Source organism: Roseateles paludis, assembly GCF_039872745.1.
GTDB classification, from domain to species: Bacteria; Pseudomonadota; Gammaproteobacteria; order Burkholderiales; family Burkholderiaceae_C; genus Pelomonas; species Pelomonas paludis.
The window spans coordinates 407,379-464,175 of sequence record NZ_JBDPZD010000002.1 but is presented as its reverse complement, the minus strand read 5'-3'; the positions used below and the strand labels follow the sequence as shown (position 1 = coordinate 464,175).

Here is a 56,797-nt window from a genome sequence, read left to right as displayed (position 1 = left end):
GATCTACACCGATGTGGACGGCGTCTACACCACCGACCCGCGCGTGGTGCCCGAGGCGCGGCGCTTGTCCACCATCACCTTTGAGGAGATGCTGGAGATGGCCTCGCTGGGCTCCAAGGTGCTGCAGATCCGCAGTGTGGAGTTCGCGGGCAAGTACCGCGTGCCGCTGCGCGTGCTCTCCAGCTTCACGCCCTGGGACATCGACATCAACGAAGAGGCCAAGTCCGGCACGCTGATCACTTTTGAAGAGGACACAAACATGGAACAAGCCGTCGTTTCGGGCATCGCCTTCAACCGTGACGAGGCCAAGGTGACGCTGCTGGGCGTGCCCGACAAGCCCGGTATCGCTTACCAGATCCTCGGTGCCGTGGCCGACGCCAACATCGAAGTGGACGTCATCATCCAAAACGTCAGCCACGACGGGAAGACCGACTTCAGCTTCACCGTCCACCGCAACGACTACAGCCGCGCGCTCGACCTGCTGCAGAACAAGGTCGGCCCCGACACCGGCGCCGCGCAGGTGCTGGGCGACGCCAAGATCTGCAAGGTGTCCATCGTCGGCATCGGCATGCGCTCGCACGTGGGCGTGGCCAGCAAGATGTTCCGCGCGCTGAGCGAAGAGGGCATCAACATCCAAATGATCTCGACCAGCGAGATCAAGACCTCGGTCGTGCTCGACGAGAAGTACATGGAGCTGGCTGTGCGCGCCCTGCACAAGGCCTTCGACCTGGACGCGCCGGCCGCTGCCTGATTCTCGGGACGAGGGCGCGCGTCGTATAGAATGCGCGCTTCTTTGGAGCTGTGACCGAGAGGCCGAAGGTGCTCCCCTGCTAAGGGAGTATGCGGGCAAAACCTGCATCGAGGGTTCGAATCCCTCCGGCTCCGCCAAGACTAGAAACGCGACCCCTCGGGGTCGCGTTTTTCGTTGGAGGTCGGGATTTCCGGCCGAAGCGCGCGAGACGCGCTTCAGCCCTCACACGGCGTCGCGAGCGGTGCTCGCTCGGTCCGTGTTCGGCCCTCCGGTTCCGCCAAGACTAGAAACGCGACCCCTCGGAGCCGCCAAGCCAGGAAACTCCCGGATGGTTTCGTGGCCGCAACGCGCAGAATGCTCTGGTCTTGCGGTGGGATCGGGGCGCCAAGGTGGGTGTGGGCCGCAAGTTCTGGAATCTCACTGGAGCTGTGGGTGCTGACCAGGAAGCAGGTGCAGTGGTTCGTGGCTGTCGTCGCTGGATTGACGGCGGTGGCCTTGCCGATTGCGGCTTCGCTCTATCTGGCCCATCGCCAGGCGGAGCAGAGTGTGAGTGCGCGCACCATGAGCTTTGCGCGCGACGTGATTGCGCGGTCCGAGGCGACGGCGGACCAGATCGCCACAGGTATCAAGGCGCTGCTTGCCATCCCGGCCCAGGACCCCTGCTCGACCGAGCGTGTGACCATGATGCGGCGCATCGATCTCGGATCCAGCTATATCCAGGCCATCGGCCACATTGAGGGCAATGTGCTGGTGTGCTCCTCGCTTGCGTCAGGCAACGAGCCGCTGGACTTGGGGCCGGTGGACCTCGTGCAGCCCAACGGCAGCAAGCTGCGGCGCAGTGTCGAACTGCCCTTCGCGGGTGGCATGAAGTTCCTGGTGGTTGAGTGGCGTGGCTATGCGGCCATCGTTCACAAGGACTTGCCGATCGACATCACCAGCGACGTGAAGGATCTGGCGCTCGCCAGTGTTCCGCTTGGCGACTTGCAGCCGCTGACCTCGCGGGGGCGGATTGACGACACGTGGTTGGCGGCGGTGCGTGTGGGCGAGGCGCGAACCTTTGTTGACGGTGGCCATGTGGTGGCGGTGGTGCGATCCAAGCGCTACCAATTCGGGGCGATTGCGGCGTTGCCGGTGGCCGACTTGGAGGAGCGCACGCGTGCGGTCGCCCAGGTGCTGGTGCCGCTGGGCGTGGTGGCTGGCCTCGTGCTGGCCTGGGCGCTGATGGCCCTGACGCGCGCCCAATTGGCGATGCCGGCGGTCATCCGGTCGGCGCTGAAGCGGCGCGAATTCTTCATGGTCTACCAGCCGATCGTTGACCTGCAGACCGGGCGCTGGGTGGGCGCTGAGTCCTTGATCCGCTGGCAGCGCCCGGGCGGGCAATTGATCCGGCCCGACGTCTTCATTCCGGTGGCTGAGGAGACGGGGCTGATCAAGCGCATCACCGCGCGCGTGATCGAGCTGGTTGGGGCTGACGCGGGCAACTTCTTTGAGCGCTGGCCCGACTTTCACTTGAGCCTCAACCTCTCGGTGGCCGACCTGCATGATGGCGCCACCGCTGCGCGCCTGCACGAGCTGGCGGCCGCCACCGGCGCGCGGCGCGGGCAGCTGCTGGTTGAAGCCACCGAGCGCGGGCTGGCAGACCCGAAGCGGGCTGGGCGGACCATCCGGCAGCTCCATGAGCTGGGATTGCTGGTGGCCATTGATGACTTTGGCACCGGCTACTCCAGCCTGTCCTACCTGGAGCAGCTGGACCTGGACTACCTCAAGATCGACCGAGCCTTTGTCTGCACCATCGGCACCGGCGCAGACACGCGCCAGGTCGTGCCCCACATCATCGAGATGGCCAAGTCCTTGAAGCTGCAGATGATTGCTGAAGGCGTGGAGACCGAAGCGCAGGCCCAGTACCTGCGAGAGCAGGGCGTGCAGTTTGCGCAGGGCTGGCTCTATGCCAAGCCCATGCCCTGGGCCGACCTGGTGGCGGGGCTTGAGGCTCAGGGCAGCTAGCTCAGGCCTCAGCGAAGAACTTGCTCGGTGGCATGCCCACCGTCCGCGTCACCCAGGCCGAGAAGGCGCTGGCGCTGTTGTAGCCCAGCTCGCTGGCGATGTGGCTCATGGGACGGCGGCGGGCGGCCAGGGTGAGGGCGTGGGCCAGCAGCATCTGGGAGCGCCACTGGGCGAAGCTGGTGCCCAGCTCCTCGCGGAACAGGCGCGAGAGCGTGCGGGGGCTGGCGCCCACCTCGGCGGCCCAGGCCTCGAAGCTGTCTTGCCGGCTGGGCGATTCGAGCATGGCCTCGCAGAGCTTGCGCAGGCGGGCGTCGCGGGGCAGGGCGATGCCGAGGCTCAAGGGGCGGGCGCGCTGCAGCTCGCGCACGATGAGGCGGCTGATGTCGAGCTGGCGGGCGGCCTCCTCGGGCTCAGGGTCTGGGGCCGGGTCGGGCAGGGCGCTCAGCTCCAGGATCAGCGCGCGCAGCAGGCCCGAGACCTCCAGCACCCGGTCACGCTGCCAGGCCTCGCCGTCGAGCTGGCCGTGGTGCAGGTAGAGCGTGCGCAGGTGGGCTTTCTCGATGGTGGTGACCGCGTGGGTCACGTTGGGCGGGATCCAGACGGCCCGTGAGGGCGGCACGATGAAGGTGTGGTGCTCGGTGTTGACGCGCACGGCACCGCTGACGGACAGCACCAGTTGGCCCCAGTCGTGGTGGTGGGGGTAGATGTCCTCGTGGTGGTCCAGCACGCGCGCCTTGCCGCGCAGCGGGCGCTCGGGCGTGGGCTGGAACTGGGCGGGGTTGGCCGGCGGGTGGCTGGTTCTCGGACCGATGCGGCGGGGTGTGGAGGCCATGACCGAAATTCACAAGCAGTTGTCGAATCATCGTAACTTGGCCGAGCCTGCCTTGCCTACATTGGTGACATGAACACGACCACCACGCGCGCCTTGCCGCGCAGCGGGCGCTCGGGCGTGGGCTGGAACTGGGCGGGGTTGGCCGGCGGGTGGCTGGTTCTCGGACCGATGCGGCGGGGTGTGGAGGCCATGACCGAAATTCACACGCAGTTGTCGAATCATCGTAACTTGGCCGAGCCTGCCTTGCCTACATTGGTGACATGAACACGACCACCCTCCCGCACCCGCTGGCCGACGATGACGGCGGCAGCCAGCGCCGGCGCGACCTGGCCACCATCAGCCTGATCGGGCTGGCGCATGGCACCTCGCACTTCTTCCACATGATGTTGCCGCCGCTGTTCCCGGCCTTCATCCACGACTTCGGGCTCAGCTACTCGGAGCTGGGCTTGCTGGTCAGCACCTTCTTCATCGTTTCGGGCGCCGGCCAGGCGTTGGCCGGCTTTGTGGTGGACCGGCTCGGGGCGCGGCCCGTGCTGTTCGCCGCCATGCTGTGCTTTGCGCTGGCCTCGGTGGCAGCGGGGCTGGCGCAGGGCTTTGCGGGCCTCTGGCTGGCAGCGCTGCTGGCCGGGGTGGGCAATGCGCCCTTTCACCCGGCGGACTTCACCATCCTGAACAAGCGGGTCTCGGCCGCACGGCTGGGGCATGCGTTCTCGGTGCACGGCATCAGCGGCAATATCGGCTGGGCGGTGGCGCCGGTGCTGTCCATCGGCCTCATGAATGCCGCGGGCAACTGGCGTGCAGCTTATGCGGGCACGGCGGTGGTGGCGCTGGTGGTGCTGGGCGTGCTGTGGCTGGGCCGGTCGGCGATTGACGACCGCCTGGGCAGTTGGGGCCATGCCAAGGCAGCGCCGGGCGCCAAGGAGGAGCACCCGCTCGCCTTCCTCAAGCTGCCCTCGGTGTGGCTGTGCTTCTCGTTCTTCTTCTGGACCACGATGGCGCTCACCGCCATCCAGAGCTTTGCGGCGCCGGCGCTGAACCAGCTCTACGGCCTGCCGCTGGCCCAGGGCGCCTATGTGGTGACCGGCTACATGCTGGCCGGCGCGGCGGGCATGCTGGTGGGCGGCTTTGTGGTGGGGCGCGGCTTCCCGCTGGAGCGCATCATTGCGGCGGCCATGGCCTTTGCGGCGGTGATGCTGGCCCTGGTGGCCACGGGCTGGCTCAGCGGCGTGACGGCGGCTTTGCTGGCCTCGGTGGCGGGCTTTGGCACGGGGCTGGCCGGCCCCTCGCGCGACATGCTGATCAAGCGCGCGGCGCCGCCCGGCGCCACGGGCCGGGTCTATGGCACCGTGTACTCGGGCCTCGACATCGGCTTTGCCATCGGCGCCCCCATCTTTGGCTGGGTGCTGGACCACGGCATGGCCGGTGGCGTGTTCGCAGGCTCGGCGCTGGCGCTGTGCGCGGGCATCAGCTCGGCCGCCTTGGTGGGGCTGGGCGTGGCGCGGCGCAAGGCAGCCTGACAATTCCGCGCTTTGCCGGACACCTGCTCAATGCTCCAACTCGAACTGCGTGGCGACTACATCGAACTCGACAAACTGCTCAAGGCCTTGGGGCTGGTAAGCAGTGGTGGCGAGGCGCGCATGCGCATCAGCGAGGGCGAGGTGCAGGTGGATGGGCAGTTGGAGCTGCGCAAGACCGCCAAGATCCGCGCCGGCCAGCAGGTGGCCTTTGCGGGGCAGCAGGTTCAGGTGCTGGGCAGTAGCGCCAGCAGTTGATCCAGCCCGCCTTCGTTGATGGCCACCATGGCCTGCTCACGCACCTTGGGCTTGGCGTGGTAGGCCACCGAGAGGCCAGCCTCGCCCATCATCGGCAAGTCGTTGCTGCCATCGCCCACGGCCATGGCTTGGCTGGGTGAGCAGCCGATGGCCGCACAGCACTCCAGCAGCATGCGGCGCTTCTCTGCACCGTCGCAGATGTCGCCCCAGGCCTGCATGACGACGCGGCCGGTCAGCGCGCCGTCCACGATCTCCAGCTCGTTGCTGCGCACGTAGTCCATGCCCAATTCGCGGGCTACGAAAGCCGTGAAGAAGGTGAAACCGCCCGACACGAGCACCAGCTTGAGCCCGGCGGCCTTGAGCCCCGCACACAACACGCGCGCACCGGGGTTGAACTTGAGGCGCTCCGCCAGCACCCGGTCCAGCACGCTGGCCGGCGTGCCCACCAGCAGCGCCAGGCGGCGCCGCAGGCTCTCCTTGAAGTCGGTGATCTCGCCGCGCATGGCGGCCTCGGTGATGGCGGCCACCTCGGCCCCCTTGCCGGCCATGGCGGCGATCTCGTCGATGCACTCGATGCTGATCAGCGTCGAGTCCATGTCGAAGGCGGCAAGCTTGAAGTGGGCGAGGGGCGGCAGTTGCAGGCCGGGGCGCAGGACGATGGCGGTCATGGTCAGTGGGGCTTGGGTTGGCCGAGCAGGCGCAGCACCTCGCGCACGGCTTGGGCGCGGTCCTGCGGGTTGCTCAGGGCTTTTTCGATGCGGAGCTTCTCGTTGCCGACGAGCTTGATGTTGCGGTTCTTCTGCACCAGGTCGATCACGCGCATCGGGTCGATGGGCGGGTTGGCGCGGAAGTTGACATTGATGATGGCCGGGCTGGCGTCGATCTTGATGACGCCATAGGGCTTGGCCAGCACGCGCAGGCGGTGCAGGTCGAAGAGGGTCTGCCCCTGGCTCGGCAGCTTGCCGAAGCGGTCGGTGATCTCTTCGAGCATGGTGTCGATCTGCTCGGCCTTGTCGGCGCTGGCCAGGCGCTTGTAGAGCGAGAGCCGGGTGTGCACGTCGCCGCAGTAGGCGTCGGGCAGCAGGGCGGGGGCGTGGAGGTTGACCTCGGTGGTGCCGCCGAACACGCCGGTGGGCGAGAGCAGGTCGGGCTCGCGGCCGGACTTGAGCGCCCGCACCGCCTCGGCCAGCATCTCGTTGTAGAGCTGGAAGCCGATCTCCATCATGTTGCCGCTCTGGTTCTCGCCCAGCACCTCGCCGGCGCCGCGGATCTCCAGGTCGTGCATGGCCAGGTAGAAGCCCGAGCCCAGCTCCTCCATGGCCTGGATGGCGTCGAGCCGCTGGGCGGCCTGCTTGGTCAGGCCTTGCAGGTCGGGCACCATCAGGTAGGCATAGGCCTGGTGGTGGCTGCGGCCCACGCGGCCACGCAGCTGGTGCAGCTGCGCGAGGCCGAACTTGTCGGCCCGGCTGATGACGATGGTGTTGGCCGAGGGCACGTCGATGCCGGTCTCGATGATGGTCGAGCACAGCAGCACGTTGTGCTTGCCGGCCACGAACTCGCGCATCACGCGCTCCAGCTCGCGCTCGGGCATCTGACCATGGGCGACGACGATGCGCGCCTCGGGGATCAGCTCTTCCAGCTTCTGGCGCCGGTTCTCGATGGTCTCGACCTCGTTGTGCAGGAAGTAGACCTGGCCGCCGCGCTTGAGTTCACGCAGCACGGCCTCGCGGATGGTGCCGCTGCTCTCGGCGCGCACAAAGGTCTTGATGGCCAGGCGCCGCTGTGGCGCGGTGGCGATGACACTGAGGTCGCGCAAGCCCTCGAGCGCCATGCCCAGGGTGCGCGGGATGGGCGTGGCGGTGAGCGTGAGCACATCGACCTCGGCGCGCAGGGCTTTCATGGCCTCCTTGTGGCGCACGCCGAAGCGGTGCTCCTCGTCGATCACGAGCAGCCCAAGGCGTGCGAACTTGACGTCGGGCGAGAGCAGCTTGTGCGTGCCGACGACGATGTCAATGTGCCCGGCCTCCAGGCCTTCGAGCGCGGCCTTGATCTCCTTGGCCGAGCGGAAGCGGCTCATCTCGGCCACCTTGACGGGCCAGGCCGAGAAGCGGTCGGCGATGTTTTGGTAGTGCTGCTCGGCCAGCAGCGTGGTGGGCGCCAGGATGGCCACCTGCTTGCCGCCCATCACGGCGAGAAAAGCCGCGCGCAGCGCCACCTCGGTCTTGCCAAAGCCCACGTCGCCGCAGACCAGGCGGTCCATGGGTTTGGGGCTGATCATGTCCTGGATGACGGCGTGAATGGCCGCGCGCTGGTCGGGCGTTTCCTCGAAGCCAAAGCTGGCCGCGAAGGCCTCGTAGTCGTGCGCCGAGTAGCGGAAGGCGTGGCCCTCACGCGCGGCCCTGCGGGCGTAGAGGTTGAGCAGCTCGGCCGCTGCATCGCGCACCTGTTCGGCGGCCTTGCGCTTGGCCTTTTCCCATTGGCCGGAGCCGAGGCGGTGCAGCGGAGCTTCTTCAGCCGAGACGCCGGTGTAGCGGCCAATCAGATGCAACTGCGAGACGGGGACGTAGAGCGTGGCCTTGTCGGCGTACTCCAGGTGCAGGAACTCGCTGGGCCCATCGCCCAAGTCGATGTTCATCAGCCCCTGGTAGCGGCCGATGCCGTGGTTGATGTGCACGACCGGGTCGCCGACTTTCAGCTCGGACAGGTCCTTGATCAGCGCATCGACGCTGCTGACCTGCTCCTGCTTGCGGCGGCGCCGCGTGGCCGGCGCGGTGGCGTAGAGCTCGGTTTCGGTGACGAGCTGCAAATGCTGATCGCCATCGACCCAATGGAAGCCCTCGGCCAGCGGCGCCGCGGTGATGGCGAACTTCTCGTCGCCCGCAAGAAAGTCCTCAATGCCCGCACACGAGGGCGGGTCGATCTTGCTGTCGCGCAACTGCTCCAGCAGGCTCTCGCGGCGGCCTTCGCTTTCGGCCAGCAGCAGCACGCGGTGCGGGGTGGACTGCAGGTGCTGTTGCAGGCGGGCCAGCGGCTCCTGCGCGCCGCGCTCGACGCTGATGTCGGGCAGCGGGCGGGCGTAGTCGGTGGGCTCCTTGCCGCGCACTGAGAGCACGGCGTGCGGGTGCGTCAGGCCGAAGAACTCCTCGGCGCCCAGGAAGATGTCGGCCGGCGGCAAGATGGGCCGCTCGGGGTCGTGCTGCAGCAGGCGGTGGCGGTCGCGCGTGTCGGACCAGAAGCGCTGAATCGCTTCATCGACCTCGCCGTGCAGCGCTACCGCCGCACCAGCGCCGAGGTAGTCGAAGACGGTGGCCGTCTGCTCGAAGAACAGCGGCAGGTAGTACTCGATGCCGCCGCCGGCAAAGCCCTCGCCCATGTCCTTGTAGAGCCGCGCCTTGGTGGGGTCGCCGTCCATCTTCTCGCGCCAGCGCTCGCGGAAGAGCTTGCGCGCCGGCTCGCTCATCGGGAACTCGCGCCCCGGCAGCAGGCGCACTTCGGGCACTGGGTAGAGGCTGCGCTGGCTGTCGGGGTCGAAGGTGCGGATGGAGTCGATCTCGTCGCCGAACAGGTCCACCCGGTAGGGCTGGGGCGAGCCCATGGGGAAGAGGTCGATCAGGCTGCCGCGCACCGCGTACTCGCCCGGCTGCACGACCTGCGAGACATTGGAGTACCCGGCGAGCACCAGCTGCGCGCGGAACGAGGCCTCGTCGAGCCGCTGTTTCTGCTTGAAATGGAAGGTGGTGGCCGCCAGGAAGCTCGGCGGCGCCAGCCGCACCAGGGCCGTGGTGGCGGGCAGCAGCACCACATCGACGCTGTGCTCGCGCTGCGATTGCAGCAGCGCCCAAAGGGTGGCCAGCCGCTCCGAGATCAGGTCCTGGTGGGGGCTGAAGCTGTCATAGGGCAGGGTCTCCCAGTCGGGGAACACGGCCACGCGCAAGCCTGGCGCAAAGACCTTGAGCTCAGCCTCCAGCCGCTGCGTGTCCGCCGGGTCCGCCGTGACGATGGCCGTGAGCCGGCCAGCCTGCTGCGTGGCGAAGTGGGCCAGCAACAAGGCATCGGCCGAGCCGACGGGGCGTGGGACGGTGTACTTCTTGCCCGGAGCGAGGGCGGGGAGCTTGGGAGACAGCATCGAGCGCACAAATGAAAACAGCCCCGAAGGCGGGGCTGTCGTGATTGTAGGAAGCCGGTCTGGGGTGATTACCAGCCGATCTCCTTCAGCAGGATCAGGGTCAGATCCTTGGGCGCGGTCACGCTCTGGGTCAGATCGCCGTTGATGGCCGGTTCCATCAGCAGATTGGGCGAGGCAACGGTCGAGAAGTGCGAAACCGACGAGCCCGGCTCAAACGGGTTGGGTGCATACATCAGCATGCGTCGGAACGCATCCATGCCCGCCACGTTGGTGCCAAACAGCCCGATGGTGGCCAGCACCCCCGAGCTCGTGCGCGAGCGCGTGGCCGTGGCAGCCAGCAACGCCAGCCCGTCTGCCTGCGTGATGCGAACCGCCGGGATGGTGATGGTGGGGTCAGAGCCACCTAGCCCAGGAGGAGGGCCGCCAGCCACGTTGTCAGACACCAGCACGCCAATTGCACCGGCGTTTTGTGCGTTCTTCACCTTGATCGTGAAGGCGCAAGTGCCACGGATCACCAGCGCCACATTGTTCTTGGCCGCCAGCGCTTGGGTCGGCGTGAACGTGCTGCAAGCGTCAGACAAGCCCGAGCCCGCCGTGATGGGCATGACTTTGCCCGCGACTGGGGTCATCAGCGAAGCGCCAAATGAGGCTTCTCCCACGGCGTGCAAGCCGGCCGTCGCCCCTGCGGTGCTTCCACCGACGAAGACGCCCGGATTGCCGACACGAAGCACGCCCGGGGCTGCAGCGTTCACCAGGGGGCCGCTCCAGACGAGCTTGTCCACGCTGATGGCAGAGGCGGCACGCTCGGCATCCGTCATGTCCTTCCAGACCTTGCCGGTGTTCCCATCCATCAGGAAGTGATCCCAGACCGACGGAACCCCCACGAACTGAGCCCCAGTGCTGCCATTGGTGAATGTTTGGAAACCAAGGCCGTGGCCCATCTCGTGCAGCAAAACCTCAACAAAGTCGACATTGGCCCCGTGGGCGCCATCGACGCCCAGGTAGAACGTGGTGCCTGTCAAGCAACCAGCTTGGCCGAGATTGGCGTTGAAGCGGGCGTTAATCTGCGGCGACCCTGCATCGAGATCGACACCCGCGATCTTGTTTGCCAGCGCATAGGGGTACCAGGTTCCGGCTTTGGGGCTGGACGGAAAATCCGAGAACACCTCCGTCGCGCCAGCGCTACCCAGCACTGCGCTGCTGGCGTTGCAGCTCAGTGCAACGAACTGGGCGTTGATGACGATGGGGGTGGCAGACGTGAGCGTCGCCCCCCACAGATTGGCGGCGTAAGCGAAGGCGAAAAGCCGCTGCGCTCCTAGCGTCGTGCCGGGATTGCCGCCGACTGGAACGGCTGGCGTCGGGTCGTTGAAGCCAACGCCTGGGCCGTTCAAGTTGTTGATGATGATCGTGACGGCCGCTTGGCTGCCCTGGCTGAAAAATGCGCTGGCTGCCAGAAGCAGGGCGCTGACCACACGAAGCGGCCGAATCAGGTCACTGCGAGTCATGGGCGTGCTCCTTGTCGTGGGGCGCCACCGAGCGGGTAGCCTTCATCGGCGCCAGGGTCTTGGCGATCGCAGATTGCTCGCCCTGAACGCAGTTGAAATCAATGCCTCCATCGGCAGTCTTTGTGGCGACGGAGTAGGCGTGGTGCTCGGTGCCGAGCATCACGCGCTTGGCGCCATTGGGCAGGACGTCCACGCGAGTGGACGAAGTCGTCACAGCCGCGGCGGCCTTTCGTGTGGACGTGCTGCTGCTGGCTGCGAGGACCTTGCTGGCAGCGTCCAGCGCAGCGATTTCGGCGGCGTTCGGGGCGCGAAGCATGCCGGTCTCAGCGTCGCGCACCACGCGCAAGGCAGCTTCTTCTGCGAAGGCTGGCTGAGACAACACAGCGCCAGCCAGCACAAGCGGCGCTAGCAGCGGCAGGGCAAGACGGGGAGGGCACTTGGTCATAAGCGCCTGGATCTCTGATTTCATTTCGAATCCTTTGATGGGTGGACCAAAACGGATGCGTCGAGCACTTGGGGCGCGGGCTCAGGCTTGCCTGCCGGAGCGGCGTCGTGCGGCCGCGGCGCCAAGCAGCGCAACGCCACTCAGAGCCAGGCTCATGGGCTCAGGCACGGTGCCGCGGCTGCTGACAGTCACCGTGTCGATCCCGGCGTAGTCGGCGATCGCAGCGTCGCCGGCGTATTCAAAGGCAATGCGGCCGGTCAATGCCGAAGGCAAGTTCACCAGGAACTCTTCCCAACCCTTTTGCGACGCGGTGAGCGTGCCAAGCAGCTGAAAGGCGCTGGTGTCGAGTCCGGCGCCGTCGCCGAAGTACACATTGAAGGTGTCAACAAAGCCATCCGCAGCCTCGCCCCGCGCGAAAAAGCTCAGGCTGGCGCTGCTTCCCAACGAGATCACCGGGCTGATCAGCCAGTTGGACAAAGTCCCCGAGCCGTCCTTCGCACTAAGGAAATTGACGCCCGCATAAGAGTTGGTGGGACCTGCATGCGCCTGGAATATGTCCGGAGTCCCCTGGAACCAGGATTCGCCAGCAGGGGAACTCAGATTGGTCAGCGTCCAGCCTGAACTTGCCAAGTCTTCGAAGCCCTCGGAATACAAGACGCCGCCTTGCGCGGAAGCTGCCAGTGCAATCGCGGCCAAGCCGGTACACAGGCGTCGTTTGATGGACATGAGATCACCTCAGTGGTTGTTGGAGAAGCGCTCGCCAGCCAGTCGAGATCGGTCGATCGCTGCAATCCGGGCACGGGGGTTACCCGTGCGCAGAAGATCTAGCCTATGCGTAATGCGTCACGAAAGGTTAGATCTAACGAAGGCACATCCCCCTCGACCAAGGGGGGTGCTAGCCCCCTAGGGCAGACCAAGAAGAAACCCTTAGCCCACCGCCCGGGCCTGGGCAGTGGCCGTCAGGCATGCCTGGGGAATCGGGGGGACTTCAGTAGCGCGTTTTCTCAACGTACATATCCGCATCCGCCCGCTTGAGCAGGGTGTCGCAGTCCTGCCCGTCCTCGGGGAAGAGGGCGAGGCCCACGGCGCCGCCGGCGTTGTCGGGGGCGCCTTCGATGTTGGCCAGCGCTTGCAGTGGCTGCTCGAGCAGGCGGCGCAGTTGGTCGCGCAGGCTTTCGGCTTCGCGGCGGCTGTCCACGCTGTCGATCAGCACGACGAACTCGTCGCCCGCATAACGCGCCACCAGGTCCTGCTGGCGCACGGTGGCGTGCAGGCGGGTCGCAAACTCTTGCAGCACGCGGTCACCCACGTCGTGGCCGAGGCGGTCGTTGATGGACTTGAACTCGTTCAGGTCGATGAAGAGCAGGGCAAATGGCCGGGCGTCCTGCCGCCGGCGCTGGTGGCTGACACGCTCCTCGATGCGGCGCAGCAGCGCGTCGCGGTTGGCCAGGCCCGTCAGGGTGTCGGTGAGCAGGCGCGTCTGCATGGTGGCAAAGCTGCGCGCCAGTTCGCCCAGCTCGTCGCGGCGCTCCACGGCCAGTGGGGTGCTCATGTCGCCATCGCCAATGCGCCGCGCGGCCTCGGCAAACTTGAGCAACTGATGCCGCACGGTGCTCAGCACCGAGAGCCCGATGACGGTGGTGCCGGCCGCAAAGAGCAGCGCGACGGCGAGGGTGATGAAGAAGTTCCGGGTGATGGAGTGCAGGAAGTCGTCACGCGGGACGGCGACCATCACGATCCAGTCCAGGCCGGCGTCGTCGCTGATGCGGGCAAAGCCCATTTCCACGGCGTCGCCGTTTTCGTCGGTCAGGGTGGCGGTGCGGGGGCCGTCGGCGCCGCCCTGGGCCAGCAGCGCCTGGGTGCGCGCGTAGGTGGCGCGGACCAAGGCGTCGGCGCTTTCGGCGGCGTTCAGCCGGGTGGGGCGGCCCTCAGCGCCAGGCTTGAGGTTGGGCCCGCGCGAGACACCGATCAGGTCGCCATTGGGCTCGACCACCATGGCCAGGCCGCGCTGGCTGATGGACAGCTTTTGCAGGAACTGGTTGATCTGCAGCAGGGAGAGGTCGGTGGCGACCACGCCCTCGAACTGGCCTTCGGTGCCGAGCACGCGCTTGGCGCGGGTGCAGACCAGCTCTTCGGTCTTGAAGTCGATGTAGACGGCCGTCCAGGCATTGGCCTGCGACTGCCCGGCCTTGAACCAGAGCCGCTCGCGTGGGTCGTAGATGCGGCTCTCGGTCGTGGGCGCAGCCAGGGCGCCGTTGATGCCCTCGAAGCGCCGGATCGCGCGCGCACCTTCGCCCTTGAGGCGCAGCCGCAGCTCGGCCTCGGACGCCGAATACCGCCACAGCCCGAAGAAGCGCCCGTGCCGGTCGCCGAAGTAGGCGTAGTTGTTGGGGTCGCGGTGTACCGAGGTGGCCAGCCAGAAGCGCGTGCGCAGCTGCGGCAGGTCGGCCTCGATGTCGGGCGGGGCGGTCATGCCCGTGGGGAAGGCGGCTTCCAGCACCGCCTCGGACCCCGACACGTGCTTGGCAATGGCTTGCTCGATGCGCAGCACCGTGTCGGTCAGCAACTTGGCTGAAAGCGTGTTCACGGCCTCGCGGCCCGAGGCGTAGGACAGAGCACCGATCACGGCAGCCAAACCCAGGACCAGGCCCAGATAGGGAATGGTCAGCAGGGCGCGGAGGGTCATGCCGTGGCGGGTGAACATGGGAGGGTGTCCGGGGGGCAGTGAATCTGAAATTGTCCTATGCAGTAAACAATGGGCGGCCGGGCGATCGAATTCGAGGTGTTCGGCAGCCCTGTGTCTTGGCAATCACTGATGGAGATGGCGCGATGCGCAAACGGATGTTCCTGGCTGTCCTGGTGGTGCTTGCGGGCGTGCAGGCTCCGGGCTGGGCCGCACCGCAGAGTGAAGCCTTCAACCGCTGGCTGGAGCGCCAGTGGCAGCAGACCCTGCAGCGCCAGCCCGTGCTGGCCACGTCGATCGGTGACCCGCGCTACAACGCGCTGCTGCCCAACACGGCGTCGGAGGCCTGGCGGGCCGAGCAGCGCCAGCTGCTGCGCACATCCTTGAGCGAGCTGCGCGGCTTCAAGCCCGAGCAGTTGGAGCCCAGCGAGCAGGTGTCCTGGCGGATGCTGCAGCGCGAGCTGGTGTCCGACATCCGCGGCGAGCGCTTTCCTGACTGGCAGATGCCGCTGAACCAGTTCGGCGGCATGCCGTCTTTTCTCGCGCAGATGGGCAGTGGCGGCTCCATCCAGCCCTTCCGCAGCACGCGGGACTACGAGGACTGGCTGGCCCGCCTGCGCGCCATCCCGCCGCTGTTTGATGGCATGGTGCAGGACCTGCGCCTGGGGCTGAAGCGTGGCGTCAGCCAGCCGGCCTTCATCATGCAAAAGGTGCAGGCTCAGTTGGCCGAGTTGGCCGTGGAGGACCCCGAGAAGAGCCTCTTCTGGGGGCCGCTGCGGCAGTTCCCCGATGGCATCTCGGCCGCTGACCGCGAGCGGCTCACCGCCGCCTACCGTGAGGTGCTGCGCAACGAGGTGCTGCCCGCCTACCGCCGCCTGCACGACGCCGTGCGCGACGAGGCCGTGCCCCGGGCGCGGCGCAGCACCGGCTGGTCCACCCTGCCTGATGGCAAGGCCTGGTACGCCTACATGGTCCAGCAGATGACGACAACGGCGCTTGGCCCCGAGGTCATCCACCAGACCGGGCTGCGCGAGGTGGCGCGCATCCGTGCCGAGATGGAGCAGGTGCGCCGGCAGGTGGGTTTTGTGGGTGACCTCAAGGCCTTCTTCGCCCACCTGCAGGACGACCCTCGCTACTACGCCACCGAGCCCGAAGCGCTGATCGAGGGCTACCGGGCGCTGCAGCGGCGCATCAACACCCTGACGCCCAAGCTCTTCGACATCGCCCCCAAGTCCGACTACGAGGTCAAGCCGGTGGAAGCCTTCCGCGCCGAGAGCGCAGCGGGTGCGTCCTACCAGGCCGGCGCAGCTGATGGCTCACGGCCTGGCATCTTCTATATCAACACCTTCAACCTGCGGGCGCAGCCGCTCTTCGGCATGGAGACGCTGTCGCTGCACGAGGCCTCGCCCGGGCATCACTTCCAGATCGCCATCGCGCAGGAGGACACCGCATTGCCGGCCTTCCGCCGCTTTGGTGGTGGCTACGTCGCCTACTCAGAGGGCTGGGCGCTCTATGCCGAGAGCCTCGGCAAGGAGCTGGGCCTCTTCACCGACCCCTACCAGTGGTACGGCCGCCTGTCGGACGAGATGCTGCGCGCCATGCGCCTGGTGGTGGACACCGGCCTGCACGCCAAGGGTTGGAGCCGCGAGCGCGCTATTCGCTACATGCGCGACAACTCCTCCCTGGCCGAGAGCGATGTGGTGGCCGAGGTCGAGCGCTACCTGGTGATGCCGGGCCAGGCCCTGGGCTACAAGGTGGGCGAGCTGGAGATCCGCCGCCTGCGCCGCGAGGCCGAAGCGGCCTTGGGCGAGCGCTTCGACATCAAGGCCTTCCACCGCGTGGTGCTGCGCGCCGGCCAGGTGCCGCTGGACGTGCTGGGCGTGCTGGTGCGGGAGTGGGTGCGAAGCAGGCGTTAGGAGCTGACGGCTCTACTCCGTCGTCGCCGCGCGCAGCGAGGCCACCACCGGCCGCTGCAACACCCCGCGCAGCAGCCACCAGCCCGCCAGCAGGGTGAGCGCCGCGCCAGCCCCGGCCGTGAGGCCAAAGGGCAGGGGCGAGGGCTGCCAGGCAAAGTCGAACACGCGCCGCGCCAGCAGCGCCCCGATCACGGTGGCCGAGCCGCCGGCCAGCACGCCCGCCAGCAGGCCCACGCCCAGCAGCTCGGCGCGCTGCACCTGGCGCAGCAAGCGGGCCTGGGCGCCCAGCGCGCGCATCAACGCAAACTCGCGCGCCCGGGCTTCACGGGTGGACGCCAGCGCCGCCAGCAGCACGATCAAGCCCGTGGCCAGCGTGAACAGAAAGAGCGCTTGCACGGCCTGGATCACCTGGTTGATCACGCCCTGCACCTGATCGAGCTGGGCCGTCACGTCGATGGCGGTGATGTTCGGGAACTCGCGCGCCAGGCGGCGGTCCAGCTCGCGCGTGGCGGCCGCATCGCCGGGCACGCGGTAGGCGGCGATGTGGGTGGACGGGATGTTGGCCAGTTCGGCATTCGGAAAGAGCACGAAGAAGTTCACCCGCATCGAACTCCACTCCACCTTGCGCAGGCTGCTGACGCGCGCCTCCAGCGCCTGGCCGGCCACATCGAAGCGCAGGCTGTCGCCCAGCTTGAGCCCGAGGGTCTTGGCCAGGCCCGCTTCCACGCTCAGGCCGCCGGCTTCGTCGTCCACCCACTGGCCGCCCGTCACCTGGTTGTGGCTTGGCAATTGGGCGCTGTGGCTGAGGTTGAACTCGCGCTCGGCCAGGCGGCGGGCTTGCGGGTCGGTGTAGGCGTCGAGCTTGATGGGCTCGCCATTGATGGCCGAGAGCCGGCCCCGGAACATCGGGTACCAGTCAAAGTCCTTCACGCCCGCTTGGCTCAGCGCGCCGCGGAAGGCCGCTGCCTGGTCGGGCTGGATGTTGATCACGAAGCGATTGGGCGCCTGAGCCGGTGTGGCCGAGCGCCAGGCGTCGATCAGGTCCGTGCGCAGCAGCACCAGCAAGGCCAGCGCCAGCAGGCCGAGTGACAGCGACGTCACCTCCACCACCGCCAGCCCCGGCCGCGCACTGACCTGCCGGGTGGCCAGCAGCAGCCAGCGCGGCCAGGCGGCAGCCGAGCCGCCGCGTGGCAGGCTGCGGCGCAGCAGGGCCACGCACAGCCGCGCCAGCAACGCAAAGCAACCTGCCGCGATGCCGAAGCCCGCCAGCGTGATGCCGCCCAGCATCCAGTCATCGGCAATCAAGGCCAGCACGCCGGCCAGGCCCGCCACACCCAGGCCGCCCACGATCAAGCCGCTGGCGCGTGGCGCGCCAAAGTCGCGCCGGATCACGCGGATCGCGGGCACCGCCGCCAGCTGCAACACCGGCGGCAGGCCAAAGCCCACCAGTAGGGCCAAGCCCAGCCCCAAGCCCAGCACGGCGGGCAGGGCGCCCGGGGCGGGCAGGTCGGCGCTTACCAGGCCCGACAGCAGCGCCACAAAGCCTTGTTGTGCGATCAAGCCCACCAACACGCCCGCCATCGCCGCCAGCAGCCCGGCCAGCATGAACTCCAGCGCATAGACCGCCGCAATCCGGCGCTGCGGCTGGCCCAGCACGCGCAGCATCGCGCAGTCGTCCAGATGCCGGGCTGCAAAGTCGCGCGCGGCCAGCGCCACCGCCACGGCGGCCAGCAAGGCCGAGAGCATCGCCACCAGGCGCAGGAACTTGCCCGCGCGGTCCAGCGTCTGCTGCATCTCGCTGCGGTTGGCCTCCAGCGATTCCAGTCGCACACCGCGCACGGCCTGCTGTTCAATCGCCGCACGCGCTGCCTTGGCAAAGTCCTTGGCCTGCGGGCCCATGCCGGCCATGCGGTAGGTGACGCGGCTGGCCGGCTGGATCAGGCCTGTGGCCGCCAGGTCGGCGCTGTTCAACATCACGCGCGGCGCGAAGTTCATGAAGCCGGCACCCCGGTCGGGCTCGACGTCGATCACCCCCGCCACCGCAAACTCGCTGTCACCCAGCCAGAGCGTGTCGCCCAGCTTGAGGCCCAGGCCCTGCATCAGCGCCGGGTCCACCCACACCTCGCCGGGTTGCGGCTGGCGGCTCTTGGGTGCCGGAGGCTCCGACAGCTTCACCTGGCCCCGCAGCGGGTAGTTGTCATCCACGGCCTTGACCGACACCAGCCGGGTGTCCCCGCCCAGGTCGTCCGGCAGTCGCGCCATGCTCGGGAAGGTGACCGTGCGTGAGAGCCTGAGCCCGTGCTGAGCCGCCAGGGCTTCGAGCGGGGCCGGCGTGGGCTGGTCACTGGCCACCACCACATCGCCGCCCAGCAGCTGCGCCGCGTCGCGCTTCAGGCCGCGGTCCAGCCGGTCCGACAAAAAGCCCACTGCCGTGGCGGCGGCCACGGCCAGCAGCACCGCCAGACCCAGCAGACGCAGCTCGCCAGCCCGCCAGTCGCGCCACAACTGCCGCAGCGCCAGTCGCCAGACCGATGGGGCTTTGAACGTGGTCGGGAGGGCGGCCGCGCCAGTCGCTTGTTCACTCATGGCGCGCACTGTAGGCGGCGCCCGCAAGACCCCACGGAAGTCATCCGCACCGGCACCTGCGGGCCAGCCCGCCGCCCGTCAGCCCCTGCCTATAATTCGCAGCCTCGCGGGTGTAGTTCAATGGTAGAACGGCAGCTTCCCAAGCTTCATACGAGGGTTCGATTCCCTTCACCCGCTCCACTGCATCAATCTGCGGACTTCCGCAGAAGTCCAAGAGAGTCTGCAAGTCGTTGCCACACAAAGACTTTTCCTCTCTTTGATGTTCTGCCGAGGTCCACTTCGATCCGCCGACAGCCGGGACTTTTGAGTCCACAAACAAGTCCATTTTTGCGGGCGCGGCTGATTCCGGATTGTTGATGGAGGGGCGAGGTCGACGTGACCAGCATCTGGTTCCTGACTCATATTCAGGAGCAAGAGCATGGCACTCTCAGACCTGGCCGTTCGACAGGCCAAGGCAACTGGCAAGGCATACACCCTCCCTGACTTGGATGGCCTCTCCCTGGCCGTCACGGCTGAAGGGGGCAGGACTTGGCACTTCCGCTACTACTGGGCGGGCAAGCAGAAGCGGATGTCGCTCGGCACCTACCCGGAGGTGACGCTTCGCGAGGCCCGCAGCCTACGCGATGAAGCGCGCGCCCTGCTGGCCAAAGGCATCAATCCCCGCGTTCACCGCAAACAGAAGCGCACCGCTGTCCGACTCGCCGACGAAAACACCTTCGAGGCGGTGTATCGCAAGTGGCTCAAGCATCGCGGGCTCAGCCTCAAGGAAGGCCGGCAGACGACCCTCTCGATACTTCCGCGCATCTTCGACAAGGATGTGTTGCCGACCTTGGGCAAGCGGTCGATCTATGAGATCAAGCGTCCCGACCTCTTGGAGGTGATCGCCAGAATCGAGAAACGCAGGGCGCTCTCCGTCGCCGAGAAAGTCAGGGCGTGGTTCAACCAACTGTTCCGCTACGCGCTGGTGATCGTGCCGGGCCTGGAGCAGAACCCTGCCTCCGATCTCGACGTGGTGGCGCTGCCACTGCCGCCCGTCAACCACAACCCGTTCCTGCGCATGGCCGAGTTGCCAAAGCTGCTGCAGAGGCTGCGCAGCTATCGCGGCAGGCGGCAGACCCAGCTCGGGCTGCGGCTATTGCTGCTGACCGGCGTGCGAACCGGAGAGCTGCGACAGGCGATGCCGGATCAATTCGACCTGGACCGTGGGCTGTGGATCATCCCGCCCGACGTCGTAAAGCAACTCCAGGTGGACATGCGCAAGAAGCGGCAGCAGCCGAAGGACATCCCGCCATACATCGTGCCGCTGTCGATTCAGGCCATGGAGATCGTCCGGCACCTGCTGGATGAGTTCAAGCCGGCCCAGCGCCACCTGTTCCGGCACGACAGCGACCTGAAGAAGCGCATCAGCGAGAACACGCTCAACGGTGCGCTCAAACGCATGGGCTATCAGGAGCGCCTTACCGGACACGGTATCCGCGGCACGATGTCCACTGCGCTCAACGAGATCGGCTACCCGAAGGTCTGGGTGGATGCACAGCTCTCGCATGTCGATCCCAACAAGGTCAGCGCGACCTACAACCATGCCGAGTACGTGGAGCAGCGTCGTCGCATGATGCAGGACTGGGCCGATCGGCTCGACCTCTTCGAGCAGAACCAGGTCGAGGCGGCCAGCATGCCGCTCACCGTGCATCTGGAAGGCGTGCCCGCATTCCCGAGTGAGCAAACCGCAAGCGCACCCTCCACGCCGGTTGCCGCTTCGCCAATCCTGCTCGTGACGAAGCCGGGTGACGCCATGCCGTTGGTTTCTGCCGCCGCGCATCGGCTGCCGGCGGTTCCACCCCCTCGATCGGCCGCGCCGCTGGTGCCTTCGGACATTCAGCGCGAGAGGATGGAGCTGTTCGATGTCTTCGAAGCGCCGCACAACCTTCCCGTCGCTGCGTTTGCCAAGATGGCGGGCAAATCCCGCAGGTGGATCAGCTACGAGATCAAGGCGGGCAACTTGCTGGCGTTGAACGTAGGCAACCGCGGCCAGCGCGTGCCGGACTGGCACCTCGACCCACTCAAGCACGAGCTGATCCAGTCCGTCCTGAAGCTGACCAGGGGTGCAGACCCTTGGCAGATCTACCATGCACTGCTGCAACCGCGCTCGATGCTGAGGGAGCGTTCGGCACTGGAGGGCGTGACGGCCAGCAATCTCGACAAACTCGTCATGGCAGTGAGCACAGCCGTGAAGGAAAGCGAATGGACCCCACTGCAAGTCGGGGTCGCCTAGCAGCAGGAATGCGGGATCGCGGCGAAACCGCGATCCCCGCGCGTTTGTCAGTCAGGACACCAAGCGCGCGCGGCGGGCGAATCTTTCCTGGGAGTCTGACAAGGAAGCGTTGCGGCGGAGCAGGTAAGCCATCACGATCGTTGGTGCGCCGGCCAGCGGCCGCACGGCGATGCCTCGGCGTAGGTAGCTCGCCAGTCTCGCGGCAGGCGCAATGGCGATCCCGTACCCGGCGGCAACCAGCGTCATCGCCACATCGAATGTCGCCACCGTTTGCTCTCGCTCTTGCAGCGCGTTCTCGAACACGCGCTGTACGGTCATGCGCCATGGTTCATCGGCCGTGGACTGCGAGCAGATCAAGGGCTGCCTGAGCACTTCCTGGCGCGGCACTTCACGGTAGGCCAGCAGGTGGGAGCGCTTGGCCACGGCGACCGCCAGCGTGTCATGCCACAGCGGCTCGCATATCCAGCCAGGCCACTGCCAAGCAGCCGCAGACAGGGCGAAGTCGAAGCCGTCGCCCGGCAGCTCCGCACCGCGACCGGGGTCTGTCCATCCGGCCAGGACGGCATGGGTCTCCGGCTCTTCGGCGCGCTGCAGGGCGAGCACGTCGGCGAGTTGGGGAGGCACCCATTCGCCGAGAACGGCCATGCGAATTTCGGCGGTGATATCACTCGATTCCACGTCCAGCTCCCCCAGGCGGTGAACTCGTCGCAACTGATCTCGAAATCGTTGAATGAGTTAAGTTTAACGTGGTTTAAATCGTGCCCGTGTTCGACGCTCTTGGCAATGCCAAAGCGTTCGATCCAAAGGGGCCGCCCCACCGGCACCACTACCTACGAAGCGGAACCAGCCATCGCGTTTGGGGCTGCCGTGCGGGAAGAGAGAACCAACCAGGGTATTGCTCAGGAAACGCTGGCCCACATGGCCGGCATCGAACGGTCGCACATGGGCAAGATCGAGCGCGGCGAGCATGTCCCGACGCTCCCTCTCATCCTCAAGATTGCCCGTGCGCTGAAATGCAGTTCCGCCCACTTGATGACCCTGACCGAAGCCAAGCTGGCAGAGTCGGCCCCATCCGCGGATTGAAGCCGGCCCGCACAGCGGCCGCATGCCTACGCCTGATCGGCGTCCTTGCCCCCAAGGGCTGAATCTTCGCGCTTTGCGGCCTCGTTGAGGAGCCGCAGGTATGGGTTGTCTGGCGGCGTCTCCTGGAACAGCGTATCCGGGCTGGCGAGCAGGTAGCCGTGCAGCCGGCGCGACTTGCGCGGCCCTGTGACTTCGCAGGTCCAGATGTTCAGCCCGCTGGGCTGCTTGCGGTGCTGCCCCAGCTTCTCGAATCGCTTCTGCACCCACTGCCACCCCTCCAGCTCCTCCTGCTTGGCCAGCGCGGCGACTTGAAGGTACTCCTGTGCATAGCGCTGGAACACGCCGGGGCTGACGAGGTAGGCCGTGCCGGCGACGGTATGCACCAGGGCCTTGGCGTCGTTGATGATCAGCTTGCGCGTCTGGATGCTCTGACGCAGCCAGGTCATGAAGTGCGCCCCGGAGGGCTCCGCGCGATCCTGGGAAGGCGCGGGGCTCATCTGCGGCGGTGGCACGGTCAAAGGGGCCGGCTCGGGCTCGGCAACAGGGCAACTTGGGATCTCCGGTGCTGTGGGTGGAGCGGTGTCGCCCAGCAGGTCGAGCAGCGCGGCCACGCCGGTGTCTGTGGTAGCGCATGCCATCGGCGGTGTGCTCGCGGGTGCCGCTTCGATGCCTTCCGCGCGCGGCCCATCGGCCACCGCCGGCGCCTGTGGCGTCGGCTCCGCTTGTTCCTCTTCGACCTGCACACGGCCTGCGAACGGCGCCGGCCGGTCGGCGGCATCCCAGATCATCGCCGGCGAGAGTTTCAGGAAGGTGAAGGCGTGTGACCAGCCGGCGTCGCTGGTGACGGCAGCCTTCCAGATCGCCTTGCCATCCGGCGTTGGTTGCACGATGCCGTGATCCTGCAGCACGTTGAACACCGCCGTATTGCTCGACGGAATGCCATCGATACCCTGCGACAGCAGATGTGCGCGCAGTTTGTCGGAGACGGTCTTGCTCACCAGCCAGAGCGCGTCCTGGGTCAGCCAGCCGTCCGAAGCCTGGGGCTGGTTCAGCTTGAACTCTTCCTTGAGCAGATAGCGCAGGCCGTCGAGCAATTTGCGTTGCAGCGCATGCTTGGGCGCCGCCAGCGCCTTGCTGGGATCGCCGCCGAGTTCCTGGGCGACCGATGCCTGGTCGGCCTGCACGACCAGCTCGCCGAGCGTGCCGGCGTGCTCGTACTGGCCGGCCAGCACGTACAGCAGCGCGGTCCAGAGGTCGGGATAGCCGCTGAGCCAGTCGAAGATGTCCCGATCGAGAAGGCGCGCGTAGAGCAGCCCGGTGGCGGCGCTGTGCAGGCGGTACTCACGCTCCTTTCGGTAACGGAAGCGGTAGGGTTTTCGCAGTGGGCCGTGCCAGGGATGCCAGACGCTGCCGTCGGCATGCTCGACGTGCAGATCGACCGCAATCTTGCCGATGTCGTGCAGCAGGGCCGCGTAAGCTGTGCCTGCGGTCCAGGCTTCGGCCTGGGCCGCCTGTGCCTCCGGCGTGACGCCCGCAGGCAGCAGGTATGACTGCCGCAATTTCAGCGCATAGGCGACGATCTCCAGGCCGTGGTCCAGCATGCCGCCCGGATAGGCGTGGTGGTGGCTTTCGGAGGCCGGGAACTGCTGGACCAGCTCGGCGTAGCGCTCAAGTGGGGCGAGGTAAAGCGTGGCGAACTGTCGGCGCGAGAGCGATGTGCGCTGCCAGATGTGTTCCAGCAGTTTCTGCCGACGCGGCGTGGCCAGCAGCGATGCGGCCGACTCGGGCCGCGTCAGCCCTTTGGGTGTCTCGATGGAGGGAGTGGATGGTGCGCCGGAGGCCGGCAGCATCCGTTTGCGAAACAGCGAGAGCATGGCGAACCTCGGATGAGGGGCTGCTCAGGGGTGCCTTTTGGCCTTTTCGGGTAGGGCCTTTCCCCTTGGCCCCATTCCCTTGCCCCTTCCCAGCCCTTGCGGCCTTTTCGGAAGCCTTTGGGTATAGGGGCAGCGCGTGTCGCGTGCCGCAATCAATGCGGCATGGGGCAACCCCGGCAAGCCGGGAATACTGCTGTCGCCGCGTCAGATCTGGCCCAGGCCGGCATCGAGCGCAGCGGCTTGCGCGGCGAAGTCCTTGGGGCGCTTCTTGCGAAAGGTCTCCAGGTTGTTGAGCTTCCAGCGCAGTGCCGGCAGTTGCGCAGCGTGCTGGCATTGCACCAGCGACCAGTCCGGTTCTGCGCGTACCAGGCCGCTCAGGAACCGCCTGTGCGCCTTCGTCAGCCGTTGCTGCAACTCGCGTCGCAACTGCGCGCGAGCGTCCAGCAGCGTGTCCAAGGGGCAGTCCACTTCGGCCATACCGACAAAGGCCCGTTCGTACTCGCCGGCGATGTCCTTGTCGTTGCCGAACAGCACTTCGTGGGGCGGCCGGTTGTGCCCGGCCAGGTAGACCACGAAGCACTCGACCATGCCATCGCTGATGCCGCCCGATTCGTAGAGCTGCCACACGTCGAACAGATCGCGCGGATGCTGTCGATCCAGCGCAGCCACCAGCTTGCTGGCGTACAGTTCATCCGGCGCCAGGATCGGCAGCTCGAACTCGACGCCGAACAGATCGCGGGTCTTGGCGCTCAGTGGTCGTCGCTCGACGGGCAGCACGCTGCCACGGAACACGACATTGACCTCGACCTTCACTTGGCCGACGTCGTTCTCGACGATCAGCTTGGTGTCCCCCAGGTCCTTGGCGCGAACCAGGCGTGTCTGCACACCCAGTGGTGCAACGCGCGTGGCGATGGCGGCCAGCTCCTGGTTGATGGCTTGCAGCGCTTCGTCGCGCGGCGTCTGCCACGGGAGGTACACCACGTCGATGTCCACCGACAGGCGTGGCATGTCCTGCACGAAGAGATTGATGGCCGTGCCGCCCTTCATGGCGAAGATGCCATTCGCGAAAACATCGGGCGCGACGGCCAGCAGCAGGCGAACGGTGTCCGCGTAGGTCTTATCCATGAGGTCTCAGGCTCAGCAAGGTGCCGTCATCGAGCCGGCTCATCCAGCGCGTGTTGCTGCCGGTGCGAACCGGGTACTGCTCCAGCAGGGCATCGACATCCACGATGCTGGACTCGCGCGCCCAGGTGAGGAACAGGCGCACGGCCTTCACGCTGGCGCAGCAGGACAGCAGTTGCCCGAGCAAGTCCTTGCGGGGGGAACGCAGTCCATCAAAGATGTTGCGGGCCTCTTCGAGGCCCTGCTTGACGCCGGCTTCGTACAGCAGCTCCAGAACGGCACGCTCGGGGGCTGCCACCCTCAGATCCTCGGGCAGGCCAGGCGGCGTGGTCAGGGTCTTGCTGGCCAGCGCCGTGTCCGGCCAATCGAACAGGCGGGCGTGGACGTAGCGGGCCGGAAAGCGCGAGGTGAACCAGGCCGGCAACGCGAAACGACCGTCGCCCCATAGCACCAGCGTCTCCCGGCTGCCCAGGTTGTGCCGCACACCCTGCAGGGCCAGGGCGCTCTTGCCGCCGACGTGCAGGCCGGGCACGCGCTGTTGCAGGAACTTCAGCGCACCGTAGACCCCGAACTCATCGTTCGGGAAGGCATAGACGCCATGGGCCAGGCGCACGAGCCACCCACCGTCGGCATAGTGGGCGGCGAGCTGTGGCGACACCCCGAACTGGCTCAGGGTGGCAAGGTCGAACGGCGCCCCGCGGGGGAGCCCCGCCTGCAGTCGCTTGATTATCTGATGCCTAAAATTTCCATCCATGCTATAAAAATAGCACGAAATCCAATCAATCCCTAGAACCATCGCAAGAGCGCGCATGGAAAGTAGCATCATATTTGAGTTCTAATGCAGAATCTAATCGCCCTGCGACCCAAGCCGACCCGGCTCTGCCAGCCGCAACCCGCCCTCCTGATCGCGGTCTATGCTGGAGGGCAAGCCACAACCGGCCGCTCCTGAGGTGAGGCACCACCACTGAAACCGAGGCACATGAGCATGACCACCAACACGCACAACGGGCGCTGGAGCCACCGGCTGGGCCGGGGGGCTGCCCGTGCCTGGCGTGGATACCTGCGCCGCGAGCAGCGTGTCGCCGGCTGGCTGGTGGCGCGCGGGGTGCCTGCGGGCGCGACCACGGCGGTGCTCTGGATCATCAAGCTCGCCGTGCTCGGTGCGCTGCTCTACTCCGCGTTCTGGCTGGCCCTGCTGCTTGCCTTTGCGGTGACTGCTGCATGGCTCGTGCAGCACGACGACCCTGATCAAGAGGAACCGCAACCCGAGTGGAGGGAAGGTCCCAACGGCTTCGGGCTTTATGACAAGAGCGACTGGCGCATCGACCCGCATGTGACCGACGACGACTGAACGGCGGTCACTTCTTCGATACGGCGCTCATTGCCATACCAGCGCCACGCCCCCCAGCGCCCTTGGCGTCCGAGGTGGCGGTGGACAACCCCTGCACGATATTTCCCGTGCGCACGCCTGCCCAAGCCAATGCCATCACCCAAAACGTCGGCAGCACGATGAACATCATCGCCATGACGAAGTTGAGCAACATGTCGCCAAAGGCGTTGTTCAAGCCGATCAGCGGGTCGAAGTTCGTGTGCGGCCTGTCCGCGCCAAACCCCCAGCCGTAGAGCGCATCCAGGATCGTGCTGTCGATCCAGCGCGCGAGCTGGAACCAGAAGTCCACGAAGAACAGCGCGAACTGAACGCAGCTCACCGTCACCACCGTCTTCAGGTCGTAGGTGCCGATCAGCAGCACCAGCGGGATGCAGATGACGAGCGCCATCTTGAGCATCGTCAGCACCATCGGCAGCGCCTGGCGCACCACATCCATCGCCGGAAAGAAGCCCAGCGAGCCCACGGTCAACCCCAGGTCGCTCGCGCCGCGCGTGACGATGTTCGGCAAGGTCTTGTCGATCTGCCCACCGTAGTCGGTGTAGACCGCGCCCTGGTTCATCTTCTGCTGTCGCGGTGACACCACGGCGCGGATCACCGAGTCGTCCACTTCGCTCTGCGACAGGAAACCTGCCCAGCGGCCGATGCGCGACAGCAGATCCGGGTCCACCTGTGCCAACAGCCGGCTGCGCAGTCCCTGGCCGCCATCGGCCCACCACTGTCGGCAGGACGGATAGCCGCCGCCGCTGTCCACCTGTGCCAGCCCTGCATCGCGGGTCGCGTCGTAGGGCCAGGCCGTGCGTGGGGTCTTGGAGCGATAGGTGTCATAGAAGCCGGGCGTGTCGAGGAAGTAACTTGACCCGATCCAGGTGACGTCGTTCATCTGCTCGTCGGAAAGCGTCGGTCGGTTCATGAACAGCTTGGCGCGCGACGGCCCGTAGCAGTCGTGCGTGAAATCGGCGACCTCCTGTGCCAGCACCGGATCGTCGATGCGCGTGGCATCGACATCCATGCGGATCTGACGCAGGTCCGTGCCGCAGGGAATCGCCGCCACCGCGGCGCCCGTCACGGCTTTCGACAGCGCATGCATGAAGAACCACCACACCGGCACCAGCGCGCTCTGATCGTTGAGCGCCGTGTAGACGTTGGACCAGCCCGTGTCGTTGGGCAGCGGGACGTTGACCTGGCATTGCGCGGAGCGCGTGGTGTCGAACTTGATCGTGGCGAGATCCACCGGGATGAACGGGATGCCGGCGAACAGGATGACCACGATCGCCACCCACACCCGGTTCTCGATGCGCATCGACGACAGCACGCCCTTGTTGCCTTCGTCCGCGCCTTCGCTGCGGGCCTTGAGCCATTCCTGGATCACGATGGCCACGAACGGCAGCGCGAACACGCCGCTGGCCACGAGGATGCTCCAGATGCCGTTGTTGACCACCCAAGCCACCAGGGTCAGGTAATACTCCAGATAATCCGTGGTGTAGAGCGTCATGCCCGTCTCCCGGTCTCAGCCGTGCCGCAGCAACTGGCTGCCTTCCAGCAGCACGAGGGCTGTCACGGCCGCGATCTCCGTGCGCAGCAGGCGCTGATGCGTCTCGCGGGAGGGCTCCCGCCGCAACAGGCGCCGACGCATCCACCACCAGCCGTAAGCCGTCGCTCCGTAGAGGCACAGCCGCCACACGAAGAAGTGGCCAGCGTGCGCCTGCAGCCAGTGCTGCCAGCCCTCGACGCCGCCGACCACGTGGATGCCCGCGATGTTCACCACCGTCGCCGCGGCCACCACCAGCAAGGTCCACAGCAGCGCCACGCCGACGCGGCGGTTGAACAGCCATGGCAGCCGCAGCCAGGCCAGCCGGCTCATGGCGTACCGCTCCGCGGTTTCTGGACTTCCCGCAGACGGTCGCGCGTGGTGTCGCCCTCGAAGACGCCGCGCGAGCCGGCGGCGCGGGTGCTGTGGCGCTGGATGATCGCCATCGCCGAGTTGCCGGCCAACGTGCGCCGCAGCTCCAGCTCGGTCTTGAGGTTGTTGATCTCTTGCTCCAGCGCGGCGTTCTCCTGATCGACCGCCTGCACGGCCAGCTCGTTGGCGGCGACGTTGGGCTCCTTCTTGCCCGTCAGCAGCGTGCGCTGCAGCAGCAAGGCTTTTTCCAGCACGCTCGACAGTGCGGCCTCGGATGCGAGACGCCGGCCCAGCACGTCCTGATCGGGCTCGTCGCGTAGCGCTTCGATCACGCCACGGGTGATCGGCAGCGAGCTGCTGCCGGCGGCTTCGAGATGGGCCGGCGTCGTCGGCCGCGCCCCTGTCACCAGCTCTTGCAGCGCCTGCAGCTTGGTTTCGTACTCTTCCTGGATCATCGGCGTGAGCCCGACGCCTGGGGTGGTCTGCGTCTTGGTGCAGCTCTCGCAGGTGCGCTGCTCACGCTCGCCCAGCACGCGGATCGCCCAGGCCGAGGCCGCCTGCGGCGATGGCCAAGTCTGGCAGGTCAGGCGGTTGCCGCAGGCGCTGGACGCAATCGGCGACGTATCGCCGACGCTGCGGCCGTTGAGCAGGTTGTAGCCCACACGGGTCACGTCGCCCACCACCTTGATCGAGCTTTGGCCGTTGCCGCCGGCATTGCTGCCGCCAACCCAGGGCACGCCGTTGTTGCCCCGGTTGGTCTCGGCCTGCTCGATGGCGGATACGGCATCGGTGCTGGCGACCGCATCGCGCAGCGCGAGGCCCTCGGCGAGCTGGTTCCAGCCGGCTTGGCCGCCAGCCATGTCGGCCATCCGCTCGGCGATCGCACGGCAGGTCATCTTGGAGCGGTCAAAGTCCAGCCGCGCCTGCAGGATGCCGTTGGTGAGCAGGTTGTAGAGCCCGGGATCTGCGCGCTGGATGATCAGCGCCGGCAGCGACGCCACCGCAGCGGTGGCGTTCTGGATCACGTTCGACATGATCGTCTGGAAGCCGTTGGTGATGCCGTTCAACTGGTTCTGCAGCGTCGTGGTGATGCTCATGTCGCCGCAGATGAGGTTGCTGTTCCAGCCGATGCCGACACCGATGCTCTGCATGTTCCCCGCACCGCCCATGGACACGGCCCGACCGCCGCCGATGCTGTAGAGCACGTCGTCGCCGATCACGCTGCCGCTGACGTTTACGCCATTGGGGTCGATGCGGGTCTGCGCCCAGGCGGCGCCGACGGCCATCGTGATGGTCGCCACGAGCAGCGTGGCCCGCAGGTGCGACTTCGCGCGGCGCAGGAAGTCAGGGAGGGAGGCGTTCATCGTGGGTTCCTCACATGAAATCGACGCTGCCGAGGAAGACCTGGCCACGGCGCCGGCAGCAGGAGTACGGCCGCCACAAGGCCCAGGCGTAGTCGCCTTGCTGGGCCTGCACGCGGGTGCGGCTGTGCGGGAAGACCACGCAACTGTTCGAGAGCGTGGGCGTCAGCTCCTGCCACTTGCCCGTCGAGGCGTCGGTCTCCATCAGCGCGCCGGCCGGCCAGTAGCCGTCACGGGCGTTGGCCAGCAGGGGCTGGTACACGTGAATCTGGTTGCGGCGCGTCACGATGTCGCCCGCGCGCTGCGCGACCACGGCGCCGCTCTTGTGGTCGTCGGTCTGGTGTAGGAAGCCGCCGCGCGGATAGACGTTGCCCCACAGGTTCAGGCCGGCGCGCGTGCCGATCTCGCGCCGTCCGGGAATCAGCGCTTCGGGATAGAACGCTTCGGGGATGTTGTAGCGCCAGGCGATGGTATCGAGCGTGCTCAGCAGGTAGGGCATGAAGGCCGTGCCCGCACCCTCGCAGGAGTAGCCCGAGGCGGCGGCGAACTGGCTGAATACCAGACCGGCGGGGTGGCCGATCACGTCAGCGTTCTTGAACTTCGCCAGGTTGTTCTCGTTGTCATGGTTGGTGGTGCCGTCGCCGCCGGCTTTGGCGGTCGGATTCGGCATGCTCATCGCCCGCACTTCCAGCCAGGGGTTCTCGCCCGTGTTGCTGTAGCTCGACACGACGGCATCGGGCACGTAGTGGCGTACCTTCACCGAGGTGCGCACCGAGCAGCCGAACGGCGTGCAGTACAGCCAGTAGCAGATGCCGACGACGCGGTACTCCAGGCAGTCGGGCGACAACGCCGACGAGACGATGGTGGCGGTGTTCAGGGCGAACGCCGAGGTGGCCGCGCCCAGCATCAGCGAGGTGACGATGGCGCGCAGGCGCCGGGAAGTCATCAGGCGGCTCATGGCCGTGCGCTCCGGTAGGCGTCGATGCGCGCGACGGCGTGGGCCACGTCGGGCTCGCCGTAGACCACGTAGCGCCGATCGACCACCACGGCAGGGATCTTGACGATGCCCAGTCCCCAGGCATCGGCGACGCCCTGATAGGCCTGGCCGATGCGGCGCTGCAGGTCGACGCCGCCATCGAGCAGCCGCTGCCGTACCAGGGCCTCCGCCTGGGCTGGGTCAGCGGGCAGGCGCGCCGTGAGTTCGGCCTCGATGTGCGCCGGCTGGTCCAGCTCGATGACGCGCACGCCGGCCGGGGCCTGCACCGGATGACGGCTGTCGGTGACGACGAGCATGTCCGCCGCCACCGCGACCGGTGCGAGCAGCGCCAGGCACAGCACAGCGGCCAGAGGGCGCCGTGAGGCGGCGGGAAGATCGAGTGAAAGAGCCGGCATGTCGCGCCTCCGCGGAGTCGATGCAGCCTGTAGTCGAGCGCAAGGCCAGCCCGCGAGCGACAAAGAATCCGACACCGGCGGGCTCCGATTTCCTGCAAGCCGGCGCCCAAAGAGAACGGGAGCCGAAGGCTCCCGTGGAGGACAACAGACGAGCACCGTTGCGGCGCAATGGAAGGACGCGGCTACAGCAGGCCTTGCTCGGCGAACGAATACGGCGTGCCCTTGCCGACGATGAAGTGATCCAGCACCCGGACATCGACGGTGGCCAGGGCGCTCTTCAGCCGCTCGGTGATCGCACGATCAGCGGCCGAGGGCTCGGTGTTCCCCGAGGGGTGCTGATGCGCCAGGATCAGCGCCGAAGCGTTGAGCATCAGCGCACGCTGGACAACCACCCTCGGATACACCGAAGTCTGGTCGACCGTGCCCTTGAACAGCGGCTCAAAGGCGAGCACCTGGTGCTGGCTGTCGAGGAACACGACGGCGAAGATTTCGTTCGGCTCCGCGACCAGTTTCAGGCGCAGGTAGTCACGCACGGCGGCGGGACTGCCCAGCGCTGGACCGGCCTTGAACACGCGGTTCTCCAGCAGGGTGATGGCCTGCCGAATGATCCAGTCTTCGTGCTGGGCGGCGATCAGGGTGAGCGACTCCGGGCGGGAGTCGGCGATGACGAGAGACATGACGAACCTCCAATGGATGAGATCGGAGGGCGCCTGCCCCTGGAGGGCAAACCCTCCTGGGGACGATGGGGATGGAACAGGTGACGAGCGGGCATCCACCACCGCGGAAGCAGTGGCTGTTCGCGTCAAGGGATGCGATGCGAACGGGTTTCGATCAACGCGGACAAGCCGCGCCGTAGCCTCGAAGATCGATGGCTACCTGGGCATGTCGCCAGCAACGCTGGTGGGCATGTCTGGGGGATGTGAGGACTCGGCGCCCGCCGTGTCGCTGGCAGCCAGCAGGTCGATGGCCGAGAGCAAGGCGTCGCCGTCCATGGGGCCGTGCAGCAGGAGCGTCTTGCCTGACTCGCGGTCGCGCAGTTGCAAGGCCGGCGTGGCGGCAATGCTCTGTCGTGCCGCCTCCGCGGCCTGGGCGCGGATCACGGTGTCGGGCCGCTCGCTGTCGAGGCACTGCTGCAGGGTTGGCGTGAGGTCGGGATAGCGCAGGCCCTCCGGCAGGCCCTGGCCGTCGCCGCGGGTGTGCGCGTAGAGCCACGCCACCGCCTGCCAGAACGCGGCATGCCCGCCCACCTCGCCCGCGCACTCGGCCAGGCGTGCCCCGGCGGTCGCGGCGGGCTCGTGCATGGGCAGCGGCAGGTGATGCCACTGCCAGTTCACCTCGGGGTGGGTGTCGATCCAGCGCTGGAGCGTCGGGAAGTACGCCCGGCAGTACGGGCACTCCAGGTCGGCGTAACCGACCACCGTGAAGCGGGCATCGCTGCGGCCGTACAGCCACGGCGGTCCGGCCGGCTTTGGTGGCTCGGACACGGTCGTGATTGGATGCGTGAACTCCGGGGCCGCATCGGGCGTGCGCAGGAGCAACCACCCGGCGGCGCCCACCACCGCGACCAGCAGCGCGACCGAGGTATGGCGTCGAGTGAACGAAGACAGGCACATGCTGTTCCTCCTTCAGGCCAATGCATCCAGCGCCAGCGGCTCGATGCCCCGCGCACGGTCGATCTTCTCGGCCACGCGGAAGGCGGCATCCAGTTCGTTGATGCCATGCTGTTGCATGAGCTGGTAGCGCTCGGCCTTCTCCTCCGGTTCGGTCATCGCCATCGCCAGGTAGAGGCTGGGCGGCACGGCGCGGAACAGCACTTCCATGCTCTTGGAGAGGATGACGCCCTCCGAGAAGGCGCCGGCCTGCTTGCGCGCCGACAGCATCAGCGCCTTCTGCGAAGCGTTGAGTTCACGGAAGCGCGCGACCTTCTCCACCTCGTCCGGCGGCATCGACAGGCAGATCCACCACTCGATCATGTTGAGCATGGGCTCGGCCGCCTTGGGCAGGTCGTCGAGGTTCTGCGTGGCCAGCCAGAACCAGGCGCCGAGCTTGCGCCACATCTTGGTGATCTTGACGATGTACGGCGAGAGCAGCGGGTTCTTGGTGATGATGTGGCCTTCGTCCGTCACATTGACGATGGGTCGGCCCAGGTACTGGTCCCGCTCGGCGATGTTGTTCACCGTGTTGATCAGCGAGATGTAGGCAATGGAGAGCTGCGCGTTGTAGCCCTCGCGGGCGAAGGTGGCGAGATCCACGATCGTGATGTCCGCCTCGGGCCACGGTGTTCCCGGACGGTCGAACATCTCACCGTCCACGCCCTGGCAGAACATATCCATCGCGTCCGCCATCTCCTGCAGCCGCGCCCGCCGGGTCTCCGGCAGCGTGGCATCGCGGCTGCGCTCGCGCAGCGCGTCGCGCACGTCCCGCGTGAGCACCGTGCGTTGCTCGGCCACGCAGCGCCGCGCCGCGTCGAGGATGCACTGGCGGATCAGGCTGCGGTCGGCGCGCGTCATGCGCGCTTCCTCGCGCTCTTCACCGCCCGTGATCATCAGCCGCGCCGTGATCTCCAACTCGCCGAGCACGTCGCGCTGCTCGTCGCCTTCCATCGCCGCAGCAGTTTCGGCGCGGTCCTCGTCGAGCGCGTCGGCGTCGAGGGTCTGCACCTGGCCCGGCGTATCGACCAGGCGCCAGGCATCGGCAAACGGGGCCAGGCTGACGCCCGAGCCTGGTGCGAGCTTCACGCGGTTGACGCTGAGCCCAAGGCGCACGGCGAAGTCGCCGAACAGCCCGAACGAGTTGCCCGCTTCGACGATGAACAGCCGCGGCCGGTAGATGGCGGTGACCTGGTTGAGCAGGTTGTTGAGGGTCGCGGATTTGCCGGAACCCGTGGGACCGAACAAGAACAGATGCGCATTCATCTGCCGGTCGAGCCGGTTCAGTGGGTCGAAGCTGATCGTGCCGCCGCCGCGATTGAAGAAGGTGATGCCGGGGTGGCCTGTGCCCTGGCTGCGGCCCCAGACCGGCGCCAGGTTCGCAGCGTGCTGCGCGAACATGAGCTGCGTGTACCACCCGCGCTTGTCGGCGGTCGGGTCGTAGACGCAGGGCAGCCAGCGCAAGTAGCTGTTCAGCGGCGCCACCTCGTCTTCCTCGCGCACCGGCTGCAGGCCCGCGTTGAGCATCACATTGACGAGCTGCAGGCCGCGCGCGTCGAGCTGAGCCTGATCTCGACCACGCAGGTAGAACGCCAGCGCGCCGCGGTAGAGCTTGTGGGCGCTGCCGATCAGGCCGCGGGCCTGCTGCACGTCCGCGCGCGTCTGTTCGGAGGCCAGGGTTTCGCCGACGGCCTTCTTGGCGAGGTGATTGAGATGGCTTTCCAGCACGTCCTGCGGTGTCGCCACCACGGTCAGGCACATCACCGTGTCTTCCGGCATCTGGTCGAACAGCGCGTTCATGGCGTCGCCGCCCTTGCGCGTCTCGCCCGTCAGGTGTCCGGTCGCCGGCGGCATGCGCAGGCGATCCATCACGATGACGCGATGCGGGAGCCCATCGAAGAACCACAGGCCCTGCTCGACATCCGAGCGCGGCGGGCCGAAGAACAGTCGCTGCGCGAAGTCGGTGCCGCTGGCGAGTTCGACTTCGCCCTCCTCGGTCTCGTCGGGGTAGCGGGTCAGCGCATAGAAGCGCTCGCGGTCTTCGGCGCTCGGGCCGAGCAGGGTCGGATGCGGGTTGAACCAGCGCAGCAGCCAGGCGTGGATGTCCGCCGCGCCGAGCCGCCGGGCCTTCACGCCGGCATTCGCCAGCCCGCCCACCAGCCGGTCGCAGATCGTGGTCAGCGCCTGCTCGGGCGACTGGCCGCGCCGCGTGGCCGCAGCCGTGGGCGTGCGGCGGTAGACCACCATACGCACGCGCCGCACCTGGCCGCGCCACGGCAGGCGGGTGACGGTGGTGTCCTCGAACAGCCCGCCCGGCTTGGCGATGGCGCGCAGGTGGTGGGCAAAGAAGCGCTGGTAGAACTCGCTGAACGCGCTGCCCCGCGCACGCGGCTGCACGTAGCCCGCCAAGTTGCTCAGGTAGGGGTTCCAATCGGCTTCATCCTGGGCGTAGAGCTGCACCACCCAGGGGTTCTCATCGAGTTCGTCGAAAGAGTCCTGCAGGGCGTTCTCCAGCGCATCGCGGGCCTGCCACAGCCAGGCCAGCTCGCGGCCTTCAGTGCCCACTGGCAGCAGCTCGAAGAACGCGGCCACCGACTGCCCATCTTCGAGCAGCATGGCCTTCGAGCCCGGCAGGTACTCGGCCCACGGCAGCATGTCCGCGAACGACGGCGCGACGGTGTAGAGCGCATCGTGGTCGGCCTGGGTTGCGGGCCGGCGCTGGCCGGCGAGCGCGCCGCCGGGCTCGGGTATGCCCTGCGCGGCCAGCGTCGCGACATGCTGCGCCCAGGCGTCGTCCGCCGCCTGCGCACCATCCGCCGGAGGAGCGGCTCCCTTGCGCGGCCACGGCATCGACCAAGCCATCAATAGTCCTCCACCCGCTCGCCGGGCATTGCGTACTGCACGCGCTGGTACAACGGGAACACCGTGCTGTAACCGGGCACCGGCACCGGGTCGGTGCCGGCCAGATGCGGGAACACGTACATCACCAAGTCGGGATTCGGCAGGCGATGAAACTGCCGGTAGATTTCGTTGCTCGCGGTACGCGTGTAGCGCTCCTGCACGGCGGGCGTGGCCTGCACGTCGGCTTCGTTCAGCGGCCGGCGCAGGCCTTGGCGTGCGTCGAGCAGTTGCCGTGCGGTGGGGCCGCCGCCTTCGCCGCCGCCGGTCTCCTGCTGCCAGATGTCGAGCATTGTGTTGTGGCCGTGGGGCAGCAGCTTCTCCTTGCTGGTCGCACAGCCGCCGAGCAAGACGGCCGCCAGCAGCACGGCGGTCGCGTCAATCCAGGTCCGAGGCATGGGCTTCTCCGATGCGGTGGTTCACCCGACGCCCCTGGGCGTCGTGGTCGATGTGGAGCGGCTGCTCCAGATGCACGGCGACCCTGGCGCCGGGCTGCACGTAGACGGCCGCGAAGGCCTGGCCATACAACTTGTTGACCCAGTCGGCCATGTCGCGCACGCCACCGGCCAGGATGCGGCCCATCGCTTCGTTGCCGCCGATGCCGACCGTGCCGAGCGAGCCGTTGCCGTTGGCGACCACGGCGACGCTGCCGTTGTCGGATTTGATGAGCGAGGCCGCGCCCGCGCCGGCCGCAGTGATCAGCGCCTGGCTGCCGAGGTACTGCTGCGCGTTGCTGCGCCGCTCGCCGCTGACGCAGGGAATGCCGTAGGGATCGCTGATCCAGCCCAGGCCGCCTTGCGTGGCACTCGTCGTGCTGTTGGCGCTGGCTTGCCCGCCGCGCTGGTCCCGGTTGCCGTCCTCGGGCACGGTGCGGATGGTGCCGTCGTGGAACACGAAAGTGACCGAACGGATTTGCCCGCGCACGCACGAAAGCGTCCAGTCGCCCGAGGCCGTGCCGCTGACCACGGCGCCGGCCACGTCGGGGATGTCGATGCCGTTTGCCGTCAGGTTGTCCGGGCCGATCAGCACCTTGAAGGGGTACGGGTCATTGACCGTGCCGTCGATGGGCACGCGGCCGATCAGCGCCGTCATCGCCACCGAACCCATCAGCGTTGCATTGCGCGGCACCGTGTAGAACGGCGTCGTGGTAGCACCCACGGCGCCGACCACCGCACGCCCGCCGGCGTCGGCGACGGACTCCGCGGCGGCCGACAGGGTTTTCTGCGCCGGGCCGAAGCTCAGCGGAAAGCTCGGTTCCTTGCTGCTGTTGCGGGCATCGGTCTTGGCATCGCCCGGTTCGACCCAATGTGTGCCGTTGCCTGCGCTGCTGCCGTCATTGTTGCCGAAGCGCTTGCCGTCGCCTTCTTCCAGGCCCAGCCCGACGGGCAGGTCGACCTGGCCGCCTTTGCCGGAGAGGCCATCGAGCCGCTGCTGCAGATCCTGCAGCAACCCCTGGGTCTGCTGCTTCTCGCTCACCACCTGCTCGCGTTCCTGCTGCAAGCGGCTGCGTTCGCTTTCGAGCGCGGTCTGGATGCGCTGGTCGATCGCGCTCTCGCGGGTGCGCAGGCGCTCGTTCTCGGTCTTCTGCTGCCGGTTGTCGCCCAGCGCGGTCTGCAGTTCGGTGCGCAACTGTTTCACCTGCGCGACCAGCGTGGCCACCGTGTCGCGCGGCGTGTCGCCCTCGATGCCCAGGGCCTTCATCTCCTCGGGCGTGAGCGGGTTGGCCGTGCCCGACAGCGCGGGCCGCTGGCCGGCGGGGCCGGAGAACAGCTTGATGCCGACGAACACCAGCAGCAGGATCACGGGGATCAGCAGCCACTTGAGCAGCGGGTTACTTTTCATCAGACGCTCCTCCTGCCGTGCCGGCGGCACCGGACGGCGGCAGATTCACGCTGGCGTCGATGGGGCTCAGCCTGGGCAGCAGCGCCTCGGCCAGACCGCGGCCGCGCGTGACCAGGTAGACCACGGTGGTGTCGGACGCGTGGCCGGCCGGCCCCAGGTTCGGGTGCTGGAAGGTGGCCGCCACGAAATTGCCCTGCAGCGCACGCGGATCGAGGTCCAGCCAGCGCGCCGCCGTGTTGGTGAGCCGCACCGCCGTCACCCACTGGTCTTCGAGCCGCCAGGCGGCCAAGGCCCGCGCCTGCACCGGCAGCGTCGGCAGCAGGGTGTCCAGCGGGAGGTCGCGGCGCAGGTTCACGCGGCCGATCCCGGCGACCGGCTCGACGGTACGCAACGGCGCGTACAGATTCTGCGCGGCGTAACGTGTCAGCACGACCGGAGCGGGTGTTTCGCGCTTGCGCACTGGCCGATCCGGTGCGGCGGCTTCCGTGGCGCTGACCGCCTCGCCGCCGTAGCGCGTGGCGGGCGACTGCTGCGCGTCCACGATGCGCACCGGCTCCAGCGGGGGCTGTCCGTCCTGCGCTGGTTCGGCGGCGATGTCGAGGAGAATCAGCGCGCCGGACTCCACGTCCTGCAACTGCAGCCGCGTCGGCGGCAGCGGCTCGCTCGCCCGCAGGTAGATCGCGCCGCCGGCGCTCTGCACCCGCAGGTGCGCGGCCGCGCTGTCCGGTACGCCGACACGCACGTTGCGGTCGATGAAGATCACGCGCTCCTGGCCGACCACCAGCGGCACCGCCAGCGGCAGGCGTTCCCAGCGCAGGATTTCTTCAGCCTGAGCCGGCGCGAGCGCGAGCCACAGCAAGACGCCGGCAGAGGCCGACAGGGCATGGCGTTTCATGGGGAGTCTCCCTGCGAGTGGCCGGATGCGGCGCCGGGCGTCGGTGACGTCTCGATGCGCTGAGGCGCGCTGGCATGGCAGTCCAGCGCCAGGCCGAAGGGGTTGCGCTCGGGATCGACGTCCATGCGCACAACCTTCAGGGCGTAGCGCACCAGGGCACGCTTGACCTGCTCGGAGCCGTGGTACTCGTCGGCGCTCACGTCCAGCGTGACGATCCAATCGCGGTCGGAAACCGCCTTGACGCGCGTGCTGGGGCTGTCGCCATAGCCGCGGCCGGGAATCTCGTAGATGCCGCGCACGCGCTGCCGCAGCTCGCCGCTTGCGCGACGGTACTCGTAGTCCTGTTGCAGGAAGGCCCGGCAGCTCGGCGTCAGGTAGGCCGACAGCGCGTGCAGGTTGCGCGGGTAGTCGGTCTCGCCGTTGGTGGGCCAGCGCTGCACCTGCTGCCAGATGTAGAAGCTGAACGCGTACACGCTCTCGGGCGGCACGTCCCACCACTTGCGCACGCTGCCCGAGCGCAGGTCGGGGGGCACGTGGATGGTCAGATCGCGCGGCGCGCTCCACCAGCCGAAGCCGAGCAGCAGCGCCACCACAAACAGCGCCGCGCCGCCCAGGCGCAGCGTCTTCACGTGTGCCTGCAGGTGCGCGACCTCATTCTTGAAACGGCTCATGCCGCACCTCGGTGGGCCGTGCGCCGTGTGCTCCACCAGCCCGTGCGGATGATCAGACGGCACCCGCCCAGGTGAGCGGCGAGCACTGGATAGCGCAAGGTCAACCGCCACTGAAGCTGCCGGTACAGCCAGGTGTCGGGCCGGCCGCGCTTCTGGCTGCGCAGGAAGCCACCGCCGACGAAGACGCCGAGCGCGATGCCGGCGACGATCAGCGTAGGCACCATGGCAATGCTGCGCGTCAGCCAGGCCAATGGCACACCGAGCACGAGCCCGGCGGCCGCCGACAGGCCAGCGCAGATCCACAGCTCATCGGCGGTCAGTCCGCGCACGACCACCGGCTGGCGATTCAACCGGTGCGGCAGGAACGTCACCAGCGCATCGCGCGCTGTCTCCGCGGGGGTGGCCATCACGTGCAGCCCTTACAGCACGCCGGTGGCTTTGGTCAGCAGCCAGATGCCGACGACCAACAGGATCGCACCCACGGCGACCGTCAGCCCGAACTGGCCCCAGGTGGCGCGGCCCGTGTGGATCTCCGAGTAGCGTGTGTAGGCGTGATAGCAGACACCGACGAACATCGAGGCGACCACGAGCAGCGCGATCAGCAGCACGATGTCGTAGCCGTAGTTCTGCAAGGTCTGCAGGATGCCGCTGCCCTGGCCGCGCGAGGGGTCTTCCATGGTCGGCAGGCCCTGCGCGAACGCGGATGGCGGCAGTCCCAGGAGCGCCAACGGCGCCAGCAGCGCGGCGATGCGCGAGGGAACGCGAGAAGTAGTCGGAGGCGTGTGCATGATCGATGGCCCTTCGTGGTGGTCAGGAGAGGAGGAAGAAGGTCAGCACCAGGTACATCGCGACGAAGCGGATGCAGACGCCCAGGAACTGACGTTGGTTGATGCGGTTCTCGGCCCAGCCCACGTAGGCCGTGCGCATGGCCCACACGCCCCACAACAGCAGCACCGCGAACACGAAGCCGAGCACCACGACGGACACCGCCGAAGGCGCAAAGCCGCCGTTGGCCTGGAAGGCGGCGATCTGCTCGGCGGTCATGGCGAGGGCTCCTCCTGTTCGTCGCGGCGCAGGTAGTCGCCGGCCAGCGGAACGGGATCGCGCGGCTGGGCGCGCTGAGGCACGAGGAAGTCCTGCACGCCGGTGCGCACGCGTTTCAGGTCGGCGCGCAGCCGGGCGTAGTCGAAGTGGTAGCGGGCGCGCGCCTGCGGCGCGGTGGTGGTGGCGTGCTCGACCAGTCGGTCGATCAGGTCGAGCTGGCGCGCGAGCGCGGCGAGCTGCTCACGCTCCGGGGTGTCGTCGGCAATGGCGGGTTGCAGGGCCGAGAGCGACACGGCCAGCAGCACGGCCAGCGAAGGCCATGCGGATGCGCGGCGGTTGGTCTGTCCCATCGAGCCATTCCCCGTTGATGCGGATGGCCAGATGCTGTGCCGCGCTCTCGCTTTGCGCCGCAGGGAATGGGAACTACGGGTTGACCGGATTCCCAGGCCGAACTGGCCATCAACTGCGCAAGGCTCCCCGGATTGCGGAGTTGGCCAGCGCCTACCGCGGCCTGGTAGAATTGGCTAAACTTGGCAATCCAAGGCTACGAAAGGCCAAATCGGATGGTTTCCGGATGACTGAAGTCGAGAGCGAGATCCTCACGCTGGAGGAGGTCGCGGCCTACCTCAAAGCCGGGAAGCGGACGGTCTATCGCCTTGCCCAGAAAGGAGAGATTCCGGCGTTCAAGCTTGGAGGTACCTGGCGCTTTCGCCGCTCAGAGCTGGATCGCTGGATCGCCGAAAGCATCAGCAAGAAGAAGCCGGAGGCCGAGTGAGCGTGCGCCAAGTCAACGACCGAATCGCATCCGGAAAAGAACAAGGGGGGGGATCGCCGTTGACAACACAGCAGCTTCTAACGCCGCACCAGAGCCAGTACTTCGCCTGGCTGCTGACCCGACGCGCGGCGGGCGACTCTGTGGAGTCGCTGGCCTCAACCTTGGTCGATTCGCAAGTCGATCTGAATCCTCATCAAGTCGAGGCCGCGCTCTTCGCTTGCCGCAACCCGCTCTCACGCGGCGTGATCCTCGCCGACGAGGTTGGTCTGGGCAAGACCATCGAAGCCGGTTTGGTCATCTCCCAACGCTGGGCCGAACGGCGACGGAAGATGCTCATCATTGTTCCGGCGAACCTGCGTAAGCAGTGGCACCAGGAGTTGCAGGACAAGTTCGGCCTGCAAGGGCTGATCCTTGAAGCCAAAAACTACAACGCGATCCGCAAGCAGGAGCGGCAGAATCCATTCTTGTTCGCGTCCGGCCCGATCATCTGTTCCTACCAGTTCGCAAAGGCCAAGGCCGACGACGTCAAGGGCATTGACTGGGACTTGGTCGTGCTCGACGAAGCGCATCGCCTGCGCAACGTTTACAAGACCAGCAATGTCATCGCCAAGACCCTCAAGGAGGCGTTGTCGCGCGTTCACTCCAAGGTGCTTCTGACCGCGACGCCGTTGCAGAACTCATTGCTCGAACTCTATGGGCTGGTCAGCTTCATCGATGACCGCGTGTTCGGAGACCTTGATAGCTTCCGCTCGCAGTTCACTGGCAGAGAGCAATCCTTCAGCAGCCTGCGTGACCGGCTGGCCCCCATCTGCAAGCGCACCCTGCGCAAACAGGTTCAGCCCTACGTTTCGTACACAGCACGCAGGGCCATCGTCGAGGAGTTCACGCCATCGAGCGAAGAGCAGGAACTTTCCAGGCTCGTCGCCGACTATCTGCGCCGCCCCAACCTCAAGGCCCTGCCCGACGGGCAGCGCCAACTGATTTCACTCGTGCTGTGGAAGCTGCTTGCTTCCAGCACGCACGCGATTGCGGGTGCGTTGGAGACAATGGCCAAGCGTCTCCAGGGCGTGCTGGATCAAGCTCCCGTGGTTCCCGATCTCGCCGAAGAACTGGACGAGGACTACGAGTCGCTCGACGAGACCGCCGACGAATGGGAGGACCAAGAGCCGGGCAAAGAGGCAACGAACCGCTCCGAGCGTGATGCCATCGCGCACGAGATTGAGGAACTTCGCCACTTCAAAACGCTGGCAACCAACATTCGTGACAACGCCAAGGGTAAGGCGCTACTCACTGCGCTGGTTCGCGCCTTCGCCGAACTGGATCGGTTGGGCGCGGCCAGAAAGGCCATCATCTTCACCGAGTCCAGGCGCACGCAGGAATACCTCCTCAACTTGCTGGCCGACACGCCATACGGCGACGGCATCGTGCTCTTCAACGGCACCAACAGCGACCAGCGCGCGCAGGCCATCTATAAGGACTGGCTGAAACGCCACGAAGGCACCGACCGCATCACCGGCTCCAAGACCGCCGACACCCGCGCAGCCCTGGTCGAGCACTTCAAGGAGCGCGGCAAGGTCATGATTGCCACCGAGGCTGGGGCCGAAGGCATCAACCTCCAGTTCTGCTCGCTCGTCATCAACTACGACCTGCCCTGGAACCCGCAGCGCATCGAACAACGCATTGGACGGTGCCACCGCTACGGTCAGAAATTCGACGTGGTGGTGGTCAACTTCGTCGACCGCAGTAATGAGGCCGATGCACGGGTGTACGAGCTGCTGTCGCAGAAGTTCCAGCTCTTCGAAGGTGTATTCGGGGCCAGCGACGAAGTTCTCGGCGCCATCGGCTCCGGTGTCGATTTCGAGCGGCGTATCGCCGAGATCTACCAGAACTGCCGAGAGCCCGAAGAAATCAAGTCCAGCTTCGAGCAACTCCAGCTCGACCTCTCCGGCGAGATCAACGAGGCGATGGTCAAGACGCGGCAGGTCTTGCTTGAGAACTTTGATGAGGAGGTGCAGGAGAAGCTGCGCATGCGGGCAGACGACAGCCGCAACGCGCGCAACCGCTTCGAGCGCATGCTGATGGACCTGACCCGCGCGGAACTGGTCCATTGCGCCGCCTTCGATGACGACGGCTTCGATCTCCGCCACATACCGACTGGAATCGAGCATGGCGGTCTCGCGGGCATCGAACTGGGGCGCTACGAGTTGCCCCGCCGCTCCGGCGACGCGCATCTATACCGCATCAATCATCCGCTGGCGCGATGGGGCATCGAGCAGGCCAAGGCTCGCGTACTCGACGGGGCTCGACTCGTCTTCGACTACAACGCCTACGGTTCAAAGATCAGCACCCTCGAAGCCTATCGCGGCAAGGCCGGATGGCTCACCGTGAAGCTGATCTCGGTCGAGACTTTCGGCAACCAGGAGCAGCATCTGCTGGTTGCCGCGGGCACGACCGACGGCGTCGTGCTCGCGGAAGAAGACCCGGAAAAACTGTTGCGCCTGCCCGCGACCACGCAAGCAGCCAGTCTGTTCAACGCCCCTGACGCCACCCTGCTGGCCGACGTGGAGACCCGCAAGACAGCACTCCTGCGCGATGTCAACGAGCGCAACCTCGGTTACTTCGAGCAGGAAGTCCAGAAGCTGGACGCCTGGGCGGACGACCTGAAGCTGGGTCTGGAGCAGGAGATCAAGGAGATCGATCGCGAGATCAAGGAGGTACGCCGCACGGCCGCGACCTCACCAACCCTCGAAGAAAAGCTCTCGTGGCAGAAAAAGCAGCGTGAGCTGGAAGGCAAGCGTAGCAAACTGCGCCGGGAGCTGTTTGCCCGGCAGGACGAAGTCGAAGCGCAGCGAAATGACCTCATCAGTCAGTTGGAAGTGCAGCTCCAGCAGCAGGTGGAAGAGCGCACGCTGTTTACCGTCGAATGGGAGCTGGTCTGATGGCAACAGTTGTCGCTCGGCCCCTCGAACTCGATCTGCTATGCCAGAAACTCGATGCAGATTACTCCACCCGAATCACGGGAACAGGGAACACGCCAGAATCTCGGCGAAGCAACTTTCTGTCCAGGGCAATTGCGGCATTCGTCCTGCATGAAGACGCTGGCGCCAATCTCGATGAGTCCGTGGCCGCCAGCATCGATGGTGGTCAGGATCATGGAATCGACTCAGTATTCGTTTCAACGGATCAGACGATCTGGCTGGTCCAATCCAAGTTCAAAGAGTCAGGCACTGGCGAGCCGGAACTCGGCGAGGTATCCAAATTTCGGGACGGCGTAACCGACCTTCTGCAAGGACGCTGGAATCGTTTCAACAACGCCTTGCAAAGCCGCCAAGCGGCAATCACCAATGCGTTGAACAGCGGTGTCTGCAGGGTCAAAGTCGTGCTGGCCTATTCCGGCACGGCGGTGTCCGATGATCGGCGCGACATCTTTGCCGACTTGGAGCGTGCGTTCAATGGCGCAAATCCGGGCTTTCTTCGATGCCATGCCTATGGGCTCACGACCCTGCACGATCTGCATCTGGATGGGGTTTCGGCCCAGCCCATAGAAGCCGAAGTCGAATTGAAGGACTTCGGTCACACGCAAGAGCCCTACCGGGCGTTCTACGGGCGCATGGACGCCAAGCGGCTCGCCGATCTTTGGGCGGCACACGAGGAGCATCTGGTTGATCGGAACATTCGCCGGTTCAAGGGCACGACCACCGTCAATGCTGGACTAACCGAGACGATTCGACAAGAAGCACAGCACTTCTTCTACTTCAATAACGGCGTCACCTTCCTCTGCGACTCCATAACGGAGCAGCACCCCCGCGACCCGCATCGGCAGACTGGCACGTTTCGCATTCGAGGCCTATCCATCATCAACGGCGCGCAGACGGTTGGGGCGATAGCCCGCGAGCCACTGGCCCACTACGATGCACATCCCACCATAGTCATGGCGACGTTTGTGTGTCTTGAGAACGCGCCTGATGGCTTTGGTGATCGTGTCACCCAATCGCGTAACCGCCAGAATGCCGTTGAGCTGGAAGATTTTGCTGCGCTCGATGAACGGCAGGCCATGTGGCAGCAGACCTTGCAGATGGCGGGCATTACCTATCTGGTCAAGCAGGGGGACGACGATCCGCCGCTATCGCCGACCTGCTTCAGCGCGCGTGAACTTGCGCCATTCCTGGCTTGCACCGTAACCACGAACGACTGGCAGGACTACGTGACCGCCGCCAAGGCCGACAAAAAGAAGCTGTTTGGGCGGGAGGGGTTGGTATCAGCAACCGACCCCTTACGCCATTCCTACGAACGGCTCTTCGCCGACTCCCTCACGGCAAGGCAAATGTGGCGGATAGCCCAAGTCGGCCGAGTGGTCGTAGAGAAAGTCCGCGCCAGAGCCACTGCCGAAGGTGATCCCGCCAACTTGCCAGCGGGGGCACTCCCTGCACGAGAGATTCTCAATCACGGCGCTTGGCTGGTTCTACACGTCATTTTCATCCGGCTTCAGTTTCAGAACGGACCGATGCTGGCGTTGACCCAGGATGAGATGACAGCGATTTCACGCGAAGTCGATCTTGTTTCCGAGCGCCTTGTGAGTGCCGTCCAAGGCGCGCAGTGGAACAAGCAGGCGCGCAGCATCTTTGAGAACAAAACGGACTGTCGAACCGTGAAAGGCCGTTTGATGGCGGCCTTGGCGCAGCAGAGCCAGGGAGGAAATCAATAGTGCAAGCAAACATCAAAGGTCTGGTGGATCGACTGGAGCTTTCCCAGTCCAAGGCAATGATGCCTCTTTACGAGGCTATCTCGAATGCCGTCGATGCAATCGAAGAACATCAAGACGGCTTCAGCAATCATTTGATTCGCATCCGGCTGGTAGCTTCTACCGATCTTGCTCATCAAGCTGGCGATGAGACTCTGGTCGTGGACGGCTTTGATGTCATTGATGATGGCGTTGGCTTCAACGAAAAGAATTTGGCCTCGTTTCAGGAGGCACACACGCTTTCCAAGGTGAAGGTCGGTGGTCGAGGTGTCGGACGCTTCACCTTCCTGAAGGTCTTTTCATCCGTACACATCCGCAGCGTCTTCAAACGCGACGGTAAGGCTTTGCTGCGCGAGTTCGACTTCAGCATCCAAGATGAACTGAAAGGTGCAGACACCACGTCTGAAGTCAAAGAGGCATGTGGCACGCATACCTCCATGCGGGGCATGGATGACAAGTTTCGGGCTGGGTGGCCTACCCAGCCCGAGACCATCGCTGAACGCATCATTGCGCACTTTCTGATCCGGTTTGCGGCCCGCTCCTGCCCTCCGATAGCTCTGGAGTCTCCTGGACACGCTCCGATTGACTTGCATGCCCTGTTTCAGTCCACCGTGCTGGCGCACATCCAAGAGCAGTTCTTTGAGGTTTCCGGCCATACATTCGCCTTGCAGGCTTATCGCCACCGAGACGGACGCTCGCGCCACGAACTCAATTTGTGTGCGAACGGGCGGGAAGTCACCACAAGCAAGCTGCGTGACCTGCTTCCGGAGCTTCCCGAAAGGCTGATCGACGGGGACCAGGAGTCGTACACCTTGATCGTGCTGGTCACCGGGGAATACCTGGACGACCATGCCAACCAAGAGCGCACGCGCATCGCTTTCCAAAGCGATGAGGAACCCGAACTTGAGCAGTCGCTCGTCTCCCGGCGCGCCCTGAACCAGGGTATTGCGGGCGCGTTGCGCCCGCTGCTCTCGGGCGACTTGAAGTCAACGAACGAAGAAAAGCGGGCTCAAATCGAGAAATTTGTGGAGCAAGCCCCCGAGTACAGGGCGCTCACGCACCCTCGCTACAAAGAAGTGATCGAGCAAAAGATTCAGCCAGGCCTGTCTGAAGACAAGCTGGACGAAGCTCTTCTGCATGTGAAGCGCACCATCGAGGACGACATTCGCAAAGAGGCCAAGCATGTCGCGGCGCTCTTCGAAACCGAAACCTTCGAACAGTACCAAGAGAAATTTAAGGAAATCGCGGAAAAGGCCAACGAAATCGGCAAGGCCCAGCTTGCTGCCTATATTGCGCACCGCCGAACGATCCTTGACTTGGTGAACAACAGCCTCAAGAAAAAACGCACGGATGACAAATACCCGCTCGAACGAGTCTTGCACAAGATGATCTTCCCCATGGGGACGACCTCGAAGGACATCTTCTTCGAGCAGCAGAACCTCTGGGTGATTGACGAGCGGCTGTGCTATCACACCCTGCTCACATCAGACAAAAAGCTGAAAAGCGTCGCTGGGCTGGACGACACCTCGGGCCGCGAGCCGGACATCTTTGCATTTTTTTATGACACACCCATCGGTGTCGCTGAGGCAGACAGCCTGCCTGGTGGTGGTGTTGTCATCATCGAGTTCAAGCGGCCAGGGCGGGACAATTATGACAAAGACCCCGCTGATCAGATCATCCAACGATTCCGAGAAATCTCCGAAGGGGGCGTCACGGACGTTGATGGGCGGCAGATCAATCCCGCCAGCCTGCGGTACACCGGGTATCTCATCGCTGATTTAATGCCGTCTTTGCATCGACAAGTATTCGGACGTTACCACCGCACCGCCGACAACGAAGGGTATTTCTCCCCTTTGGCGACTGGCAACGGGTATATCGAAATTCTCTCCTACGACAAGCTCATCAAGGATGCAGAACGCCGCAACCGCATCCTGTTTGACAAGCTTGGACTGCACAAGCATTAAGGTGGCATGACCATGAGCAAACAAAAACTAGAACTTACCTGGATCGGGAAGGAGAAGCGGCCCAAGCTGGAGCCCCGCATCCTGCTCGAAGACCCCGAGAAGTCATATCACGCCACGCATCGCGTGTCGGATGGCGACATCTTCGACAACCGGCTGATCTTCGGCGACAACCTGCTGGCGCTCAAGGCGCTGGAGCAGGAGTTCTCAGGCAAGGTGAAGTGCATCTACATCGACCCGCCATTTAATACGCAACAGGCATTTGAGCACTACGACGATGGATACGAGCACTCCATTTGGCTTGGACTCATTCGCGATCGCGCCGAATCGCTTCGGCGATTGCTGTCCGATGACGGAACGATGTTTGTGCACATCGACGATAACGAGCTCGGATACCTGATCGCGTTGTTGGACGAAGTGTTCGGGCGGGCGAATCGGGTTTCAGTGGTGACCTTCAAGCAAGGATCAGCTACCGGCCACAAGGCAATCAATCCAGGCGTTGTGAGCACCACTAACTTCATTCTGATCTACGCGAAGAATAAATCGTTGTGGACGCCCAATCGAATCTTCACGGCCCGTGCAGAGCGGGACAAGCGCTATGGGCAATTCATCGAAAACTACGAAGAGCCCTTCTCTCGTTGGCGATTTGTCACGCTTGCTAGCGCGTTCGCAATGAATCTCGGTATGCCGGAACGCGGCCTCAAGAAGACCTTGGGGGATCTGTACGAGGAGCAGCTTTCCGAGTTTGTGATGAAGAATGCGGAGCGTGTAGTTCGTCTCGCACGGCCAGACTACAACGCCGTTAGCAGTGAAGCGCGGGAGATGATTGACAGATCGAAGGCTCGATCCGGCGAAGTCTTGCTGCTAGAACGCGAATCTCATTCGAATATGTACTTCGTCAATGGAGAGCGAATCCTCTTCTACTCGGATAAGCTCAAGTTCATTGACGGGAAGTACGTGGCTGGTGAGCCTTTGACCAGCCTATGGGATGACATTCTCTCCAATAATCTCCACAACGAAGGTGGGATCAACTTCCCAAAAGGAAAAAAGCCCGAGGGGCTTATCAAGCGATGTCTTGATCTGGCAACCAAGCCTGGCGACATCGTTCTTGATTCTTTTGCTGGCTCTGGAACGACTGGGGCAGTCGCCCACAAAATGGGGCGTCGCTGGATCATGGTGGAGTTGGGCGAGCATTGTCACTCCCACGTGATTCCCCGCCTGAAGAAGGTGATCGATGGCGAAGACCCGGCAGGTGTCACTGCAGCGATGAGCTGGAAAGGCGGCGGCGGCTTCCGCTATTACCGCCTTGCCCCCAGCCTGATCGTCAACGACCGCTGGGGCAACCCGGTCATCAATCCAGAATACAACGCTGCGCAACTGGCCGAGGCGCTGGCCAAGCTGGAAGGCTTTGCCTACGCTCCGTCGGAAACGCACTGGTGGCAGCACGGCCACTCCAGCGAGCGCGATTTCATCTACGTCACCACGCAGAACCTGTCCGCTGAGCAACTGCAAGCCCTGGCCGATGAAGTCGGCCCGGAGCGGAGCCTGCTGGTGTGCTGCGCCGCTTTCCGCGGAGTCACGGCGACCAAAGCGGCGGAGCGCTGGCCGAACCTGACGCTGAAGAAGATCCCGAAGATGGTGCTGGCCCGCTGCCACTGGGGCCGTGACGACTACAGCCTGAATGTGATCAACCTGCCAATGGCGGAGATTGAGAAGACCGAGCCTGCGGTCACGGTTGATAACAGCAAGAAGATCAAGAACAAGAATGCGGCCCTCGCCAACGCGGGACAGGGCGGCCTGTTTGGGGAGAACGAATAATGAGCACCCGCGTCCTGCACGCCGTTACCGGTCGTCTGTCTCTTCGTCCGCCGCAAACCGAGTCCCTTATCAAGCTCGCACGCGCCCTCGATGCTGCGCCCGAGCTATTGGGTCACGAGCGCGATGTCTCGGCCATTCTGTCCACGTTGAAGGCCGAGTTCAGCACGCTGGAGGACTTCGAGCGCGAGTTCCCGTCGCTGTGTTTCGCGCTGGCCACGGGCGTGGGCAAGACGCGCCTGATGGGAGCCTTCATCGCCTACTTGCATCTTGCGCACGACATCAACAACTTCTTCGTGCTGGCGCCCAACCTGACGATCTACAACAAGCTCATCACGGACTTCACGCGCAACACGCCGAAGTACGTGTTCAAGGGGATCGCAGAATTCGCGCAGCAACCGCCGCTGATCATCACCGGCGACAACTACGACCAGACCGGTGCAGCGGTAGGCGATCAATCGATGGGCTTCGCCCACGACGTACGCATCAACATCTTCAACATTTCCAAGATCAACTCCGAGGTACGCGGAGGCAAAGAGCCCCGCATCAAGCGCATGCGGGAGGTGCTTGGCGACAGCTACTTCAACCACCTGGCTAGCCTGTCTGACCTGGTGCTGCTGATGGACGAATCGCACCGCTACCGGGCCAGCGCCGGCGTGCGCGCCATCAACGAACTCAAGCCGCTGTTCGGTCTGGAAGTGACAGCGACGCCCTTCGTTGAGTCCAGCCGAGGGCCTGTGCCGTTCAAGAACGTGGTGATCGACTACCCGCTGGCGCGAGCGATGGAGGATGGCTTCGTCAAGGAGCCGGCCGTGGTCACCCAGCGCAACTTCGACGCCAAGGCGCACACGCCCGAGGAGATCGAGAAGACCAAACTGGAAGACGGCGTGCGCTTGCATGAGACGACCAAGGTCGAGCTGCTCACCTACGCCCGCGAGAACGGCGTCAAGCCGGTCAAGCCCTTCATGCTCGTCATCGCTCGCGATACCACGCACGCGGCGCAACTCTTGGCGCTTCTGGAGTCGGGAGCCTTCTACGAGGGGCGCTACCAGGGCAAGGTGATTCAGGTCGATTCCAGCCGCACCGGCGCGGAGGAAGAAGAGATGATCACGCGCCTGCTGGCCGTGGAGAGCGTGGACGAGCCGACCGAGATCGTGATTCACGTCAACATGCTCAAGGAGGGCTGGGACGTGACCAACCTCTACACCATCGTTCCACTGCGCGCGGCGAATGCCCGCACGCTGATCGAACAGTCCATCGGACGTGGCCTGCGACTGCCCTACGGCAAGCGCACGGGCGTCGCGTCGGTGGATCGCTTGAACATCGTCGCGCACGACAAGTTCCAGGAGATCATCGACGAGGCCAACCGAGGCGACTCGCCGATTCGCCTGAAGCAGGTCATCCTCGATGCACCGAGCGCCGACGATAAGAAGGTTAGCGTGCAGGTCGAGTCGGGGGCAGCGGCTCGCCTCGGTTTGACGGACACGCCGGTCGTGCAGACGGGCCCATCAGGTGTCGCCAATGGAGCGACAGCCACCGCCGCGCCGGCCCCGGTGTTCACCACCGAGGCGGAAAAGCAGGCCGCGCGCGTGGTCATGGACGTCATTGGCAAGTACGAGATCAGGCGCGATCTGGTGCCTACCAGCAGCGCGCTGCTGAGACCCGAGGTGCAGAAGGAAATCCTGGCGGAGGTGACGGAGCGGTTGAAACCCCTACAAGGCGAATTGCTGGCGGGCGCGGATGAATCAGTCCCCGCACTTGACTTGTCCGCTGTGGTGGCGAAGACCACCGAGATCGTGGTGCAGCAGACCATCGACATCCCGCGCATCGCGGTGGTGCCAACTGGCGAGGTCACGACGGGCTTCCACGCCTTCAAGTTGGACCTGAGCCAGCTCCATCTCCAGCCTGGCCAGCGTGAGATCGTCGGTCAGATGCTGCGCACGAACGAGCAGTTCACCCTGGCCGCCGAAGTCGGGCTGCGGGAACAGCGCCCGGAGGACTACATCGTCCACGCCCTGGTGGACTTCGACGACATTGACTACTTCACCCACGCCGATTTGCTCTACGACCTCGCGGGCCAGATGGTGCAACACTTGCGCGGCTATCTGTCCGAGGACGAGGCCATCAGCGTCCTCGATCGTGACCGCCGCTTGATCGCACGGGAAATCCACGCGCAGATGATGGCCCACTTCTGGGAGGAGGCGACTGAGTACGAGGTTCAGGTCAGTCGCGGCTTCACTGAACTCAAGCCTTGCAACTACACCGCCACGGCAGGCCAGACGGCCCACCACTTCCGGGAGACCGTGACCGAGACCAGTCGCATCAAGCAGATGCTCTTCGGTGGCTTCGCGCGTTGTCTGTACCCGCTGCAGAAGTTCGACTCGGATACCGAACGGCGCTTCGCCATCATCCTGGAGCGCGACGCGACGAAGTGGCTCAAGCCCGCGAAGGGGCAGTTCCAGATCTACTACAAGCTCGGCGCCGAGCAGCCGGAATACATCCCCGACTTCGTGGCCGAGACGGACGCGACCATCTTCATGGTGGAGACGAAGGCACGTGCCGACATCAACACGCAGGAGGTTCAGGTCAAGGCCGCTGCCGCCATGCGGTGGTGCAAGCACGCTTCCGATCACGCGGCGAACGTTGGCACCAAGCCCTGGAAGTACCTGCTGGTGCCTCATGACGAAGTCAGCGAGTCGAAACGGCTCGCGGATTACCTGCGCTTTGAGGTCAAGACGTAGTTGAGCTGCCCTTGATCGACTTCGGTGAGCAAAAGCGATTCCGGCAAGGCACCCAGGCGGCGGGAAATCGCCGCTTCACGGGCATGATGAACCGGCAGGGAAGAGGAACAAGAAATGCAGAAACCCGCCGCACCGCAAAAGACCGTCCTGGAAACGATTCTGGACTGGTCAAAGGATCGTCCACTCTGGCAGCGTGACGCCCTGCGCCGCATCATCGCAAACGGCCGTCTGACGGACGCCGATATCGGCGAACTCGTGGACCTTTGCAAACAGGGCAAAGGTGCACCCGTAGGCGCGCTGAAAGCGGTACCGCTGGAGAAGGCCCACCTTCCGGCCAACCCCGGTCAGATCGCTGCGGTATCGCTTCTGTCGATCGCCGACGCGACCGGCGTGAACAACCTTGCCGCCGGCCAGACCCTCGGCTTCGAGCCGGATGGAATTACGATCATCTACGGCGACAACGGTGCGGGCAAGTCCGGCTATGCACGCATCCTGAAGCGCGCATGTCGTGCAAGGCATGCCGGAAAAATCGAACCCAATGTGTATGCCGATCAGCCCCCGAAGCGCGTCGGCGCGAACATCGCGTACGGGGTCGGCGGTGTGCCGCAGCCGGTCGAGCAGTGGCAGAACGGCGCAAATCCGCATGCAACGCTGTCTGCAGTGAGCGTGTTCGATAGCGACTGCGCCTCAGTGCATATCCGCGAGAAGAACGAAGTTGCATTCCGGCCCTTTGGTCTGGACGTACCGGATGAGCTTGCTGCAGCCTGTCAGGCGGTGAAGGATGCCCTCGCAGCTGAACAGAAGCAGCTTGAGAAGGCCCGCAATCCGATCTTTGCGGCGCCGACCTGGAAGGCCACCACGGCCGTGGGGAAGGCGCTTGCCGCGCTGAACGCCAACACAGACGCAAAGAAGATCGAAGCCCTGGCGGCGCTCTCGGCAGACGAAAGCGCCCGTCTTGAGCGTCTGCGGGAAGACTTGTCGAAGAATCCGACCAAGGCAGCGGCGGAACAGACCGTCAAAGCCGACAACGTCATGCGGCTGATTACCGCGGTGAACAGCGTTGAAGCCAGAACCACCGATGAGGAGCTTCTGGCAGCCGCTGCCCTCGCCAGGGACGCACGGTCGAAACGGGACGCTGCACGTCTTGCCGCGGAGAAGGCCTTCACGGGCGAACCCCTTGCCGGGGTCGGCGGCGAGACATGGCGGGTGCTTTGGGATTCCGCCCGCCGCTACTCGACGGAGATCGCATACCCCGGACAGCCGTTTCCGCCGTCGGCCGAAGACGCGCATTGCATGCTTTGCCAGCAGCCATTGGAAGCTGAGGCACGTGCACGGATGGCGCGCTTTGAGGATTTCATCCAGGAGGACACGGAACAGCTGGCACGCGAGGCAGAGAAGGCGGCTCAGACCGCACGTCAGACCATAGCTGCCGGGGCAATCGGCACGCGGGCGGTGAAGGCCAGTCTCGACGAGCTGGGCCTCCAGAATCAGCTGCTGCAGCAGCAGACGCGCCGCTTCATCGCCGCCGCCCGGCTGCGGCGCCACGTTCTGCTCAAAGCCTTGGGCGGAAGCGGCGAGGTACAGCTTCCGCCCGTTCCACTGTCGCCGCTGCCCGATCTCGGCCAGCTTCAGACCACGGTCCGCAGCTACGCCGCCGAGCTGCGCAAATCCGCTGACGCGGATGAACGCAAGAAGCTCGAAGCCGATTTCGCCGAGCTGAGCGACCGGGCACTGCTCGCCGGCATGCTGCCGGTCGTCACTGACGAAATCCAGCGGCTGAAGACCATCCGGTTTCTGACCGAGTGTGCGGGCGACACGGCGACGAACACTATCACCAAGATGGGCAATGACATTGCCGACACCGTGATTACGCCTCGGCTGCGCGACAGATTTCAGGAAGAGATCGTCAGGCTTGCGGCCTCGAAGGTTCGCGTCGAAATCGTGCGCTCCGGCGGCAAGTACGGCTCACCGCAGTATCAGGTGCGCCTCTTCGCAAAGCCGGATGCGAAGGTCCACGAAATCCTGAGCGAAGGGGAAAAGACCTGCGTGGCGCTGGCCGCCTTCATGACCGAGCTTGCCACCGCGATGCACCGCTCTGCTCTGGTCTTCGATGACCCGGTGTCCTCGTTGGACCATCGCTGGCGTGGGCAGGTGGCCAAGCGTCTCGTGGAAGAAGCGGAGAACCGTCAGGTCATCGTCTTCACGCATGATCTGGTGTTCGTGAACGATCTGAATGACCACGCGACGAAGACCGGGCGGGCAGTGCGGCTCACGACGCTCAGTCGTGGCGCCGCGGGAGCCGGTATGGTAGCCGACGGCCTGCCCTGGAAGGCCCAGAGCGTCGAAGATCGCATCGACAAGCTGGAGAAGGCTGCACGTGCGGCAAAGCTGCTGCATGACAACAACCAGGAAGACGAGTACGCGGTCGAGGTGGCAAAGCTCTACAACTCGCTGCGCGCCACATGGGAGCGCGGCCTGGAGGACATCGCTTTCGTCCGCGTTATTCAACGCCATAGGGACTACATCAACGCCAGGGACCTGAAGAAGGTCAGTGCGCTCACCGAGGCTGACTGCGATGCTTTCGCCGCCGGATTCAAGAAGTGCTGCGACATTGTTGACGCACACGATCCATCCAGCGGTAGGAATGCCGTGCCGCCACCACCTGCTGATCTTTTTCAGGACATCCAGGCTTTGAAGAACTGGGCCGCGTCTCTGCGAGACAGGCAGAAGAAGATTGCTTGAGATGTATTCGTTCACGCCGATGCTGGAGTACTTGACGAAGCAGAGAACCGAAACTGTGGCATCGTTCATCTGATCTGGCGCAGGGCTGCAGCTACAGATATTTCTTGAACGTCGCCGCCGCAATGCACACCGCCACGCCGAGCAATGCGGCGCTGGGCAGCAGGATCAGCAGCGGGTTCACGCTGACCGGCAGTGCGAGGTAAGTCACCCACGGCAGCACGGCCAGCGGGATCAGGCTGGCCCTGGCGCGGTGATAGATGAACCCCGATTCGCGGCCCGCTCCGAAGCGGCGCACATCCCGGCGCACCAGGCCGTCCACCAGGCCGACGAAGGCGGACATCAGGAACAGCGGCAAGGTCAGGCACAGCACCAGCAGCCGCACGAGGAAGACCAGCGTCGTGTAGGCCGCCGCGATCAGGTAGCTCTCCACGTTCACGTAGACCAAGCCGATGTAGTAGCGGAAATCCTTGGTCGGGCGATGGCTGCCGGCGCTGGCCTGCGCCGAGGCGTCGCGTATCCAGTCCAGCAGACCGCTCTTCACGAACAGCCAGTCGTAGCCCTGCTCGACCAGCCGGTGCGCGGTGCGGCCAGGCTCCTGCACCAGCGCGCTGCGCGTGAAGTGCGTGGAGAGCTGATCCAGCTCGTAGTGCAGCATGCCCTGCGCGTGGCGCCAGCCCTGATCGGGCCAGAAGAAGTGCATGCCGACGCATTCGATCAGGATGCACAGCAGCAGCGCGCCGCACAGCACGCCGAAGAAGCGGAACGGCAACGTGACCAGGCCGGCGATCAGCCCCTGCTGTCGTTGCTGCTGGCGCTGTGCCGCGACGGCCGGGTCGCTCATGCTTCCACTCCGTCAGCGGCGGTCGCCATCTGTTTGAAGTCGTCCAGCAGGTCGGCGGGCAATGCGCCGTCCTGCAGGCCCTGCATGCCTTGGTTCTCCCACCAGTCGCCGGCCTCGACGTAGTGCTGGCGCATGTAGCCGGCCAACTGCTGCAGATCCTGGGGCATGGCCTCGTCGGGGTCGGGGGCCGGCAAGGGCATGCGCACCTTCCAGAGCGTGCCGCCCTCGATCAGCGCGAAGCATTGCCCCTTGGGCAAGGCCACCACATGTGCGGGCTCGATCAGCGGCACGCTGGTCGTGCTGATGCGGTCCTGGGTGCTGGACGTGAAGGCGGTGTTGCCGAGCGGATCGGAGCTGTCGGTGGCGCCGCTCATGATCGCGGTGGCATGGACATCGACCTTGGGCAGTTGCCGCGTCAGCAGTTCCGCGGTGGCGGTCTCTCTTACCCTCAACATGAAGAGGTTGTTGAAGTTGCCGATCACCTGGCCTGCTTTGGCGCGGTTGCCGATGCGCGCCTCGATGTCCGAGAGCGTCTGCGTGTAGGCCGTCACCTGCACGCCCGCGCCGCCCCCCTTGTTGACCATCGGGATGAACTCGTCGCCCATGAGTTCGTTGAACTCGTCGGCATGGACGTTGATGGGCACCTTCACGCCGGTCGCCGATCCGGGCAGGCCGTCGTCGATGCCGAACTTGTAGATGTGCCCCGCGACTGAAACGAGGTCGGAGAACATGGAGTTGCCAACCGCTGCGGCCACTTCGGCATCGGACAACGCATCCAGCCCCACGTAGACCACCGCGCGTTTGCGGATGATTTGCATCCAGTCGAAGATCGGCCGCGGGTCGGACAGGTCCGAATAGTTCGGTGCGAGCAGTTGCGCGATCTTGCCGGTGGTCAGCTTCTCCAGCAGCGGCAGGAGGCTGGCGACGATCTTGTCGAAGTAGGTCCGGTCGTAACGCACGGCGCTGCGCAGGCCATCGAGCACCGGGTCGTAGACGCGCACCTGCGACAGGTACTGCTCCAGCGCCACGACGCGCTTCTCGCGCCCGATCATGTTGCGCGGGATGTTCTTGTCGTTGAGCCTGGCTTCGAGCTGGACGATGACCTCCCAGGCCTTCGGCTCGTTCTTGGCGAAGTAGTGCTGGGCGTACTCGATGAACAGCGCGTCGA

At 65.5% G+C, this 56,797-nt stretch carries 46 protein-coding genes and 2 tRNA genes (2 of these 48 only partly in view); 17 read left to right on the top strand and 31 right to left on the bottom strand.

The window, feature by feature from the left end; genetic code table 11:
- The 3 genes from ABDJ85_RS08030 to ABDJ85_RS08020 form a co-directional block, all read left to right on the top strand.
- Positions 1–751, top strand: the 3' portion of a protein-coding gene (locus ABDJ85_RS08030) for an aspartate kinase (RefSeq protein WP_347704235.1). It extends 521 nt beyond the left edge of the window; 751 of the gene's 1,272 nt are visible here — the last part of the coding sequence; its start codon lies beyond the left edge, outside the window; it ends in the stop codon at positions 749–751.
- A 44-nt stretch (positions 752–795) separates the two neighbouring features.
- A tRNA-Ser gene (locus ABDJ85_RS08025) sits at positions 796–888 on the top strand.
- Between the two features lie 295 nt (positions 889–1,183).
- Positions 1,184–2,755, top strand: a complete 1,572-nt coding sequence (locus ABDJ85_RS08020; RefSeq protein WP_347704234.1) for an EAL domain-containing protein — start codon at positions 1,184–1,186, stop codon at positions 2,753–2,755.
- Position 2,756: 1 nt separating this feature from the next.
- Here the strand turns inward: ABDJ85_RS08020 and ABDJ85_RS08015 are convergent, their stop codons facing one another.
- Together ABDJ85_RS08015 and ABDJ85_RS08010 are read right to left on the bottom strand one after the other, a co-directional pair.
- Positions 2,757–3,587, bottom strand: a complete 831-nt coding sequence (locus ABDJ85_RS08015) for an AraC family transcriptional regulator (protein WP_347704233.1) — start codon at positions 3,585–3,587, stop codon at positions 2,757–2,759.
- Positions 3,588–3,643: 56 nt separating this feature from the next.
- Positions 3,644–3,778 carry a hypothetical protein gene (locus ABDJ85_RS08010; protein WP_347704232.1) on the bottom strand — a complete coding sequence of 45 codons (135 nt, stop codon included), beginning with the start codon at positions 3,776–3,778 and terminating at the stop codon, positions 3,644–3,646.
- A gap of 69 nt (positions 3,779–3,847) precedes the next feature.
- Between ABDJ85_RS08010 and ABDJ85_RS08005 the strand changes: the two genes are divergently transcribed.
- Both ABDJ85_RS08005 and ABDJ85_RS08000 read left to right on the top strand, forming a co-directional pair.
- On the top strand, positions 3,848–5,104 hold the full coding sequence (locus tag ABDJ85_RS08005; RefSeq protein WP_347704231.1) for an MFS transporter: 1,257 nt from the start codon (positions 3,848–3,850) through the stop codon (positions 5,102–5,104).
- Positions 5,105–5,134: 30 nt separating this feature from the next.
- Positions 5,135–5,359, top strand: a complete 225-nt coding sequence (locus ABDJ85_RS08000) for an RNA-binding S4 domain-containing protein (RefSeq protein WP_347704230.1) — start codon at positions 5,135–5,137, stop codon at positions 5,357–5,359.
- Here the strand turns inward: ABDJ85_RS08000 and serB are convergent.
- The 6 genes from serB to ABDJ85_RS07970 form a co-directional block, all read right to left on the bottom strand.
- The gene (serB, locus tag ABDJ85_RS07995; protein ID WP_347704229.1) at positions 5,329–6,027 is read right to left on the bottom strand and encodes a phosphoserine phosphatase SerB; all 699 of its coding nucleotides are present in this window, start codon (positions 6,025–6,027) and stop codon (positions 5,329–5,331) included. The two genes, ABDJ85_RS08000 and serB, sit on opposite strands and share 31 nt — an antisense overlap.
- A gap of 2 nt (positions 6,028–6,029) precedes the next feature.
- Positions 6,030–9,485 (bottom strand): transcription-repair coupling factor, encoded by a 3,456-nt coding sequence (mfd, locus tag ABDJ85_RS07990; protein WP_347704228.1) that lies wholly within the window; start codon positions 9,483–9,485, stop codon positions 6,030–6,032.
- 68 nt (positions 9,486–9,553) lie between these two features.
- Entirely contained in the window at positions 9,554–10,990 is a 1,437-nt protein-coding gene (locus tag ABDJ85_RS07985; RefSeq protein WP_347704227.1) for a PA domain-containing protein, read from the bottom strand.
- The gene (locus ABDJ85_RS07980; RefSeq protein WP_430765533.1) at positions 10,977–11,435 is read right to left on the bottom strand and encodes a post-PEP-CTERM-1 domain-containing protein; all 459 of its coding nucleotides are present in this window, start codon (positions 11,433–11,435) and stop codon (positions 10,977–10,979) included. Before ABDJ85_RS07980 ends, ABDJ85_RS07985 begins: the two co-directional genes overlap by 14 nt.
- 81 nt (positions 11,436–11,516) lie before the next feature.
- Positions 11,517–12,161: a choice-of-anchor J family PEP-CTERM protein gene (locus tag ABDJ85_RS07975; protein WP_347704225.1), complete on the bottom strand. Its 645-nt coding sequence runs from the start codon at positions 12,159–12,161 to the stop codon at positions 11,517–11,519.
- Between the two features lie 262 nt (positions 12,162–12,423).
- On the bottom strand, positions 12,424–14,139 hold the full coding sequence (locus ABDJ85_RS07970; RefSeq protein ID WP_347704224.1) for a diguanylate cyclase domain-containing protein: 1,716 nt from the start codon (positions 14,137–14,139) through the stop codon (positions 12,424–12,426).
- Between the two features lie 125 nt (positions 14,140–14,264).
- On the opposite strand from ABDJ85_RS07970, the gene ABDJ85_RS07965 reads away from it, so the two are divergent.
- On the top strand, positions 14,265–16,034 hold the full coding sequence (locus ABDJ85_RS07965; RefSeq protein ID WP_347704223.1) for a DUF885 domain-containing protein: 1,770 nt from the start codon (positions 14,265–14,267) through the stop codon (positions 16,032–16,034).
- A 12-nt stretch (positions 16,035–16,046) separates the two neighbouring features.
- Here the strand turns inward: ABDJ85_RS07965 and ABDJ85_RS07960 are convergent, their stop codons facing one another.
- Positions 16,047–18,620: an ABC transporter permease gene (locus ABDJ85_RS07960; protein ID WP_347704222.1), complete on the bottom strand. Its 2,574-nt coding sequence runs from the start codon at positions 18,618–18,620 to the stop codon at positions 16,047–16,049.
- 106 nt (positions 18,621–18,726) lie between these two features.
- Between ABDJ85_RS07960 and ABDJ85_RS07955 the strand changes: the two genes are divergently transcribed.
- Positions 18,727–18,800 (top strand) — tRNA-Gly (locus ABDJ85_RS07955).
- 238 nt (positions 18,801–19,038) lie between these two features.
- Positions 19,039–20,892 (top strand): tyrosine-type recombinase/integrase, encoded by a 1,854-nt coding sequence (locus tag ABDJ85_RS07950; RefSeq protein WP_347704221.1) that lies wholly within the window; start codon positions 19,039–19,041, stop codon positions 20,890–20,892.
- 51 nt (positions 20,893–20,943) lie between these two features.
- Here the strand turns inward: ABDJ85_RS07950 and ABDJ85_RS07945 are convergent, their stop codons facing one another.
- Positions 20,944–21,570, bottom strand: a complete 627-nt coding sequence (locus ABDJ85_RS07945; RefSeq protein ID WP_347704220.1) for a substrate-binding domain-containing protein — start codon at positions 21,568–21,570, stop codon at positions 20,944–20,946.
- A gap of 105 nt (positions 21,571–21,675) precedes the next feature.
- On the opposite strand from ABDJ85_RS07945, the gene ABDJ85_RS07940 reads away from it, so the two are divergent.
- Positions 21,676–21,975 (top strand): helix-turn-helix domain-containing protein, encoded by a 300-nt coding sequence (locus ABDJ85_RS07940; protein WP_003282197.1) that lies wholly within the window; start codon positions 21,676–21,678, stop codon positions 21,973–21,975.
- A 26-nt stretch (positions 21,976–22,001) separates the two neighbouring features.
- Here the strand turns inward: ABDJ85_RS07940 and mobH are convergent, their stop codons facing one another.
- From mobH to ABDJ85_RS07925, 3 genes are all read right to left on the bottom strand, one after another.
- Complete coding sequence (mobH, locus tag ABDJ85_RS07935; protein ID WP_347704219.1) at positions 22,002–23,849, bottom strand: MobH family relaxase; 1,848 nt, start codon at positions 23,847–23,849, stop codon at positions 22,002–22,004.
- Between the two features lie 204 nt (positions 23,850–24,053).
- Positions 24,054–24,974, bottom strand: coding sequence for a nucleotidyl transferase AbiEii/AbiGii toxin family protein (locus tag ABDJ85_RS07930; protein WP_347704218.1), 921 nt, complete (start codon positions 24,972–24,974; stop codon positions 24,054–24,056).
- Positions 24,967–25,725 (bottom strand): type IV toxin-antitoxin system AbiEi family antitoxin domain-containing protein, encoded by a 759-nt coding sequence (locus ABDJ85_RS07925; RefSeq protein WP_347704871.1) that lies wholly within the window; start codon positions 25,723–25,725, stop codon positions 24,967–24,969. The genes ABDJ85_RS07930 and ABDJ85_RS07925 overlap by 8 nt, the downstream gene beginning before the upstream one ends.
- Positions 25,726–25,956: 231 nt before the next feature.
- On the opposite strand from ABDJ85_RS07925, the gene ABDJ85_RS07920 reads away from it, so the two are divergent.
- Positions 25,957–26,322 carry a DUF3742 family protein gene (locus ABDJ85_RS07920; protein WP_430765523.1) on the top strand — a complete coding sequence of 122 codons (366 nt, stop codon included), beginning with the start codon at positions 25,957–25,959 and terminating at the stop codon, positions 26,320–26,322.
- 7 nt (positions 26,323–26,329) lie between these two features.
- On the opposite strand, the gene ABDJ85_RS07915 is transcribed toward ABDJ85_RS07920, so the two are convergent.
- The 16 genes from ABDJ85_RS07915 to ABDJ85_RS07840 all read right to left on the bottom strand — a co-directional run bounded on the left by ABDJ85_RS07915 (position 26,330) and on the right by ABDJ85_RS07840 (position 40,363).
- Positions 26,330–27,853, bottom strand: a complete 1,524-nt coding sequence (locus ABDJ85_RS07915) for a conjugal transfer protein TraG N-terminal domain-containing protein (protein ID WP_347704216.1) — start codon at positions 27,851–27,853, stop codon at positions 26,330–26,332.
- A 15-nt stretch (positions 27,854–27,868) separates the two neighbouring features.
- On the bottom strand, positions 27,869–28,222 hold the full coding sequence (locus tag ABDJ85_RS07910; protein WP_347704215.1) for a hypothetical protein: 354 nt from the start codon (positions 28,220–28,222) through the stop codon (positions 27,869–27,871).
- Positions 28,219–29,625, bottom strand: a complete 1,407-nt coding sequence (locus ABDJ85_RS07905) for an integrating conjugative element protein (RefSeq protein WP_347704214.1) — start codon at positions 29,623–29,625, stop codon at positions 28,219–28,221. The genes ABDJ85_RS07910 and ABDJ85_RS07905 overlap by 4 nt, the downstream gene beginning before the upstream one ends.
- Before the next feature lie 10 nt (positions 29,626–29,635).
- Positions 29,636–30,580 carry a TIGR03756 family integrating conjugative element protein gene (locus tag ABDJ85_RS07900; protein WP_347704213.1) on the bottom strand — a complete coding sequence of 315 codons (945 nt, stop codon included), beginning with the start codon at positions 30,578–30,580 and terminating at the stop codon, positions 29,636–29,638.
- Complete coding sequence (locus ABDJ85_RS07895; protein WP_347704212.1) at positions 30,577–31,014, bottom strand: TIGR03757 family integrating conjugative element protein; 438 nt, start codon at positions 31,012–31,014, stop codon at positions 30,577–30,579. Before ABDJ85_RS07895 ends, ABDJ85_RS07900 begins: the two co-directional genes overlap by 4 nt.
- Positions 31,015–31,196: 182 nt before the next feature.
- Positions 31,197–31,691: a RadC family protein gene (radC, locus tag ABDJ85_RS07890; protein WP_347704211.1), complete on the bottom strand. Its 495-nt coding sequence runs from the start codon at positions 31,689–31,691 to the stop codon at positions 31,197–31,199.
- 195 nt (positions 31,692–31,886) lie between these two features.
- Positions 31,887–32,627: a DsbA family protein gene (locus ABDJ85_RS07885; protein WP_347704210.1), complete on the bottom strand. Its 741-nt coding sequence runs from the start codon at positions 32,625–32,627 to the stop codon at positions 31,887–31,889.
- Between the two features lie 12 nt (positions 32,628–32,639).
- Positions 32,640–35,525: a conjugative transfer ATPase gene (locus tag ABDJ85_RS07880; RefSeq protein ID WP_347704209.1), complete on the bottom strand. Its 2,886-nt coding sequence runs from the start codon at positions 35,523–35,525 to the stop codon at positions 32,640–32,642.
- Positions 35,525–35,959 carry a TIGR03751 family conjugal transfer lipoprotein gene (locus tag ABDJ85_RS07875; protein WP_347704208.1) on the bottom strand — a complete coding sequence of 145 codons (435 nt, stop codon included), beginning with the start codon at positions 35,957–35,959 and terminating at the stop codon, positions 35,525–35,527. Before ABDJ85_RS07875 ends, ABDJ85_RS07880 begins: the two co-directional genes overlap by 1 nt.
- Positions 35,940–37,403 carry a TIGR03752 family integrating conjugative element protein gene (locus tag ABDJ85_RS07870; RefSeq protein WP_347704870.1) on the bottom strand — a complete coding sequence of 488 codons (1,464 nt, stop codon included), beginning with the start codon at positions 37,401–37,403 and terminating at the stop codon, positions 35,940–35,942. The genes ABDJ85_RS07875 and ABDJ85_RS07870 overlap by 20 nt, the downstream gene beginning before the upstream one ends.
- Complete coding sequence (locus ABDJ85_RS07865; RefSeq protein ID WP_347704207.1) at positions 37,393–38,298, bottom strand: TIGR03749 family integrating conjugative element protein; 906 nt, start codon at positions 38,296–38,298, stop codon at positions 37,393–37,395. Before ABDJ85_RS07865 ends, ABDJ85_RS07870 begins: the two co-directional genes overlap by 11 nt.
- Positions 38,295–38,969, bottom strand: coding sequence for a PFL_4703 family integrating conjugative element protein (locus ABDJ85_RS07860; RefSeq protein WP_086077269.1), 675 nt, complete (start codon positions 38,967–38,969; stop codon positions 38,295–38,297). Before ABDJ85_RS07860 ends, ABDJ85_RS07865 begins: the two co-directional genes overlap by 4 nt.
- Complete coding sequence (locus ABDJ85_RS07855) at positions 38,966–39,376, bottom strand: TIGR03750 family conjugal transfer protein (protein WP_086077270.1); 411 nt, start codon at positions 39,374–39,376, stop codon at positions 38,966–38,968. Before ABDJ85_RS07855 ends, ABDJ85_RS07860 begins: the two co-directional genes overlap by 4 nt.
- Positions 39,377–39,388: 12 nt before the next feature.
- On the bottom strand, positions 39,389–39,757 hold the full coding sequence (locus ABDJ85_RS07850; protein WP_033470526.1) for a TIGR03745 family integrating conjugative element membrane protein: 369 nt from the start codon (positions 39,755–39,757) through the stop codon (positions 39,389–39,391).
- A 22-nt stretch (positions 39,758–39,779) separates the two neighbouring features.
- On the bottom strand, positions 39,780–40,013 hold the full coding sequence (locus tag ABDJ85_RS07845; RefSeq protein WP_086077271.1) for a TIGR03758 family integrating conjugative element protein: 234 nt from the start codon (positions 40,011–40,013) through the stop codon (positions 39,780–39,782).
- Positions 40,010–40,363, bottom strand: coding sequence for an integrative conjugative element protein, RAQPRD family (locus tag ABDJ85_RS07840; RefSeq protein WP_086077272.1), 354 nt, complete (start codon positions 40,361–40,363; stop codon positions 40,010–40,012). The genes ABDJ85_RS07845 and ABDJ85_RS07840 overlap by 4 nt, the downstream gene beginning before the upstream one ends.
- Positions 40,364–40,503: 140 nt before the next feature.
- On the opposite strand from ABDJ85_RS07840, the gene mads1 reads away from it, so the two are divergent.
- From mads1 to ABDJ85_RS07805, 7 genes are all read left to right on the top strand, one after another.
- A complete protein-coding gene (gene mads1 / locus ABDJ85_RS07835) occupies positions 40,504–40,788 on the top strand; it encodes a methylation-associated defense system helix-turn-helix domain-containing protein MAD1 (RefSeq protein WP_430765522.1) in 285 nt (94 codons plus the stop codon).
- A 59-nt stretch (positions 40,789–40,847) separates the two neighbouring features.
- On the top strand, positions 40,848–43,727 hold the full coding sequence (locus ABDJ85_RS07830; RefSeq protein WP_347704869.1) for an SNF2-related protein: 2,880 nt from the start codon (positions 40,848–40,850) through the stop codon (positions 43,725–43,727).
- A complete protein-coding gene (locus tag ABDJ85_RS07825; protein ID WP_347704206.1) occupies positions 43,727–45,493 on the top strand; it encodes an AIPR family protein in 1,767 nt (588 codons plus the stop codon). Before ABDJ85_RS07830 ends, ABDJ85_RS07825 begins: the two co-directional genes overlap by 1 nt.
- Positions 45,493–47,493: an ATP-binding protein gene (locus tag ABDJ85_RS07820; RefSeq protein WP_347704205.1), complete on the top strand. Its 2,001-nt coding sequence runs from the start codon at positions 45,493–45,495 to the stop codon at positions 47,491–47,493. The genes ABDJ85_RS07825 and ABDJ85_RS07820 overlap by 1 nt, the downstream gene beginning before the upstream one ends.
- 12 nt (positions 47,494–47,505) lie before the next feature.
- Positions 47,506–49,308 carry a site-specific DNA-methyltransferase gene (locus ABDJ85_RS07815; protein ID WP_347704204.1) on the top strand — a complete coding sequence of 601 codons (1,803 nt, stop codon included), beginning with the start codon at positions 47,506–47,508 and terminating at the stop codon, positions 49,306–49,308.
- Positions 49,308–52,046 carry a DEAD/DEAH box helicase gene (locus tag ABDJ85_RS07810; protein WP_347704203.1) on the top strand — a complete coding sequence of 913 codons (2,739 nt, stop codon included), beginning with the start codon at positions 49,308–49,310 and terminating at the stop codon, positions 52,044–52,046. The genes ABDJ85_RS07815 and ABDJ85_RS07810 overlap by 1 nt, the downstream gene beginning before the upstream one ends.
- A gap of 114 nt (positions 52,047–52,160) precedes the next feature.
- Positions 52,161–54,788, top strand: a complete 2,628-nt coding sequence (locus ABDJ85_RS07805) for an AAA family ATPase (protein WP_347704202.1) — start codon at positions 52,161–52,163, stop codon at positions 54,786–54,788.
- Between the two features lie 91 nt (positions 54,789–54,879).
- Here ABDJ85_RS07805 and ABDJ85_RS07800 read toward each other — a convergent pair whose 3' ends face one another.
- Positions 54,880–55,629 carry a TIGR03747 family integrating conjugative element membrane protein gene (locus ABDJ85_RS07800; RefSeq protein WP_347704201.1) on the bottom strand — a complete coding sequence of 250 codons (750 nt, stop codon included), beginning with the start codon at positions 55,627–55,629 and terminating at the stop codon, positions 54,880–54,882.
- Positions 55,626–56,797, bottom strand: partial view of a type IV conjugative transfer system coupling protein TraD gene (gene traD, locus ABDJ85_RS07795; protein WP_347704200.1) — the 3' portion only. The gene runs 991 nt beyond the window's last position; 1,172 of the gene's 2,163 nt are visible here — the last part of the coding sequence; its start codon lies beyond the right edge, outside the window; it ends in the stop codon at positions 55,626–55,628. Before traD ends, ABDJ85_RS07800 begins: the two co-directional genes overlap by 4 nt.

What these genes read in the sequence shown, in the direction of transcription:
- ABDJ85_RS07870 (WP_347704870.1), bottom strand. Translation starts at nt 37,403, where the DNA reads ATGAAAAGTAACCCGCTGCTCAAGTGGCTGCTGATCCCCGTGATCCTG.
- ABDJ85_RS07895 (WP_347704212.1), bottom strand. Translation starts at nt 31,014, where the DNA reads ATGCCGGCTCTTTCACTCGATCTTCCCGCCGCCTCACGGCGCCCTCTG.
- ABDJ85_RS07925 (WP_347704871.1), bottom strand. Translation starts at nt 25,725, where the DNA reads ATGGATGGAAATTTTAGGCATCAGATAATCAAGCGACTGCAGGCGGGG.
- mobH (WP_347704219.1), bottom strand. Translation starts at nt 23,849, where the DNA reads ATGCTCTCGCTGTTTCGCAAACGGATGCTGCCGGCCTCCGGCGCACCA.
- ABDJ85_RS07850 (WP_033470526.1), bottom strand. Translation starts at nt 39,757, where the DNA reads ATGCACACGCCTCCGACTACTTCTCGCGTTCCCTCGCGCATCGCCGCG.
- ABDJ85_RS07975 (WP_347704225.1), bottom strand. Translation starts at nt 12,161, where the DNA reads ATGTCCATCAAACGACGCCTGTGTACCGGCTTGGCCGCGATTGCACTG.
- ABDJ85_RS07880 (WP_347704209.1), bottom strand. Translation starts at nt 35,525, where the DNA reads ATGGCTTGGTCGATGCCGTGGCCGCGCAAGGGAGCCGCTCCTCCGGCG.
- ABDJ85_RS07875 (WP_347704208.1), bottom strand. Translation starts at nt 35,959, where the DNA reads ATGCCTCGGACCTGGATTGACGCGACCGCCGTGCTGCTGGCGGCCGTC.
- ABDJ85_RS07930 (WP_347704218.1), bottom strand. Translation starts at nt 24,974, where the DNA reads ATGGATAAGACCTACGCGGACACCGTTCGCCTGCTGCTGGCCGTCGCG.
- ABDJ85_RS07965 (WP_347704223.1), top strand. Translation starts at nt 14,265, where the DNA reads ATGCGCAAACGGATGTTCCTGGCTGTCCTGGTGGTGCTTGCGGGCGTG.
- ABDJ85_RS08000 (WP_347704230.1), top strand. Translation starts at nt 5,135, where the DNA reads ATGCTCCAACTCGAACTGCGTGGCGACTACATCGAACTCGACAAACTG.
- ABDJ85_RS07860 (WP_086077269.1), bottom strand. Translation starts at nt 38,969, where the DNA reads ATGAGCCGTTTCAAGAATGAGGTCGCGCACCTGCAGGCACACGTGAAG.
- ABDJ85_RS07845 (WP_086077271.1), bottom strand. Translation starts at nt 40,013, where the DNA reads ATGACCGCCGAGCAGATCGCCGCCTTCCAGGCCAACGGCGGCTTTGCG.
- ABDJ85_RS07980 (WP_430765533.1), bottom strand. Translation starts at nt 11,435, where the DNA reads ATGACCAAGTGCCCTCCCCGTCTTGCCCTGCCGCTGCTAGCGCCGCTT.
- ABDJ85_RS08010 (WP_347704232.1), bottom strand. Translation starts at nt 3,778, where the DNA reads ATGGCCTCCACACCCCGCCGCATCGGTCCGAGAACCAGCCACCCGCCG.
- ABDJ85_RS07840 (WP_086077272.1), bottom strand. Translation starts at nt 40,363, where the DNA reads ATGGGACAGACCAACCGCCGCGCATCCGCATGGCCTTCGCTGGCCGTG.
- ABDJ85_RS07805 (WP_347704202.1), top strand. Translation starts at nt 52,161, where the DNA reads ATGCAGAAACCCGCCGCACCGCAAAAGACCGTCCTGGAAACGATTCTG.
- serB (WP_347704229.1), bottom strand. Translation starts at nt 6,027, where the DNA reads ATGACCGCCATCGTCCTGCGCCCCGGCCTGCAACTGCCGCCCCTCGCC.
- ABDJ85_RS07885 (WP_347704210.1), bottom strand. Translation starts at nt 32,627, where the DNA reads ATGTGCCTGTCTTCGTTCACTCGACGCCATACCTCGGTCGCGCTGCTG.
- ABDJ85_RS08005 (WP_347704231.1), top strand. Translation starts at nt 3,848, where the DNA reads ATGAACACGACCACCCTCCCGCACCCGCTGGCCGACGATGACGGCGGC.
- ABDJ85_RS07900 (WP_347704213.1), bottom strand. Translation starts at nt 30,580, where the DNA reads ATGAGCCGCCTGATGACTTCCCGGCGCCTGCGCGCCATCGTCACCTCG.
- ABDJ85_RS08015 (WP_347704233.1), bottom strand. Translation starts at nt 3,587, where the DNA reads ATGGCCTCCACACCCCGCCGCATCGGTCCGAGAACCAGCCACCCGCCG.
- ABDJ85_RS07905 (WP_347704214.1), bottom strand. Translation starts at nt 29,625, where the DNA reads ATGAACGCCTCCCTCCCTGACTTCCTGCGCCGCGCGAAGTCGCACCTG.
- ABDJ85_RS07960 (WP_347704222.1), bottom strand. Translation starts at nt 18,620, where the DNA reads ATGAGTGAACAAGCGACTGGCGCGGCCGCCCTCCCGACCACGTTCAAA.
- ABDJ85_RS07915 (WP_347704216.1), bottom strand. Translation starts at nt 27,853, where the DNA reads ATGACGCTCTACACCACGGATTATCTGGAGTATTACCTGACCCTGGTG.
- ABDJ85_RS07865 (WP_347704207.1), bottom strand. Translation starts at nt 38,298, where the DNA reads ATGAAACGCCATGCCCTGTCGGCCTCTGCCGGCGTCTTGCTGTGGCTC.
- mfd (WP_347704228.1), bottom strand. Translation starts at nt 9,485, where the DNA reads ATGCTGTCTCCCAAGCTCCCCGCCCTCGCTCCGGGCAAGAAGTACACC.
- ABDJ85_RS07985 (WP_347704227.1), bottom strand. Translation starts at nt 10,990, where the DNA reads ATGACTCGCAGTGACCTGATTCGGCCGCTTCGTGTGGTCAGCGCCCTG.
- ABDJ85_RS07800 (WP_347704201.1), bottom strand. Translation starts at nt 55,629, where the DNA reads ATGAGCGACCCGGCCGTCGCGGCACAGCGCCAGCAGCAACGACAGCAG.
- ABDJ85_RS07970 (WP_347704224.1), bottom strand. Translation starts at nt 14,139, where the DNA reads ATGTTCACCCGCCACGGCATGACCCTCCGCGCCCTGCTGACCATTCCC.
- ABDJ85_RS07825 (WP_347704206.1), top strand. Translation starts at nt 43,727, where the DNA reads ATGGCAACAGTTGTCGCTCGGCCCCTCGAACTCGATCTGCTATGCCAG.
- ABDJ85_RS07815 (WP_347704204.1), top strand. Translation starts at nt 47,506, where the DNA reads ATGAGCAAACAAAAACTAGAACTTACCTGGATCGGGAAGGAGAAGCGG.
- ABDJ85_RS07855 (WP_086077270.1), bottom strand. Translation starts at nt 39,376, where the DNA reads ATGGCCACCCCCGCGGAGACAGCGCGCGATGCGCTGGTGACGTTCCTG.
- ABDJ85_RS07940 (WP_003282197.1), top strand. Translation starts at nt 21,676, where the DNA reads ATGCCAAAGCGTTCGATCCAAAGGGGCCGCCCCACCGGCACCACTACC.
- ABDJ85_RS07950 (WP_347704221.1), top strand. Translation starts at nt 19,039, where the DNA reads ATGGCACTCTCAGACCTGGCCGTTCGACAGGCCAAGGCAACTGGCAAG.
- ABDJ85_RS07920 (WP_430765523.1), top strand. Translation starts at nt 25,957, where the DNA reads ATGACCACCAACACGCACAACGGGCGCTGGAGCCACCGGCTGGGCCGG.
- ABDJ85_RS07810 (WP_347704203.1), top strand. Translation starts at nt 49,308, where the DNA reads ATGAGCACCCGCGTCCTGCACGCCGTTACCGGTCGTCTGTCTCTTCGT.
- ABDJ85_RS07910 (WP_347704215.1), bottom strand. Translation starts at nt 28,222, where the DNA reads ATGAGCCGGCTGGCCTGGCTGCGGCTGCCATGGCTGTTCAACCGCCGC.
- radC (WP_347704211.1), bottom strand. Translation starts at nt 31,691, where the DNA reads ATGTCTCTCGTCATCGCCGACTCCCGCCCGGAGTCGCTCACCCTGATC.